Annotated in this window: 43 protein-coding genes and 2 tRNA genes (1 of these 45 only partly in view); 21 read left to right on the forward strand and 24 right to left on the reverse strand. The window is 37.7% G+C overall.

Features of this window, described 5'->3' with window-relative positions; translation table 11 throughout:
* The first annotated feature begins 559 nt into the window (after window positions 1-559).
* Both KEM10_RS08685 and KEM10_RS08690 read left to right on the forward strand, forming a co-directional pair.
* A complete protein-coding gene (locus tag KEM10_RS08685) occupies window positions 560-1204 on the forward strand; it encodes a hypothetical protein (protein WP_212215596.1) in 645 nt (214 codons plus the stop codon).
* 220 nt (window positions 1205-1424) lie between these two features.
* Window positions 1425-1982 (forward strand): hypothetical protein, encoded by a 558-nt coding sequence (locus KEM10_RS08690; protein WP_212215597.1) that lies wholly within the window; start codon window positions 1425-1427, stop codon window positions 1980-1982.
* Window positions 1983-2288: 306 nt separating this feature from the next.
* Here KEM10_RS08690 and KEM10_RS08695 read toward each other — a convergent pair whose 3' ends face one another.
* The 4 genes from KEM10_RS08695 to KEM10_RS08710 all read right to left on the reverse strand — a co-directional run bounded on the left by KEM10_RS08695 (window position 2289) and on the right by KEM10_RS08710 (window position 7515).
* On the reverse strand, window positions 2289-3308 hold the full coding sequence (locus tag KEM10_RS08695; protein ID WP_212215598.1) for a hypothetical protein: 1020 nt from the start codon (window positions 3306-3308) through the stop codon (window positions 2289-2291).
* 25 nt (window positions 3309-3333) lie between these two features.
* The gene (locus KEM10_RS08700) at window positions 3334-6984 is read right to left on the reverse strand and encodes a LamG-like jellyroll fold domain-containing protein (protein ID WP_212215599.1); all 3651 of its coding nucleotides are present in this window, start codon (window positions 6982-6984) and stop codon (window positions 3334-3336) included.
* A gap of 341 nt (window positions 6985-7325) precedes the next feature.
* A tRNA-Asn gene (locus tag KEM10_RS08705) sits at window positions 7326-7399 on the reverse strand.
* Window positions 7400-7441: 42 nt separating this feature from the next.
* Window positions 7442-7515: transfer RNA gene (locus tag KEM10_RS08710), tRNA-Asn, on the reverse strand.
* 148 nt (window positions 7516-7663) lie between these two features.
* Between KEM10_RS08710 and KEM10_RS08715 the strand changes: the two genes are divergently transcribed.
* The 3 genes from KEM10_RS08715 (at window position 7664) to KEM10_RS08725 (ending at window position 10966) form a co-directional block, all read left to right on the forward strand.
* Window positions 7664-8644, forward strand: a complete 981-nt coding sequence (locus KEM10_RS08715) for an adenosine kinase (protein ID WP_212215600.1) — start codon at window positions 7664-7666, stop codon at window positions 8642-8644.
* Window positions 8645-8997: 353 nt separating this feature from the next.
* On the forward strand, window positions 8998-10185 hold the full coding sequence (gene kbl, locus KEM10_RS08720) for a glycine C-acetyltransferase (RefSeq protein WP_212215601.1): 1188 nt from the start codon (window positions 8998-9000) through the stop codon (window positions 10183-10185).
* 100 nt (window positions 10186-10285) lie between these two features.
* Window positions 10286-10966 carry a hypothetical protein gene (locus KEM10_RS08725; protein WP_212215602.1) on the forward strand — a complete coding sequence of 227 codons (681 nt, stop codon included), beginning with the start codon at window positions 10286-10288 and terminating at the stop codon, window positions 10964-10966.
* Here the strand turns inward: KEM10_RS08725 and KEM10_RS08730 are convergent.
* Entirely contained in the window at window positions 10963-12090 is a 1128-nt protein-coding gene (locus KEM10_RS08730; protein ID WP_212215603.1) for a methyl-accepting chemotaxis protein, read from the reverse strand. The two genes, KEM10_RS08725 and KEM10_RS08730, sit on opposite strands and share 4 nt — an antisense overlap.
* Before the next feature lie 174 nt (window positions 12091-12264).
* A complete protein-coding gene (locus KEM10_RS08735; protein WP_212215604.1) occupies window positions 12265-12477 on the reverse strand; it encodes a hypothetical protein in 213 nt (70 codons plus the stop codon).
* 170 nt (window positions 12478-12647) lie between these two features.
* Here KEM10_RS08735 and KEM10_RS08740 point away from each other — a divergent pair, with 170 nt between their 5' ends.
* A complete protein-coding gene (locus tag KEM10_RS08740; RefSeq protein ID WP_212215605.1) occupies window positions 12648-13880 on the forward strand; it encodes a sensor histidine kinase in 1233 nt (410 codons plus the stop codon).
* On the forward strand, window positions 13873-14553 hold the full coding sequence (locus KEM10_RS08745) for a response regulator transcription factor (RefSeq protein ID WP_212215606.1): 681 nt from the start codon (window positions 13873-13875) through the stop codon (window positions 14551-14553). Before KEM10_RS08740 ends, KEM10_RS08745 begins: the two co-directional genes overlap by 8 nt.
* Here KEM10_RS08745 and KEM10_RS08750 read toward each other — a convergent pair.
* Window positions 14550-15860 carry an MFS transporter gene (locus KEM10_RS08750; RefSeq protein WP_212215607.1) on the reverse strand — a complete coding sequence of 437 codons (1311 nt, stop codon included), beginning with the start codon at window positions 15858-15860 and terminating at the stop codon, window positions 14550-14552. The two genes, KEM10_RS08745 and KEM10_RS08750, sit on opposite strands and share 4 nt — an antisense overlap.
* A gap of 122 nt (window positions 15861-15982) precedes the next feature.
* On the opposite strand from KEM10_RS08750, the gene KEM10_RS08755 reads away from it, so the two are divergent.
* A complete protein-coding gene (locus KEM10_RS08755; protein ID WP_212215608.1) occupies window positions 15983-16954 on the forward strand; it encodes a transglutaminase domain-containing protein in 972 nt (323 codons plus the stop codon).
* Window positions 16955-17016: 62 nt separating this feature from the next.
* On the opposite strand, the gene KEM10_RS08760 is transcribed toward KEM10_RS08755, so the two are convergent.
* On the reverse strand, window positions 17017-17496 hold the full coding sequence (locus KEM10_RS08760; RefSeq protein ID WP_212215609.1) for an aminoacyl-tRNA deacylase: 480 nt from the start codon (window positions 17494-17496) through the stop codon (window positions 17017-17019).
* Window positions 17497-17639: 143 nt separating this feature from the next.
* On the opposite strand from KEM10_RS08760, the gene KEM10_RS08765 reads away from it, so the two are divergent.
* From KEM10_RS08765 to KEM10_RS08775, 3 genes are read left to right on the forward strand one after another with little or no spacing between them, the layout of a single operon-like run.
* Complete coding sequence (locus KEM10_RS08765; RefSeq protein ID WP_212215610.1) at window positions 17640-18026, forward strand: hypothetical protein; 387 nt, start codon at window positions 17640-17642, stop codon at window positions 18024-18026.
* On the forward strand, window positions 18026-18682 hold the full coding sequence (locus KEM10_RS08770) for a hypothetical protein (protein ID WP_212215611.1): 657 nt from the start codon (window positions 18026-18028) through the stop codon (window positions 18680-18682). Before KEM10_RS08765 ends, KEM10_RS08770 begins: the two co-directional genes overlap by 1 nt.
* A gap of 46 nt (window positions 18683-18728) precedes the next feature.
* Window positions 18729-19337 (forward strand): TlpA family protein disulfide reductase, encoded by a 609-nt coding sequence (locus tag KEM10_RS08775; RefSeq protein WP_212215612.1) that lies wholly within the window; start codon window positions 18729-18731, stop codon window positions 19335-19337.
* Between the two features lie 47 nt (window positions 19338-19384).
* Here the strand turns inward: KEM10_RS08775 and KEM10_RS08780 are convergent, their stop codons facing one another.
* The 6 genes from KEM10_RS08780 to KEM10_RS08805 form a co-directional block, all read right to left on the reverse strand.
* A complete protein-coding gene (locus KEM10_RS08780; RefSeq protein ID WP_212215613.1) occupies window positions 19385-19864 on the reverse strand; it encodes a hypothetical protein in 480 nt (159 codons plus the stop codon).
* A 153-nt stretch (window positions 19865-20017) separates the two neighbouring features.
* Window positions 20018-21481: a glycoside hydrolase family 30 protein gene (locus KEM10_RS08785; protein ID WP_212215614.1), complete on the reverse strand. Its 1464-nt coding sequence runs from the start codon at window positions 21479-21481 to the stop codon at window positions 20018-20020.
* Window positions 21482-21707: 226 nt separating this feature from the next.
* The gene (locus tag KEM10_RS08790; protein WP_212215615.1) at window positions 21708-23165 is read right to left on the reverse strand and encodes a glycoside hydrolase family 30 protein; all 1458 of its coding nucleotides are present in this window, start codon (window positions 23163-23165) and stop codon (window positions 21708-21710) included.
* Window positions 23166-23317: 152 nt separating this feature from the next.
* On the reverse strand, window positions 23318-25012 hold the full coding sequence (locus KEM10_RS08795) for a SusE domain-containing protein (protein WP_212215616.1): 1695 nt from the start codon (window positions 25010-25012) through the stop codon (window positions 23318-23320).
* 8 nt (window positions 25013-25020) lie between these two features.
* Entirely contained in the window at window positions 25021-26514 is a 1494-nt protein-coding gene (locus tag KEM10_RS08800; protein WP_212215617.1) for a RagB/SusD family nutrient uptake outer membrane protein, read from the reverse strand.
* A 19-nt stretch (window positions 26515-26533) separates the two neighbouring features.
* A complete protein-coding gene (locus KEM10_RS08805; protein ID WP_212215618.1) occupies window positions 26534-29485 on the reverse strand; it encodes a SusC/RagA family TonB-linked outer membrane protein in 2952 nt (983 codons plus the stop codon).
* A 392-nt stretch (window positions 29486-29877) separates the two neighbouring features.
* Between KEM10_RS08805 and KEM10_RS08810 the strand changes: the two genes are divergently transcribed.
* Together KEM10_RS08810 and KEM10_RS08815 are read left to right on the forward strand one after the other, a co-directional pair.
* Complete coding sequence (locus KEM10_RS08810) at window positions 29878-30651, forward strand: M48 family metallopeptidase (RefSeq protein WP_244825649.1); 774 nt, start codon at window positions 29878-29880, stop codon at window positions 30649-30651.
* 6 nt (window positions 30652-30657) lie between these two features.
* Complete coding sequence (locus KEM10_RS08815) at window positions 30658-31980, forward strand: deoxyguanosinetriphosphate triphosphohydrolase (protein WP_212215619.1); 1323 nt, start codon at window positions 30658-30660, stop codon at window positions 31978-31980.
* 62 nt (window positions 31981-32042) lie between these two features.
* Here KEM10_RS08815 and KEM10_RS08820 read toward each other — a convergent pair whose 3' ends face one another.
* Window positions 32043-34235, reverse strand: coding sequence for a TlpA family protein disulfide reductase (locus KEM10_RS08820; RefSeq protein ID WP_212215620.1), 2193 nt, complete (start codon window positions 34233-34235; stop codon window positions 32043-32045).
* Window positions 34236-34549: 314 nt separating this feature from the next.
* On the opposite strand from KEM10_RS08820, the gene KEM10_RS08825 reads away from it, so the two are divergent.
* The 3 genes from KEM10_RS08825 (at window position 34550) to KEM10_RS08835 (ending at window position 36768) form a co-directional block, all read left to right on the forward strand.
* Entirely contained in the window at window positions 34550-34777 is a 228-nt protein-coding gene (locus KEM10_RS08825) for a hypothetical protein (protein WP_212215621.1), read from the forward strand.
* Window positions 34778-34796: 19 nt separating this feature from the next.
* Window positions 34797-35333, forward strand: a complete 537-nt coding sequence (locus KEM10_RS08830; protein ID WP_212215622.1) for a hypothetical protein — start codon at window positions 34797-34799, stop codon at window positions 35331-35333.
* 154 nt (window positions 35334-35487) lie between these two features.
* On the forward strand, window positions 35488-36768 hold the full coding sequence (locus KEM10_RS08835; protein WP_212215623.1) for a tetratricopeptide repeat protein: 1281 nt from the start codon (window positions 35488-35490) through the stop codon (window positions 36766-36768).
* Between the two features lie 92 nt (window positions 36769-36860).
* Here the strand turns inward: KEM10_RS08835 and tpx are convergent, their stop codons facing one another.
* A complete protein-coding gene (gene tpx, locus KEM10_RS08840) occupies window positions 36861-37358 on the reverse strand; it encodes a thiol peroxidase (RefSeq protein ID WP_212215624.1) in 498 nt (165 codons plus the stop codon).
* A gap of 127 nt (window positions 37359-37485) precedes the next feature.
* Window positions 37486-40566, reverse strand: a complete 3081-nt coding sequence (gene ccsA, locus KEM10_RS08845) for a cytochrome c biogenesis protein CcsA (protein ID WP_212215625.1) — start codon at window positions 40564-40566, stop codon at window positions 37486-37488.
* Window positions 40567-40810: 244 nt separating this feature from the next.
* On the opposite strand from ccsA, the gene KEM10_RS08850 reads away from it, so the two are divergent.
* The 3 genes from KEM10_RS08850 (at window position 40811) to KEM10_RS08860 (ending at window position 44582) form a co-directional block, all read left to right on the forward strand.
* Window positions 40811-42370 (forward strand): methyl-accepting chemotaxis protein, encoded by a 1560-nt coding sequence (locus KEM10_RS08850; RefSeq protein WP_212215626.1) that lies wholly within the window; start codon window positions 40811-40813, stop codon window positions 42368-42370.
* Window positions 42371-42476: 106 nt separating this feature from the next.
* Entirely contained in the window at window positions 42477-43718 is a 1242-nt protein-coding gene (locus KEM10_RS08855; protein WP_212215627.1) for a hypothetical protein, read from the forward strand.
* Between the two features lie 396 nt (window positions 43719-44114).
* A complete protein-coding gene (locus KEM10_RS08860; RefSeq protein WP_212215628.1) occupies window positions 44115-44582 on the forward strand; it encodes a DUF4268 domain-containing protein in 468 nt (155 codons plus the stop codon).
* A gap of 73 nt (window positions 44583-44655) precedes the next feature.
* Here the strand turns inward: KEM10_RS08860 and KEM10_RS08865 are convergent, their stop codons facing one another.
* From KEM10_RS08865 to rsgA, 6 genes are all read right to left on the reverse strand, one after another.
* Window positions 44656-45657, reverse strand: coding sequence for a beta-ketoacyl-ACP synthase III (locus KEM10_RS08865; protein WP_212215629.1), 1002 nt, complete (start codon window positions 45655-45657; stop codon window positions 44656-44658).
* Window positions 45658-45903: 246 nt separating this feature from the next.
* Complete coding sequence (rpmF, locus tag KEM10_RS08870; RefSeq protein ID WP_212215630.1) at window positions 45904-46089, reverse strand: 50S ribosomal protein L32; 186 nt, start codon at window positions 46087-46089, stop codon at window positions 45904-45906.
* A 14-nt stretch (window positions 46090-46103) separates the two neighbouring features.
* Entirely contained in the window at window positions 46104-46649 is a 546-nt protein-coding gene (locus tag KEM10_RS08875; protein WP_212215631.1) for a YceD family protein, read from the reverse strand.
* A gap of 142 nt (window positions 46650-46791) precedes the next feature.
* Window positions 46792-47943, reverse strand: coding sequence for a sensor histidine kinase (locus KEM10_RS08880; protein ID WP_212215632.1), 1152 nt, complete (start codon window positions 47941-47943; stop codon window positions 46792-46794).
* A gap of 70 nt (window positions 47944-48013) precedes the next feature.
* Window positions 48014-50806, reverse strand: a complete 2793-nt coding sequence (locus tag KEM10_RS08885; protein ID WP_212215633.1) for a response regulator — start codon at window positions 50804-50806, stop codon at window positions 48014-48016.
* Window positions 50807-50891: 85 nt separating this feature from the next.
* On the reverse strand, window positions 50892-51818 hold the full coding sequence (gene rsgA / locus KEM10_RS08890; RefSeq protein ID WP_212215634.1) for a ribosome small subunit-dependent GTPase A: 927 nt from the start codon (window positions 51816-51818) through the stop codon (window positions 50892-50894).
* Window positions 51819-52037: 219 nt separating this feature from the next.
* Here rsgA and KEM10_RS08895 point away from each other — a divergent pair, with 219 nt between their 5' ends.
* The gene (locus KEM10_RS08895) at window positions 52038-55547 is read left to right on the forward strand and encodes a PAS domain S-box protein (protein WP_212215635.1); all 3510 of its coding nucleotides are present in this window, start codon (window positions 52038-52040) and stop codon (window positions 55545-55547) included.
* A gap of 15 nt (window positions 55548-55562) precedes the next feature.
* Here KEM10_RS08895 and KEM10_RS08900 read toward each other — a convergent pair whose 3' ends face one another.
* Window positions 55563-56102, reverse strand: coding sequence for a CvpA family protein (locus tag KEM10_RS08900; protein ID WP_212215636.1), 540 nt, complete (start codon window positions 56100-56102; stop codon window positions 55563-55565).
* A 188-nt stretch (window positions 56103-56290) separates the two neighbouring features.
* Between KEM10_RS08900 and KEM10_RS08905 the strand changes: the two genes are divergently transcribed.
* Window positions 56291-57671, forward strand: the 5' portion of a protein-coding gene (locus KEM10_RS08905) for a GH3 auxin-responsive promoter family protein (RefSeq protein ID WP_212215637.1). Its footprint extends 134 nt past the window's final position; only the first 1381 of its 1515 coding nucleotides appear in the window; the start codon lies at window positions 56291-56293; the stop codon falls past the right edge of the window.

Genomic DNA, 57671 nt, shown 5'->3' on the forward strand with positions numbered 1-57671 from the left:
GTTACAAGAACACTACCAGTCCAGATTACTTAGCTAGCATGATAGTATGGTTAGAACCCAGTAGCGAAGCCTCCAAACCGGGTATGTAATACCTGAAAGTGGGTAGCGAAGCCTCGTAAGCGGGGTAGCAAGGGGCAAAAGCAGAGTAGCTACCCTTAAAAGTTAGTGAGCAGGGGTTAAAAGCAGCGGAGTTATGACAAAAAGTCCGGAAGCGACCCCTAAAAGTGAGGGAGCACCCCCCAAAAGTGAGGTAGCGACCCCCAAAAGTAGAAGAGCATGGGGCAAAAGCAGCCAATATGTCAGTTATAATAATTCTTAATAAACCATCATATAATTATGCATTTATATTTGGATTTTAATTTATAAAAACATAATATTACATGTGTAACTAAATAAACAAGTTCTTATACATTTCTGAAAACACGGATAAATTCTCGCTAAATCCGTTATTTACATTACCTATCAATAGATATTTTCAGCAATAACACGAGATTATCCAAATTATAACCCTTACTCTATTTAATTAATAGTATAAATAGAGTTAATAAAACCAATGAATATGAAAACCTCTTATGAAAAAATTTATGAGAAGTCCCGCATCCTAATAACGGGCGTAAACCAAATTAAAGAAATCAAACAACGCATTTCCCCTGTTTATACCGAAGAGCGCCTGGCTGAAGGCACAGAATTACTAAAACTGGCCAAGCAAAGCATGATAACTCAGGATAAAGAGATAATAGAATCAAGTATGGCCACCAAAGCTTATCACGAGGTAGATGAGCATTTACATACAATATTGGTAAAGGTACGCAAAGCTATTCGCTACTTTTTTAAAGATGACCAACTGGTACAGGCCAGTATGCATATCAACGATCCTATACCAACTGATTATAATGGTTGGAAAACATTATGTGAACGAGTAATGAACGGTATTATCCTGTATCCTGCTGTTCAGGATAAGCTGGAGTGGATTGGAATCAGTCAGGAGGTAGTTACGCAATGCAAAAGCGATCTGGAAAAGTTAGATCAATTAAAGAGTGATGCTGCCCGCGAAAGTGGAGAAGCACAAGTTGCAAGCGATACCAAAAAACAAGCATTTAAAAATTTAAAAGACTATTGCATCGACCTTCGCGAGTGCCTGGATTTATTCTTTGAAGACGACGAACGGCAGCAACTCGAAAAAGTTGGTATCTCTGTTCATTAATAACCCAAAATTGCAAGTAAGAAGCCCTGTAATCAACGGATTGCAGGGCTTTTTAATTTCCTTCAATACACATTATAATAACATATCCTCCAGCTTTATAGCTCCAAAAAGTAAGGCAACACCCACCTTATGCAGATAACACCATAATCAATTTATCAAACATTAATTATTATATTTACATTTAATACACACTATTTTATGTCTAACCTAAATGATTTCAATGAAAAATAGTAAAACTACCTTCCAAAGAGCAACAATGCATATAATTGCATCCTTGTTTTTATTGACTTCAATGTTTCTTAACCAAAGCTGTGCCGTTATCGCCGGCGGAAGCAGGTACTACGCAAACGTAGTGGTTGAAGGCCATCCCAACGCAAAAATATCTTACGATGGCCAGACAAAAGGATATGGAAACACAACTGTTAAATTAATGCGTAAAGACGCTAATAACCTAACTTTTACCATTAGTGAAGAAGGATGCCCAACCGTTGATAAAACTTTTACCGAACGTAAGTTCCGTGGCTGGGCTTTTGTTGGCACACTGGTAACATGGACAGGCTTAAGCATTAACGGAGGTCCCTGGCTTCCTATTCCGTTTGGAGTTATTGTTGATGGTGCCACTGGCGCCTGGTGGAAACCCGACGAGAACGAAGTTGGTATTTCTAAAGTTGATTACAAAAATTATAATTACAACCTCCAGTACAAAGAATGTGATGGAGTTGAGCAACCTGAAAACTCGGTTAATGATAATTTTGAGGATGCTGACACGAATTTATAAATAGGTCAAATAACATATATTAAGAGGATGTCCAAAAAGTAATTCCGCAAATACGCAAACTTTCAATTTGTAACTTTACTTTCATTTTACCCCACCAAACCTCCCCTAAAAGGGAGGCTTAAGTCCCCTTCAGGGGATTTAGGGGTGACATAAAGTGATATTATTACAAATTGAAACAAACACTGTTGTGATGTTTAGTTTTTGGACACCCTTTTTTTGAAAGAATAATATTACTTTATCACTATTAAATACCATTCAACTTTTACGCCTCAGCAAATACGTAAGAACCGCCTCCAATATTTTTACCTATTTCAAATAAATAACAAACTCATTTATTACAGGCGCTTCCAAACTAACATCAGCAACATACCCTTTCAAACTTTTTTTATCCCATTCCAATACTTGCCATACCTTCTGATGCTCGTTATCTTTTACAATAAAATGATGTGCATCCAATATTAAATCGGCATCGTATTTATTCGCATCACCTTCCTTCGAAATTTCAATACTTACTAATTGGTCGTGTATAATTAAACTCCCTTTGTGTGTTTGATCTCCATCTGTCATCTCCAATTTATAAACCTTGTTTAAAAGTAATAGCTCATTAAAAGGGAGATGGCTATTGGTGTTTAGTACAAAAGGTTTAAAATCATCAAACTGACGTTTAATCACTTCCAATCCGTGCAGCAAACCTCCATAACTGCTATAGGCTTCCCATCGCATATTTTCTATTTTAGAAGTGATAAGGAAGGTGTCAGGTTGAAAAACGTTTCCCTGAAAACGATTTTTCTCATTTTTCACCACATCATATATTTCCACATTACCCAGCGTGTCCGTGTTTTGATTCTCATTAAAATACAGATAGCCAAAGCTACGTGGTTTTCCCATGGCATAGGTTTTATACGGACAAATCATTCCCGGTTGAATAGGATGCTTAATCTTATCCTTAAAGCCCAGTTCTTCTTTTATCTGATAAAGCAGATGAATAAAATGGTTGGCGTCGTTCCTGGATCGAAACATTAAATCACCCAGGTTATTATGATCGTATTTACAATACGATGCTTCCTTGTAGAAAAAGATAACATTATACAATCCACCAAAGAAGTTATAGGTATAGCTTAAATCACTAAAATGTAAATTAAATTCCTTGTTATCCTTATTGGTTATGGTTGCAAGTCCGTTCTTTTTCACTTCAAATTGCTGCTGATGAATAGCTACCGAAGCAATTAGGTTAAGATCGGAAACTAATGTGTCTAAGCGGGAAGCTTTCTGCCCGTAAGTGAGGCTTGGGATGGTTAATAGTAGTAGGATGGTTATATTTCTCATTTTGATTGTTTTTTAGGTTTGATAATTAACGACAGAAAGCAGCCGATTTGGCGGTTTTGGTTTGTCCTTCGGAATAATGCAGTAATTTTGCTTTGTGCTTGTCTGTCTGATCGATTGCTTCATCTTCAATGGGTGAATTAAACGTAAAGTAGCATTCCAGGTCCTTGTATTTTTTGAGATTTTGCAGCTCAATATTCATAGTAGTTTGGATCTCCTTCTCACTTCTGGCTTTTTTCCAGATCCTTACTTCATCTACTAATCCATCAACTGCTCCATTGGGTCGGCTACGTCCAACTACAAAATAATGCCATGCAGGAGCAAAACGTACCTTTGAAGAAGCTGTTCCCATTAAGGTGCCGTTTTTATACAATCGCATCTCACCCTTATCGAATGTGTATGCAAAATGTTGCCAAACACTAATATCAATCATATTCACCTCGGTATTAATTCTTGTCAATCCTCCACCTAAAAGGCCTGCACTAATGGAGCCATCAAAATTGCAATGAAACAAAAAACGCCCCCAGCCACCGCCAAATTGCTGATTCCAGTTCTTATAAGAGGAGGGTTTAAGCCAAAACTCAACAGTATAGGCTTCCTGTGGTGTATTAAAAATGCTATCCACCACAAATACATTGTTTTCACCATTAAAGAACAAAGCATTACCGGCCGATATATTGGATACCGTGATACATTGCTCCTTCACAACAGAGGCATCACCGTTAGTATTCTGTGCTATCAACTTCACCTGATATACACCTGGTTGGTTGTATTGAATGACAGGATTTTGTTCAGAGCTGATTGCAGGACTACCACCTTCAAATTCCCATTGCCATTGGTTAGGATTATTTAATGTGGTATCGGTAAAAACAATTTTATTACCCTTTATAATTTCTTCATCTGAAATGGTAAAACCGGCAACAGGAAGTGGACCTTTAACGGTAATCATCTGCTGTTTTAAAATGTTTTTCTCACCACTTGCATTGGCCACCGTTAACTGAACATTGTAAACTCCCTCTTTTTCATATTTCACTACAGGGTTTTTAAGATTGCTAACCTTGGGAGAACCACCTTCAAATGTCCAATGCCAGCTATCGGGCGTGTAACTACTTTGGTCAGTAAAAAAGATGGAATCATTAATATGGATTTGCTCCATACTTGCACTAAATTTTAATTCGGGAGTTGGCAATGCCTCAATATTTATTCTCTTTTCCAGCGTTTCGATAATGCCTTGGGAATTGGTTACTTTAAGTTGCACCTTATATTCTCCTGGTGTATTGTAAATAACCAAAGGTGATGAACTAAACGCCTGCTGAGGCTGTCCCCCTTCGAAAAACCATTCATATTTGTTGTTACTATTATTATGATGCGGATTATAAAACTGCTGAGGAAGGTGAGTCACCTTTTCAGAACGTACTAATGAAATACCAGGTTCATGTTCAATTTGCCTGTTTTTCACTATCCCTTGTCCTGCCAACCTGCTGTTGTTTAAGTTTCCGTATAAAGTTCCATGATATCTGCCTGTGGCATCTATTATCTGATTGCCACCTGACTCATTAAAAAAATAACAGGCCACTAAACCATCCTGCATTTGTTCGGCTATTGTTTTATGTGTGGCACTTTGCATTTCGCTTTGGGGTAATGCCCGGCTCCATATTTTAATATCATCGATACATCCTTTAAACCTGCGATCTTTAGAAAATGGTAGTCCCCCAATAAACGATTCATAGTTGAAGTTATCCATCAAATTTTTTTGCTGCTTTACCAGTAAGCTATCATTCATATAAAGGACTAACGAGTCAGGATAAACCACCATGGCCAGGTGTGTCCAGGTATCATCCGGCAAAACAACTCCATCGTGTGAGTTACGCCATCTGTAGCTTATCCGGTTCTCTTTTTTCTCAATCTCACCAACCGTATGATGTGATGTGTGTTTAGTGCCCAGTTTCACATACGAAGCTCCTTTACTATTTTCGAAAAAGACCGTTCCTTCATTTAATAAGCAGTTGGTCTTAACCCACATCTCAATGGTGGTTGCTTCCGAGAAAAGATGTAAGGGCGGGATAGACACATAATTCGTTTCTCCATCAAATTGAAGACAATAATCGTTGTTTTCACTAACCACAGATACGCTGTTCGAGGGTTCGGAATACATCAGGTGATTGTCCTTTTCATATACGGCCTTTAGGTAATAAGTAATAGCCGCTTTAGTCGATGTCTTGTCTTCGTATTCTGTTTGGGATTTATCAAGATCAGCTATTTTTTCATTATTCCTGAAGAGTTGATAACCTGCTAAGGCAGTGTTCTCCCAAAGAGGAGCAGACCATCTTAATTGAGTTTGAACGTCACCTTGAATGGCAGCCAGGTTTACAGGCAGAAATAGCATATTGCCCGGTATAATAACGGAAACTCTGGTTATTTGTCCTTCCAAAATGTCTATATTCCTATCCGGAGAAACATACTCCGTACTTTCCCCTTCAGACTCATTGTTGATGACTGAAAAAGATATTATCTCTCCCTCGGGATCCGCGTTATTTACTTCAACACTAATGCAGGTGAAAAACAATTTAACCTGACGGGATGGATCAACATCTCCCAGTAAGTCGCTGATGTCTAATCCAATTTCAATAGGATCATTATTCCCACTGCCCAGCATTGGCACATCTGCTTTGCCATGATATGATTTTCCGTGATCAAATATCAGATACGAACGTTCAAATTCCGGCTTTGAAGCTTCAATATCCTGTGCAATACCAACCCGCAGACTTATGGTATTTCTCATCTCGTGCTTCATTTTAATTTTTGCAGTCAGTCTTGGGGTATAATAAGGTTCGTCATATAAATGGATAATCTCCACACTCACATTTTTCAACAATGCATAAGGATAATAAACCCGACCGTTATTAGCATATCGGTTACCCCAGGTATTTAAAGCAATCAGCGCTCCTTTTTCCCAGTCTCGCATATCCACCAAACCATCACCATTTATATCAATATCATTGGTAATTTCTCCATCATTATTCCAGTCATATTGAATTTCATCATCATACCCTGCAAAGGTCATAATATGATTACCCCCTTCTCCTAAGCCTACAATCAGTTTTTTCCCTTGTTCATAGTTCGTCGAAAGAGTGTCGTATTGAATACCACCCATCGAGATGCCGAAAGTAGCTACTCCACCATATCTTCTGGAGCTATCTCCTTCATGATTATACAACCAGTGTTTCAGTCTATTTAGTCCTTCTGGTGTGGATATAGAAAACCACTCATTGCTTTTTACACGATTTTTCATCGCATTGTAATACAAGTTGTATCCGGTTGGCCAAATAGTATTATCATCATTACTTATGGTGTGCCCATAGTACTGACTCAAGGGAATGCCATTTTCATGAGCGGTTTCGTAGCTATGATTTCCAAAATTATACGAGAAGTAAATAGGGTATTGATTTTGGACACTATCCGAAAAAAGCTTGCGTTTTAGATTGATTTCGTAATTAAACATATTACCCACCCAATTGGCTGCAACACATGAAGAGCCGGACTGATTAAACACGGGCCGCATATAAGGATTGGTAGAGTTATCAATACGAGGAGGAAGTTGATCGTTGCTTTGAGCTGCCGCAAAGTAGGCAATACTGTTTAACAGGAATAAACAGGTTAAAAGATTTTTGATTTTCATAGGTGAGTTGAGGTAACTGAGTTAAAAATATTAATCACATTAAATTACTGAATATTTTAACCAAGATCGATGCCAACTATTTCTCTATCAACAAATCTCTTTACTACATTAAGTAAACCCAATAAAAAAAATTCGATTCATCTGTTTTTCATCTATTAATATCGCCCACATGGGCGATATCGACATTTAATAAATCTGTATTCTGATAAAGAATTTAAGCTGATCTTTCTATTCAACTAATAAGATAAGTAGAGTTGGTATATTGAGAAAGAAGTACCGGATAGAAACCTCAGTAAAGGCCACAAAAAAAGCCACCCAAAAATTGGATGGCTTTTAAAGAGCTCCCCAGGTAGGACTTGAACCTACGACCTACGGATTAACAGTCCGCCGCTCTAACCAACTGAGCTACTAGGGAATCAAATATGTTTTATAAGAGCTTCTTTTAGCTTTTATGAAGCTCCCCAGGTAGGACTTGAACCTACGACCTACGGATTAACAGTCCGCCGCTCTAACCAACTGAGCTACTAGGGAATTTATCTTTTTCATTCTGCATCGCACTTCCCGTGTGGCAGTGCTTTTGTCAAATGCGTTGCAAAACTATAAGGAATCTTCAAAATATGCAATATCTTTGTGAAAATTTTTGAATTAAAAATATCTAAAAAATAATAATCATTTAATTATGAGTAGTGTACTGGGATTAGGAAATGCATTAGTTGATGTGCTGGCGCGTCTGGAGAACGATAATTTGCTTGAAAAACTGAATTTACCGAAGGGAAGTATGCAGTTGGTAGACGGTGAAGCAGCCAATAAAGTGATGGAAGCAACCGCTCATTTGAAGAAAGATTTAGCCAGTGGAGGATCAGCAGCCAATACCATTCATGGATTAGCCAATTTAGGTGTTAAAACCGGTTTTATTGGTAAAATTGGTAAAGATGAATTGGGTCAGGTATTCCGTAATGATATGTCGAGCAACAATATTACTCCTCATTTAAGTGAGAGTAATGCTGAATCGGGTCGTGCTATAGCATTAATCAGTCCTGATTCGGAACGAACTTTTGCAACATGCCTGGGTGCAGCCATCGAATTATCAGCTGATGATATGTTAGATCATTTATTCGAAGGATATACCTATTTCCACGTCGAAGGATATTTAGTTCAGAATAAACCACTGATCGAAAAAGCGTATCAGATAGCTAAAGCCAAAGGATTAAAGACCAGCATTGACTTAGCCAGCTTTAATGTAGTAGAAGATAATCTTGACTTCTTAAAAAATCTGGTTGAGAATTATGTAGATATAATCTTCGCTAACGAAGAAGAAGCAAAAGCCTACACCGGTAAAGAAGGCGAAGATGCTTTAAATGATTTAGCCAAAGGTACCGAGGTTGCTGTTTTAAAACTGGGTAAAGAAGGTTCGATTATAAAGCGCTTTGATGAAGTGGTAAAAGTGGGAATCATTCCTGTGAACAGTATTGATACTACCGGAGCGGGTGATTTATATGCTGCCGGTTTCCTATACGGTTTAATTCAAAACCTTGATTTGGAGAAATGTGGTAATATCGGTTCTATCTTATCCGGACATGTAATTGAGGTTGTAGGACCAAAAATGACAGAAGATACCTGGGCCACTATCCATCAAAAAGTAAAAGAATTACTTAACTAAGGGTTGAGAATAGTGCTTAATATCATATTTCTTTTGATGTAACAGCACTAATTTTGAAATTTATAACAATTTGTATATTCATTTTATGCATTAATTGGCCTCATTAGAGATGATTACTGAAGTGAAGCATAAAATTTAGTAAGACCGGGAAGCTGAGAACTTGTTCGAAGATCACCCGGCCGCACTTAATTATATGCAAAAATCAGAAATCAGAGCTAATGTAGTCTTGATTTTCTTTGTTTCGTTTCTTGCATCAAGGCAAGAAATGAAAAGCCCAGCGGCTTGAGCAAATAAAGAAACTCTATATTTCATGATAATGTCAATGAATATTTAAACTAGCAAAAAGATAAGCTATGTACGGTAAGTTTCAGGATTTCTTAAAAAATGAAATAGAAGGCATCAAAGAATCAGGCCTGTATAAAAACGAACGCATCATAACCTCTCCTCAGGGAGCTGAAATTCAGGTTGGCGGCAAAACAGTGTTGAACTTCTGTGCCAACAACTATTTAGGACTATCCTCTCATCCGCGTGTGGTTGAAGCCGGTCAGAAAGCTATGGACACACATGGTTACGGATTATCATCGGTTCGTTTTATTTGTGGAACACAGGATATCCATAAGCAATTAGAGGCTAAAATTGCCGAGTTTTTAGGAACAGAAGATACAATCTTATACGCGGCTTGCTTCGATGCTAACGGTGGTGTTTTTGAACCCTTATTTACCGATGAAGATGCCATCATCTCCGATGCATTAAATCACGCCTCTATCATTGACGGAGTGCGTTTGTGTAAAGCGGCTCGTTACCGATATAAGCATGCCGATATGGAAGACCTGGAGGAGCAATTGAAAAAAGCTCAGGAGCAACGATTTCGTATTATCGTTACCGATGGTGTTTTCTCAATGGATGGTGATATTGCCAAACTGGATCAGATTTGTGATTTAGCTGATAAATACGATGCTTTGGTAATGGTGGATGATTGTCATGCTGCCGGATTTATTGGAAAAACAGGTCGTGGCACACACGAATATAACAATGTAATGGGACGTGTTGATATCATCACCGGAACCTTAGGAAAAGCTCTGGGTGGTGCTTTAGGTGGATACACAACCGGTCGTAAAGAAATTATCGACATGCTACGTCAACGCTCTCGTCCTTATTTATTCTCTAACTCACTGGCTCCTTCCATTATTGGTGCTTCTATGGAAGTTTTCAATATGTTGACAGAATCCACTGAGCTTCGCGATAAAGTAATGGATAATGCTGACTATTTCAGAGCTAAATTAACTGAAGCTGGTTTTGATCTGAAACCAAGTAAATCAGCCATTGCAGCTTTAATGTTATACGATGCTAAATTATCGCAGGAATTTGCCGCTCGCTTATTAGAAGAAGGAATCTATGTGATTGGATTCTATTATCCGGTTGTTCCAAAAGGAGAAGCTCGAATACGTATTCAGCTATCAGCTGCTCACGAACGTCATCATCTGGATAAGGCTATTGAGGCCTTCATTAAAATAGGTAAAGAGTTAAAGGTGATAGAATAGTCCAAAGATTAAACAAAATACAACCCCGATGCATTGCATTGGGGTTTTTCATTTCTTTTGTTGTGATGAAGCTAAAAAGAAAATGCATTACTTTTAAGGCATGAAAAGAAATAATATTCTAAAAGCTGGTTGTTTTCTGTTTCTATTCTCTTTTCTGGTGAATCTCTCTGTAGAAGGTCAAAAAAGAGATGTTTATATGGGAGGAAGAGTCGCAATGACCTTACCTACCAACATTGGAAAAGACAGCGAACTGCCCATGGGATTTAAAGATATGTCGACTACCGGAATTGAGGCTGCCTATTTCGGTCGTTGGTTTTACATGAAACGTTTAAGTCTGGGATGGGATCTGGCTTACCAGTTTCAATCCATTGATGAGGATTTTTGGAATGTTGAAAACAGAGGTGAAGTCACCGGCAACTATCAAACCATTCAATTACTGGTTGAAGGAAACTACTATTTCAGCAGTGATGAAATTCGTCCTTACCTGGGTATTACAACCGGTGCCTTTGCATTATTTAACCAACGAACTTATAGCTCCAGCAACGAAGCAGCTAATGCATCCAATACATACAAATATCAAAAAGTTATGCCGGGACTAGCTCCGCAGGCTGGTATTCTTTTTGAGATAGGAAGCAACACCTTTCTTGATATTCATGCCCGTTTGGTGTTAATGCCCAACCTTGATGAAGAATATGTTTATGACGAAAATATTGGCGAAATATCAACCAATCCTCATGGCGCACAAAATCACCTCAGCCTGAGTATAGGACTGTTATTCTAGCTTATTTTAAAAAAGTGTAGCTTTCTCAATAACTCAGCAGCCTGGTTAGCCAGCTGATCAGATGTTGAATTCATTTCTTCTGATATAGCAGCGTTGCTTTGAGTGGTTACATTAATCTCCTGAATAGCCGAATTAATCTGATTGGCTCCTATATTTTGCTCTTGCGTAGAGGTAGTAATTTCTGTAATCAAATCAGCATTCTTTTCAATTAATGGCAGGGTACTCTGTAATTTCTGCATCGCCTCTTCAGCTACTATATTTCCACTATCAGCCAATTCAAGAATTTCGTTAGCTGCCGCTTTACTTCGCTCAGCTAATTTTCGCACTTCTCCTGCAACTACAGCAAATCCTTTTCCTTCCTCACCGGCACGTGCAGCTTCAACTGCAGCATTTAAAGCCAATAGGTTGGTTTGAACAGCAATCTCATCAATAATGGTTATCTTTTCACTGATAAGCTGCATGGCACTCAATGCTTTTTGTGTTTTATCAAAACTTTCAAGCACCGAATCATTGGCCTCTTTTGAATTACCTTGTGTATCATTCGCATTTTTGGCATTGGCATCTATATTAGCCGCCATTTCTTCCATGGATGAGGAAACCTCCTCAATACCCGACGCTTGTTGATTGGCACCTGTAGAAAGATCATTGGCCGTTGAACTGATGGTTTCGCTCATTCTACTCACCTCATTAGCTGAAATTTCAACTCCACTAATAGCGTTACTGAGTTGGGTTTGTAATTCTCCTATGGAATTGTAGATATCTCGTATCTCTCCTTTCAAAGTGCCTTTAAAACTAACCTGCTCCTTTGCTATATTACCTTCGGAAATAAATTTAAGTTGTTGAACAATCTCTAGTAATGGTTTGCGCACCTGCTTATATACCATATACTGCAGTATAATGGTAGCACCAATTCCAACCACCATGGCCACAGCGTAAGTGTATTGTTCCGGATAATCGTGTAGTAAACGACTATTGATAACGGTTAGAAAGACGTTTAGCATCCATAAGGCGCCAATACGAAAAAAGATACTATTCTTAAATAATAGCTTTAGCACAACATAACCTAAAGAAATAGCCACAAAGGCCAGAAATGCAATTCTCCCCCAAACAGATAAAAAAATCATAAAGTAATCTCAGTTGTTTATTGATCTTAATTTGCACATAAGCTCCCGACAAACAAACATGCAACAATCACATATTGATACGTTTAAACATACCTAATGTTTCAACTAAGATAGAACAAAAATGGCTGAACCAATCGGTCAGCCACTTTTTTTAAATAATTTTAGGGAAAATGCTTACCCTTTTTTTTCTTCTTTTTTCTTGTCACAACACTTTTTTTCTGTGCATTCTTTTTTACATTCTTTCTTAGCTTCTTTATCACACTTCTTCTTTTTATCACACTTTTTCTCTGTTTTAACAGGCTCCTGTGGTGCAACTTGAGCCATAGAAGGAGATGCAATTGCTAATGTGAAAAGTAATAAAAACGAAAATGCCATTGCCTTTTTCATAGTAGTATTAATTTAATGATTTATAAAAGTTTTCTTTATTTGATGATTCAAAACTAGAATCATTAACTTCAAATTTAAGTTATAGAGTTGTTAATCGCTGTTAATGCGATGTTAAATTCAGATAACAAGATCTTTATTTAGGTAGCTTTGTACCCAAGCAGGTGAATGTAATGAAAAAAGAAAGAAATAATATCTGGTTAGCCATTAGTACCTTCCTGGTATTGGCTGTTTTGCTGGGTATTCAGGTAGTGTACCTGTTAAAAGCAGCACACATGTCGGAGAAGAACTTCAACCATAGAGTGGTGATGGCTCTGAAAGACTCAAAAGATGAGTTAGCCCGGCGCATCTGTCCCGAGATGGATAACTTTTTGTGTGGTAAAGATTGCCCTAGAGCAACTAAACGAAACCGGGAGGCTGAAGTAGATAGCATTATCAGAGCCAACCTATGCATGTATCATCTGCCTTTAGACTTTACTTTTGTGGTTAGCGATAGTATAGGTGCAGCCAATACCGATAAAATGTTTGCAGCTAAATTATATCAACAATCTCTCAATGGCCTCTTGCAGGAACAAGGTCTTGGTATTCAAATTCAATTCCCCGACAGAAATCGCTTTCTTTTGGGCCAAATGAAAGGCCTGTTTTTGGTTTCGGTATTTGCCATTGCCTTTTTAGTGTGGTCGTACATTATTCTCTTACGTATGATTCGTAGAGAGAAGCTTCAGATGGCTCATATGCGAGAATTTATCAATAACATGTTGCACGAGTTTCAAACTCCATTGGCTAATATTCGACTGGCAACCAACCTCATCAGAAAGAAAAAGAACGATACAGACAAAACAGAAGAGTATACCGGTGTGATATTAAATGAATACGACCGAATGCAAACTCATGTAAATGAGATATTGAATATTTCGTGCGATTCACCGGAAAAATGCAAGAAAAATAAGATTGATATGAATACCATGCTTAAAGAGGTGGTTGAAAGTTATCAATACCAAATTCAGGAAAAAGATGGAATGATCAATCTGAATTTACGTGCCGAACAATCGGTTATTGACAGTAATAATGGCAGATTGGCACAGGTAATTTCAAACCTGATTGACAATGCATTAAAGTACGTTGACAGATCACCGGTTATTAATATATCAAGCAACAATACTAAAAAAGAATTTATTCTTGAAGTTGAGGATAACGGTATTGGTATTGCAAAAAAAGATCAGCCTTATATTTTCGACCAGTATTACAGAGTGGGTACCGGAGATATACATGATGTAAAGGGTTTTGGATTAGGTCTTAACTTTGTTAAAAAAGTAATTGAAGAGCATAACGGACGAATTAAAGTAGAAAGTGTAGTTGGCAAAGGCTCAAAATTTATAATTATACTACCTTTAGCAAATGGCTAGAATTCTATTGGTTGAAGATGATACAAGTATGGGATTTTTACTTGTAGATTTTTTGGAAACTAACGGTTTTGATGTAAAGTTATACAAAGAAGGCATCAAAGGACTGGAAGCATTTGAAAAACACACCTTTGATTTTTGTATTTTGGATGTGATGCTTCCGGGAATGGATGGCTTTACCATTGCTGAAAACATCCGTAAGGTGAATAAGCGAATACCCATTATCTTCCTCACTGCACGTGCAATGAAAGAAGATAAAATCAAGGGTTTTAACCTGGGCGTTGATGACTATGTTACCAAACCTTTTGATGAGGATGAACTATTACTTCGTATAAAAGCTATTTTAAACCGTATTCAACTTAAGGAAGAAGACCTGACTACCGAATTCTCCATTGGCAAATACCATTTTGATTCAGCTAATCAAATGCTGACACTGGACGATGATGCCAAACGCCTCACTCAAAAAGAAAGTGATGTACTAAAAATGCTTTGCCAATCGATGAATAACATCGTTCGTCGAGAAGATATCCTGGTTGCTATCTGGGGCGAAAACGACTATTTCCACGGTCGCAGCCTGGATGTATTTATTGCCAAACTGCGCAAATATCTTAAAAACGACGAGAGTGTTAACATCGAAAATGTTCCTAAAGTAGGCTTTGTATTAAACACAGATTAAGCATTCTTCTTAATTGGAGAATTGGCCTTAATTGAACCAATAGCAATAACCAGTAATAAAGCCAGTCCTAAATATGAAATGGTACCATACTGATTGCTTAAATTAAAAGACAAGCTAAACAGGTAAGGTCCTGCTGCACTTCCCATCACCAACATCGACATGGCTTTACCTGAGATTGCACCCAAATGCTGACGACCATAATAGCGTGGCCATACCAACGACATTAAAACAGCAAATAAACCGCCCGTTAAACCAAAGCCAACTATCACCATATAAAATCCAATACCTGATTGCAAAAATAGCAATCCTATTGTGGCCATTATAGCTCCTGAAATCATAGCATATAAAAGAATCTTCAGCTTTACCCAGTCGCTGATAATATTACCCACAAAAGAAACAATGGTTGAAACAATAGTAATAGGGATAAAAATACCTATTGCAACATCTCTGTCGTAACCGGCTTCGGCATAAATACTAACCACATGAAAAGTAAAACCGGTAACAAAAAACGAATGAAACGAAAGGATCAGCGCATACATCCAAAAGCTACGTGTTTGAATAGCTTCTGGCAATGAGAAATTTTGTTCTGATGTTTGCGGTGCCTTATTTTTTGTTTGAACAGATGAATGTCCATCCACCTCCAAACCATATTTTTCAGGATTATCCTTATAAAATAGAAATATCAGAATCAATACCAATACTAAAGACGCGGCCATTATTCGCCATGCCCCCTGCCAACCATTATCCTGAATAATACCGTCAATTATCAGCGGTGAGATGGAAAATCCAAAAGCCATGCTGATACTGATAATGGAATTAACACGACCACGTAAGCGATCAAACCATTTCATCACCATATTGCGCGACACCATAGTAAGTACCCCTTGCCCGCTAAAGCGCAACATAGAAAACAAAACCGACATCAAAACAAAGGGTATGGACCAATGACGGAAGTGAAACAACAAAAACAAGCCTTCGCTAATCATCTGGCTATACGAGCATAATATCAACGTAGCACCTAACAATACAATGGATAAAAAAGCTGACAATACAACTCCATATCTATCGTATATTTTACCGGCATAAGTTAAAAACAACGAACTAACAAAAGTACCAATCCCATATGCAAGGCTAAACTGATCGCGTGTTAAACCTAAGGCGTCTTTAACCGGATCGGTAAAAGTGGACACCCCAATGGTCTGCCCCGGAATACTTGCAAGGACTCCAATGGTTCCGAAAAAAAGTACGATATAGCCGTAATAAAAGGAGAAAGATTGTGGTTTGATTAATGCCCCTGTTTTTTTCATGTCGCAAAGGTATCACATTCAGGTTGCAATACTGAATATAGTGAGTAGCTTGTGGCACTTTTTAAGATTTGTTAATAATACAGGCCTGATATTTGTTGTTTAAAGACACTAAAAGAGATAAGATGAGAAAATTGATTGTTTTTGTTGCTATCGCACTTTGCGTCATCACTATGAACGCAAGCATAAAACCAGAAGTACTTCAAACAGTATCAAAATATCCTGGTTCGATAAAAAAGACCGAACAACTGGCCGAACGAATCAATAAAGATTTCACATCGGATGAAGATAAGGCTGCTGCTATCTATACCTGGATTGCTTTAAACATTGAGTATGATGTTAAGAGTTTTTTCTCCAACAAAAACACATCGGTTAAATATTCATATCAATCGCTTGAAGAAAAAGAGGCCAAAGAAAAAGAGATTCGTGATAAAATGGTTCACACAACCTTACGCAAGAAAAAAGCGGTGTGCGAAGGGTATGCCTATTTGTACAAAGCAGTATCCGATTTATGCGGTTTGGAAAGTGTTATTATCAGTGGATCTTCTAAAAACAATTACAAGCTGATTGGTCGTGAACCCAAGGGAACCGATCATGCCTGGAATGCGGTAAAGATAAATAACCAGTGGTACCTGATCGACGCTACCTGGGGAGCCGGATCGGTTGATCCCTCCACCCGAAAATTTATTAAAGAATTTACCGATGGCTATTTTATGATGCCTGCTGATCGTTTTTTCTCGCAGCACTTTCCTAAGGATGAAGAGTGGAGTTTTGTAAACATGAGTGCCAAGGACTTTGCTGAATTACCTTACTACCATCACGCCTATCTTTTGTCGGATGACGAATTAATCACACCTGAGAAAGGCATTATTAAAAAAGTAAAAAAAGGTGAGATACCATTCAGGCTAAGAACTAAAAAGAATATTATAAATCTTTATTTTGCTTTTGACAGAGCAAAAAAATCAACCTTGATCGAATTTACTAAAAAAGGTGATGAAGTAACTTTTACTGTTCCGGTTGAAAACCGCAAATCAGGTTATTTTACTGTTTTTGCAGATGGTGAAGCGTTATTTTCCTTCAAATTGAGGACCAAATAATAGTTAAGATAAAACGCCCTGCTTGAAAGCAAGGCGTTTACTCAATCATCCCACAGCGTTACTTATGCTTCGGCTACTGCTGTGCGGGCAATTTTAATTACAGTAGGGTGCACAAGCCGCTGATAATCTTTATATGTCATCTGTATCAGCTCTGCATGGTTGCAGGCATTAAAAGCGATGTTGGTGTCTTCGGTAAGCTTCTCAGCAACAAACACCTCCAAATTGTATAGGTTTCCGAAAGGAGGCTGAGCTCCAACTTCACAGTCTTTAAAAACATCTTTAAATTCACTCTCGGTAGCCAAACGAACATCTTTGGCTGCAGTGGCTCGTTTCAGTTCATCCAAATCCAGTTGATAAGATGCCGGCAATACTGCCATAGCAATTTTACCGTCAATTTTAATCACTACTGATTTGGCAATTTCATTTCCAGAAATATGTGCATAAGCGGCTGTTTTTTGCGCAGTATAAGCCCTCGAGTGCACAATTCTCTTGTAATTGATTCGTTCTCGGTTGAGGAATTCCTCTAGGCGTGTAAATGGCATAATTTTTCCTCCAAATTAAAAAGGTACAAAGTATATTTTGACTAAAAATGCCTTTAGAATTTACAACATTTTCAAACGGTTGTAAAGAGGTATTTTTGTATTTAGTTTAAAAATGCCAATTTTGCGCTCAAATAGATTTGATGATGGGCAAGGGAAAAATTATGAGCCAGGAAGAACTACATTTTCTGGGTATTAAAGTGGTATATAAAGATATGGTTGACAAAGGATACAAAGTGCTTAATGTTCGCAAAGAAACCGATGTGAATCCTCAAATACTGGCCACTAAAGACGATCAGCGATATTTTGTTGTTGTGCGCACAACCGCATACCCCGATATGGGCATTTTGGTTCCTCATGTTGCTGCCGATGTACTGAAACATGGAACCAAACACAATGCTATTTGTTTGTTTGCCAGTGTGGGTATTGCCAATGCCGAAGGTGAGACTGATGAAGAAATGGGTAAACCCGAGGTAGATGGCGAATACTATATCAATTACAAAGGACTACAAGATTTTCCAAAATACTCGTAATGAAGAAATACTGGGATGAACTGAAGACTTTCTATCTGAAAAACCGACTATGGATTTTGGGTGGATTGTTCTTTCTATTGATGATGCAGATTTGCAGTCAGGGTGGTAAGGTACAAAACACAACACCTGTATCTACAGAAATTTCAGAACAAACGGAACATTCTTTGGATGAACTTGAGTCGTTAACCAATTCAACCACTGACGTAAACAATCAACGCAAAACCTTCAACAGCGATTATCTATTGTTGTTAATGGGATTAGGCTTGCTGTATTACGTAGCCATGAAACGCAAATGGTTTCATAAACTAGCTCCTTCCATTGTTTGGGTATCGTTAAAGATAAAGAGGCTAAAAGGTTCTAAAACAAAATTGGGTAGAATAACGGTTGTCAACAAAACCAAAGGTAATCTTACTTTTGACGCTCCTGTTTTGGTATTTGGAGCTCCTTTCAAAAAATCACGTAAGTTTAGGCTAAAGAGTGGTAGTAATAATATTTTTCCCCTTACCCTTACGCCCAATACATCGCACAAAATAACAATCGACATTGATCAGTTCACAACTAAAGCCGGTGTTGATAAGAGTTACAGCCTCTTAAAAGTTGAATTAACAGATACTCATCAAAAGAAATATTCGTCCATTTGGAAGTTGTTGCTTTAACCAAATAGTTTTACGTTTGTTACATTCTAGCTAAGCATCATTTATTATGGAAAAGAAGAGAGGATTTTGGGCCGAGCAATGGCATAAGTATCGACGAAAGAAAACCATTTGGGGCATAGCCTTCGATTTTATATTCACTGCCTTGCTGATTTCAATGCTGTTTCCTGCTTCACGAAAAATAGTATCGGCAACCATCATTCGCTACAGCATGTTTCAGCCCCGCGAAACAGAAGATTTAATTTATCTGAAAGAGAATGATTACAATTGGTATTTAGTAGATATGAATGGAAATCGTCATCAGTTTTCTGAGTTTAAAGGACAAGCTGTTTTTTTAAACTTATGGGCTACCTGGTGTCCTCCGTGCATAGCAGAAATGCCTTCGATTCAGCGCTTATATAGTGAGTACGGCGATAAAATGGCATTTGTATTAGCCAGCCAGGAAGAAGCCAATATTATACAAGCATTTGTAGAATCAAAAGGTTATACTTTTCCCATTTATAATCTGGCTGGTGGTATGCCAGATGTGTTGAGTTCAAGAAGCATTCCTGCTTCTTTTTTAATATCACCCGAAGGAAAAGTGATAATGAAAAAGCAAGGAGCTGCCAAATGGGATGGCAAAAAGGTTAAGCAGATTCTGGATGAAATGATTCAATAAAAACTGCATATACAAAAAGCCCTCTGAGGATGTCAAAGGGCATTTTTTTAAAAACAATAGCGAACTGCTATTCCAAATCCGCCGCCATAAGCCTTCAAGCGATTGATCAAACCAAATTCCGGACGGTAATCAATAGCCAGCTGTAATGGAATTTCGGCAAATCGATACTCAGCACCAACATTGACAGAGGCAGCCAGGTATAACCCGCCATCATTCTCATAAAAATTTCTTTTTTCGGTCCAATACCCTAAAGCCGGCCCGGCACCCAAATACCAGTAAAAACCACTTTCGATAGGCATTACCCATTGGTATAAACCAGTAAAAGTCCAGCCTTTCCAATAGCGTCCTCCGCCCCAACCTAAATCAAGTTCCATACGGTTGGTGTTTAAGGCTTGTTGATAAGATATCTCTCCAATATAATCAGTACCTAATCCAAAACGCAGACCAATAGCCGACTGACTTTTTTCCTGTGCCGATGCAAATAAACAAATACCTGTAATAGCAATTAACAGAATTACTTTCTTCATTAGTTAATGGTTTAAAAAAATTACGATTGAAATGGACTGGCTTTTTCTTTGAGGCCACAAAGATAAGTTGATTAACTATGTGAACAACACCTAAAATAAAAAAGCCCCTGCTGAATAAATCAACAAGGGCCTAATTAGGGTTGAATTAAGCTATCAATAAACCAAAGTTTGCATTGATCTGGCAGGTATGGTTGTTTCAGTTTCCCACCCATCAACAATCAACTTATAGGTAACAGGTTCATCTTTATCATTCATAACTACAGTTACCATCTTATCATCTTCATTAAGGAAAGAGGTACTGATAATGGTGCTTCTGCTTACAGTAGTACTGATTCGTTTTGCTTCAGGCCTGATAAACTTCGAAAAGTGGCCAATATAATAATACGAAGGAGTATAAATTAATTCTCCTGTATTCGTATCAGCATGAATAGGTGCAAAACAAAAGTTACCTACATGGTTAGGTCCACCATTTTGATCCAAAAGAATGTTCCAGTCTGTCCAGCCAACAGTACCGCAGTTAAAATCTTTAATCATCGATCGTCCATATCGTTCAGCATTGGTCCAGCGTTGGTATCCGTCCTGCGAGAAGCTTTCTACACAACCTTCAGTAAACAGCAATTCCTTATCGGGGAACGACTCCTTTACATTTCGTAGGTTATCCCACATAGGTTGTCCTCCAGCCCAGGTTTCGTACCAATGAAAGCCAACTCCCCAGACATATTTAGCAGCATCAGGATCACCCAATATGGTATTGGCACGATGTGAAATCAAATCACGGTTGTGATCCCAAACTACAATATTTTTATCTCCCAACCCTTCTTTTGCCAATGTAGGACCTAGGTAATTTTTCAGGAAGTCACGTTCTTCTTCAGCTGTATAAATACACGATTCCCAGGTTTGAACTGCCATAGGTTCATTCTGAATGGTTAATCCCCAAATAGGCATCCCTTCGGCTTCGTAAGCTTTTATGAATTTGGCATAGTAGTTAGCCCACGATTGATAATACTCGGGCAATAACTTACCTCCCTGAAGCATGTTTTCTCTGCCTTTCATAAAGGCTGGAGGGCTCCATGGGCTAGCATAAAAAACCAATGTATCACTGGCATTAGCCATAGCCTTTTTAATCATGGGTATTCTATATTGCTGATCGTGCTCAATCGAAAATGAGTTCAGATCCTTATCGCCCTCTTCAATATAAGTATAACTACCGGATGCGAAATCGCAACTATGAATGGTTGTTCGTAATAAGGTGTAATCAATTCCATCTGATCCAAAATAGGCATTTATCAATTCTTCTTGTTTGTCTTCCGGCAGTTGTGCAAATACTTCTGCAGATGCATCGGTGATGGCCCCTCCTATCCCTAAAAAAGTTTGAAACTTTTTTGTCGGATTAACAAAAACTGCAATCTCTGTCTCTAAAGGTTGATTGGCTTGCGAAAAAGCCAACTGGTCACCAATCGACAACTTATTTTCACCATCCTTTGAAGTGGTGTAAACTGTTATGATCTTTCCTTCTGCCGAAAACTCAGAACTCTCCTTAATCGTATTATCTTCCGTTCGCTCTGTTGAACAGGCAAAAAGCAAGAGACTTAATCCAAGCAGGTATGTCTTTTTCATATATCAAATCGTTTTTTAAAACTCGTTAATCCACTTTATAAGCTCTAAACTATAGCACTAAAGTGAATTAACGAAAAGGTATCTCTCAGATATGAGTTTATTGTGAGTTTTAATTTTAGTTTGTTAGTATTTAGTCAGAAGGCAGTAGTCGTATTTGATTTTCACAGAGCATTTAATTGGTATCATGTAAATCATTCTAAAGTCCAGCTTCTAATGTATCAACCAACTACTCCTTTCCCCAAACATAAGTAGCAACGGCTTTACCTGACAATTTAGCACTGATCATCTCGTCTTCCCATTCGATGTTAAATTGCTGCTCCGTATCACCATTATTTAGTACAATAATCACTACCGAACCGTTTAGATTTTCAAAAGCTACATTGGCTAAATTTCCGGGTTGATTACTTTGTATCCGAACCGATCCCGGACGGGCGAATTTGGATGCATGAGCAATAATATAATAAGCCGGATTACGAACCACATTATCACCATCAATTGTTAAGGCTCCCAGACATTCGGTACATCCTCCATCAGTGTGAGGCTCTAAAGCCGAATTAGCAGCCAGATTCCATTCCAGAACATTTTTACACCAGTTGCGACTGGCACCAATAATCAGATTGTTAATATGCCAGACCATGTCATCACCAAAACTGCCTGGTGCACCAATCCACTGCTCAGTAAAATACAGGTTTTTGTCAGGGTGAGCATTGTGTACCTGACTTAAATTACTGATATCACCTCCATACAAGTGAAAGGCCGATCCATCAACATATTTATTGGCTTCTGCATCATCTAAAATAGTTATTGGATAATCAGGGCGATCAGCATTATGATCGTATACAATTATTTTGGTTCCAATGTTGGCAGCTTCGAAGGCAGGCCCCAGATGATTTTTTACAAACTCAGCCTGATCTTCAGCCGGCATATACAGGCTGGGATTATTACCCGGATGCAATGGTTCATTCTGAACGGTTATGGCATCGATGGTAATGCCTTCTTTGGCCATTTCTTCAACATACTTAATAAAATATCTGGCATAAGCGCCATAGTATTCCTTTAGTAATTCGCCTCCTTTGGTTGCACCATTGGTCTTCATCCATGTTGGTGGCGACCAGGGCGAACCTAAAATTTTAATATCAGGGTTGATGGCCAATATTTCTTTCAAAACAGGAATCAATGCTTTTTTATCAGGAGCTAACGAGAAATGCTCCATATTGACATCTGTTTCACCTGCATTTAAATCATTGTATGAAAATGGCTCAGGATCCAAATCGGAAGCACCAATACTAATACGAAGATAGCTTACGCCGATATTGTTATCCTCATGGTTGAATAATTCGTATAAAAGAGCACTACGTTTGGTATCACTCATATTTTTAAGGTGAATAGCACTTCCACCGGTTAAGGTATATCCGAAACCATCCATCTCCTGAAATTGTGTTTCGGTATCGATGGTGATGGTTGGATTATTATTCGGATCAATATTACTGAAGCTCACATCCTGCTTAGCAAATTTAGAGCTTCCATCATACGTTGAAAGATAGCTAACCACATCCAATGCCTCAGGAACTACTGGAGGAGGCGGAGTTGTTCCTTCCGACTCTTTATTACACCGTGTTCCCATCAACCCCATGGTTATTAGCAATACTAAGGGTGCTGAATATCTGTTTATTTTAAATTTCATCTCTACTTTTTAATAGGTTGTTCTTAAGGGCTTATGCTTATTTATTGATGAACATTACCCCTCTCCATCCTCCCTTTTCGAGGGAGGATACTTCTCCAAGTGGAGATGGAGGGATAACAAAACCACCAAGTTATTTATATTACTTTCTTAATTTATTGCATCACAAACTCATAATTTCCAGTTGAGTAATCATCAGCTACCACAATGGTAATATCATATGTTCCATCACTTGATATATTGCGGAAATTGGAACCACCCTGGTTGGTCATCGTTCCGCTTAATGCGGTTTCATCATCGGCACCGAAGGAAACATCCCAGGGAGAGTTGAATTTCGATTCATGCGTTGCATAACAATCGGCTGTAACCGTGAAAGTATATGGATGTACATAGGTCATTTCTGTCTCAGTACGTGCATCCCATCCGCCATCGGCATCATCATCCCAATGAAATAATTTCATAGTATAGTAATGCCATGTCAGTTCGTTATTGTTGATATCAACAGTGAATCCAAACATCTGATCTAACGAAACAGCAAAGGCTGTAGTACTCTCCGACATTGATGCAGAACCTTCAACTTTATCGCCTGATCCTTCACCAATAGTCTCGCTAATGCTATAACTTGTGCCACTTCCGTCCGATTCAGTATTGATTAATACCTCATCGCTGGTTTGCAGTACCAAATACTTATCTGTTTTAAATACTCCATCACCAACCATCGACATTTCATACACATCGGAACTATTCACAATCAAGTACATTCTTTGATCAGGTGCTTTCTCCAGATAAATGGTATATTCATCACCTGTAAGCGTTAAAGTAACTGTATAATAGCCCACTTCTGATTGTTGAAAATCTTCAAAGGCAACTCCTTGTTCATTTCCAAAATCTTCGCGCACTACTTCGTTACTTGTTCCGCTAACTTGTTTAATAATGCCTTCCCAGTTGTTATTGGCACGAATGATGTATCCACCTGTTCCCACAAAGCTGATATCCGATTGCCAAACTCCCATTCCCTGATAGGTAAGAGCTTCATCAGATCCCCATCCACCTTCCAGAGGAGCGCCAATTAGTGCCAAACGATCAATTTTATAGAACGATATTGTCATCGCATCAAAATCGATGTTGATTCGATAGATTCCATCTTCGTCAACCGTAATTGCTTCACCATCGCGAACCAAAAGACCTTCACTGCTTAAACCGTATGCAATAGCATTTGTACTACGACCATTGTAAACCATAAAACCTTCGCCTGCTTTTAGCTCGGTGTACGATTCGTATAAGTTGAGTTTTTCACCTGAACCGTTGAATAAACGCCTCATTAGAATAGCCGAGTTTACATTATTTCCCACTTCGGTAGCAGCACCCGATATAAATAGTTTATCATCATCGTAGCGGGTTATGGTCATTTCATCTTCGGCCGAAGTTGATTTTGAAAGGCAGTTGGCAACAACCGTCCATTTCAATTCTAAAGCCTCGCCCGGTTTAAAACCTGCCATGTATAAAGCATCATTCAACTCCATTGTTGTAACAGAAGCTGACGTACTTTTTCCTGATTCCAGTGATTTAAATGATAAAATTGGTGCCGAAGCATCTGATGCATTCAATGAATCGATCATAACTGTGTAATAGACACCATAATCTTCGGATGATACGGCCTCATTCCAGTTAAAAACAATTGAACCGTGCGGATTACTTTCATCCAGCACCAAAGAATTATCGTCATTTAAAGGTAATGTTGTGGGAGCACTTAACTCCCAGTTACCTTCTGGCTGGAGGTTGCTTTTCTCTTCGCAACCCCAAACCATAATCAAGGCCATTAAGACCGTAAGTGTATTTAATTTTTTCATAACTCAGTCTATAAAGGATTTTGTTCCAAAGAAGGGTTTCTGTCGATTTCCTGTTGCGGTATTGGCAGTAAGATTTTAGCCTCTGTCATGTTATGAGCAACGGCCTGACCAGTACGCAAATCAATTTCATTCAAGCTGTTCATGGTTTCAACCACTACACCATAACGTACTAAATCATCCCAGCGTTGTGCCTCTTGTGCCAATTCCAAACGACGTTCCTTTAGAATAGAAGCCTTCAGAACTTCTTTTGAACTTTTTTGAGCATCGGTTAAATCGGGCAAATTAACACGGTTACGAATTCGGTTCACCTCTGTAACCGCTTCAGCAAGCTGATTGGTTTCGTTTAATGCTTCGGCTTTCAATAGAACAATGTCGCCATATCGAAGCAGATACTGACGGTCGCCACTTGACCATCCGGCTGCATTCTTCCACTTATAGCCAAAAGCGACACTATTGGGTGTTGGATTTTCATCACTCGGCTCATTAATTCCATAGTATTCATCAATCCACGATACATCTTCGAAAAGGATGGTTGTATTCTTTCTGATTTCATCACCTTCGGAATCAAAGGCTGCTAACAAATCTTTTGAAGGAGTAATAAATTTGCGCCAGGTATCTCCAGAGATAGAAGGAGGCAATAGCATTTGTGGCCCCCAATTACCATCAGAACCGGCAATCCATTGAATTTCCATTATCGATTCTTCATTATTATAATGAGCGCCATCAAAAAGAAACGTGTAATCAATAAGCTTATAATTTGCTTTACTGGCTTCAACTTTTGCTATACAATCCAACACTTTGCTATATTCAGGTGATGGCTTTTGAGCATACGCTTTAGCCATCAAAGCCCAGGCTGCACCTGCTGTAGCTCGCGCCTTATTTACGGCAGCATCACTTCCATAGGTATCAGGCAATAACTGGGTTGCTTCTTCCAGATCGGTAATAATTTGAGCAAAAACTTCTTCTTTGGTCGATCGGGGTTTATTAACCACTCCCGGATCGGTTGAAGTTGTTGGATCTAGCACCAATGGCACTCCTCCAAATAAATTCACCAGATTATAATAATGATAAGCCCTTAAGAACAAAGCTTCTCCTCTGATCTGATCGCGACGCGTTTCTGTTAGCTGAGGATCGGTGACATCCATCACACGCACCATCACAATATTAGCCTTTAAGATGGCATTGTAAATATTAGACCAACTCTGATAAACCTTATCGTTAGTTGCCGAAACATCTAAATAGTCAACCTCATAAAACGAGGCATTATCACCACCAGCGTAGTGGTTATCCGATCTTACATCCTGAAACTGTACATTATTCCAAACATAAGCATCGGACTGAAATGATTCGTATGTTCCGGTCAGGGCGGCTTCAATCTGACTTAATTTGGTGTATGCACTGGCAGTGGTTTCTTCTGAAATGGGTTTCAGATCGAGAAAATCATCACACGACCATACTGCAGTAGCAATTAATCCGCTTAATATATAGGTTTTTAATTTCATCTTTTTCCTATTTTTTGAATTAGAAAGTAACGTTCAGTCCGAAAATAAGATTTCGTGTTTGTGGATAAGTACCGTAATCTATCCCCTGCATGGTGTTTGATCCGCCAAAGGCATTCACTTCAGGGTCGAATCCTGAATAATCAGTAAAGGTTAAAAGATTCTCACCCGTGGCATAAACTCTAACATTACTCAGGTTAATTTTCGATAAAAGGCTCTTAGGCAAATCGTAACTTAGCGTAACTGTTTTTAATCTGATGTAAGAAGCATCTTCCACAAAGCGGGTTGATATTCTTGAATTATCGGTATTTGCCCAGCTGGCTTTTGGAATATCGGCTACATCTCCTTCTTTACGCCAACGGTTATTAACTGTCAAAAGCTGATTCTTAGGATCAGTCATTCCTTCAGAATCAATACGAGTTGCGTTTAGCATATCGTTACCGTATGATCCTTCAAGAAATACAGTTAAGCCAATACCTTTGTAGCTAACAGAATTATTCAATCCATAGAAAAAGTCAGGGTTGGCATTACCAATGATGGTACGATCATCAGCATCAGGAGTAAAAGTACTCTCCCCATTTTTATCAACATAGTAAGCATTACCTGTTGCAGGATCAACACCGCCCCAGATATATCCATACAATGTTCCTAACGACTGACCTTCTTCCAAAAGAATGGCCTCGCCACGGTTTGCTATATTACCCATTGGTAGACTCTCTACCACCAGGTTGGTTACTTCGTTGCTGTTAAAGGAAATATTGAAAGTAGTATTCCACTTCACTTCTTTATCAATGTTGGTGGTATTCAAACTAAATTCCAGACCTTTGTTCTCCAGGTTTCCGATGTTTTGAAGTGCTGAAGTAAAACCTGTACTGGTCGGCAATGGAGCATCCAATAACAAGTCGCGCGTAATTCTCCTGTACGCATCTGCAATAAACTGAACACGTCCATTTAAAACACTAATATCCAAACCAATATTTGTTTGTTCTGATTCTTCCCATTTTAGTGCATTGTTATCCATGGCATTAGGATAAGTACCCGGCATTAAAGTACCAATTGGGTAATTGTTAGAACCTACTGTTCCGTAATAAGCATAATTGCTAATTTGGTCGTTACCCACAATACCCCAACCTGCACGCACTTTTAAATCATTTAGGAAACTCAAATCATTCATAAACGATTCATGAGAAATACGCCATCCGGCAGAGAATGAAGGGAAGTAACCCCAACGGTTATCTTTACCAAACACACTGGAAGCGTCGGCTCTGAAGTTGGCTGTTAGCAAATATTTATCAGCAAAAGCATAATTCAATCGACTGATGTATGATGCATTCGACTTTTCGGATTTGTTATTTCCGGCCGATGCGATGATAGAACCTCCATTAGTTGTTGTAACACCGTCGCTGGCAAAATTCTCGGTAGTGATATATGCACTTTCCCAAAGGAATTTTTGAACAACACTTCCTGCCAAAGCCTCGATGGTATGATTACCTATTTTTTTATTGTACGATAAAGTATTTTCTGCCATCCAGTAGCTGGTGCGATCGGTGTTGTTGGTAGCTTTACCTTGTTTGGCAATTCCATAGCTGGTTCTATAAGGATCGAGGAAGTAATCGTAGATACCATTGCTATAATCCACTCCAAAATTACTTTTAAAACTGAAATCTTTCAGAAACTTCACTTTCAGGTACATGTTACCTAAAAAGCGTTCGCTTTTATACTCACGATCCGATCCGTCGGTACTGGCTACCGGATTCTCCCAATTTTGAAAAGGGTTGCTGGTAAAAGTTCCATCTTCGTTGTAAATACCAATAACCGAAGGTGTATTGATAGCTCCAATCAGAACTCCACCATTGTTAACAGCACTTCCATCGTTCACATCTACATCGCGATACTTGGTGTAGGCAATACGAGTACCAATGCTCAACCAATTATTCACCTCCTGATCGAGGTTGATTTTAAAGTTGGCCCGGTCCATTTCTGAGCTTCTAACAGCACCTGCCTGTTGCACCCATCCGCCAGAAACATAATAGGTGGTTCCTCCAGTTTTGCCTGATAGCGATAATTGGTAGTTCTGCGATACCCCACGACGGAAGACTTCGTTTTGCCAATCGGTGTTTTTATTATAACGGTTCCAGTCGGTTGATTGTCCCATTTCTGTCATCAAGTCGCGGTACTGCTCACCATTTAACACTTCCAGTGTTTTCCATACTTCCGAAAAACCAGTGTAAGCATCTAAAGTTACTTTTGGTTTGCCTTCTTTACCTTGTTTGGTAGTAATTAACACCACTCCATTTGCGCCCTGAGCTCCATAAATAGCAGCTGATGAAGCATCTTTCAAAACAGTTAATGTTTCTACATCAGCCGGATTGATAGAACGAGTATCGCTGGTTGGGATTCCGTCAATTACATACAAAGGCTCACTACCTGCTGTAATAGAATTGGTTCCTCGTACACGAATACTTAATCCTTGTGATGGCTTTCCTGAGCTGGATGCCACTCGAACACCGGCTGCTCGTCCTTGAATTAAAGATCCTAATTGAGTATTAGGACGTGATTCCAGTTCTTCGGCATCCACCAAAGCAACCGATCCGGTAATGTCTTTCTTCTTTTGAGTACCATATCCAACAACCACCACTTCGTTGATGCCCATTACTTCATCTTGCATGGTAACATTAAATTGTGTCTGGTCTCCTACTGGTATTTCTTTTGTTTCAAGACCAATAAAGCTAAAAACCAGAATAGCTTCGTTGTTGATATCTCCCTCCAGTACAAATGAGCCATCCATACCGGTAATTGTTCCTTGGGTGGTTCCTTTAACCACAACCGAAACACCTGGTATGGGCAAGTTGCTTAGGTCTTTAACAGTACCCCTCAGGCTCTTTGTTTGAGCAAGAGTGCTTAAGGATATTAATAGGCCTCCTAAAAGACACAGATGGTTTTTAAACCTGGGGTTTAACATTGATTTTTTCATAGTGCTTCTATCTGTTCTAAAAAATATTTGATACTATACATTGAGTTATTCTATCCTGATCATAGGATAAGAGGAAAGCGTCCTGATGCAAATGGACACAGAGAGGTGTTAGAATGATTTTTTCCATAACAATTGATTTAGTTTCTACATCACGGAACTGTTTAGCTGATTCCGTTTTTTGGATTTGATACAAAGAGAGGCTTACTCATGCGTGAATAAAAAGGTGGGTAGCTAAAAAGTGGATGAAATGAATAATTAAAATCTCACTTCTCATTGATTTATTGTACTTTAATAAAATCAAGCAGTTACTAAAAAGTGGATGAAATTTGTTAATAAAGTAGCTGCATTATTATATATAGAAGTCGCTTTTAAAACATTTGGAGTAAAGCAAGATGATAAAAGTTGAACTTAATAAGCCAACTTTATTTCTTATTTTTACGGCAATGAAGGAAGCGGTTGTTGAAATACCAGAGTTGGGACAGGTTACCATTCGGCAGAGTGCCAAAGCAAAGCGCATCAGTATTAAGTTAAAACCTTTTAAGGGAGTTACATTGGTAGTTCCTGTGGGTGCTGATATACGCGATGGTATTGGATTTTTGAAAGAAAAGAAAGACTGGATTCAAGCTAACCTGAAAAAACTGGAAGAGAAAGAGGGACGTCTCACCATCTTTGATGAGAACACTGAATTTAAATCACGCTCTTTTGCTCTGCAAATTTCAAAACATACAAACAGCAATGTCAGACTGCATTTAAATAAAGGTATATTACATATCTATTACCCTGAAGATGTACCGGTGACTCATCCGGGCATACAGGAGAATATTCGTTATGGCATTGAAGAAGCCTTGCGACTGGAAGCCAAACGTTTTTTACCTCGTCGACTGGCTGAATTAGCCGAGAAGCATTCAATACAATACAACAATGTAACTATTAAGAACCTGAAATCGCGATGGGGTTCCTGTTCTGGCCGTGATAATATTAATTTGAATCTTCACCTGATGCGTTTGCCTGATGAGCTGATAGATTATGTAATTTTGCACGAGTTATGCCATGTGCATGAAAAAAATCATGGGCCGCATTTTTGGGCCCGACTTGACATCATGACAAACGGACAAGCCCGCCAGCTAGATGGAAGGATGAAAGATTATCAAACAAAAATTTACTAGAAATATATGAACTGGGATAACCTATTATCAACCAAACGAACCGGACAGGAACATCTGAAAGAAGTAAAGCACGATCGCACCCAATTTCAGCGCGATTATGATCGACTTATTTTTTCCTCTCCTTTTCGTCGCTTACAAGATAAAACACAGGTTTTCCCATTGCCGGGCAGTGTGTTTGTACACAATAGACTTACACACAGCCTTGAGGTAGCCAGTGTGGGTCGCTCTCTTGGAAATAATGTTTCTGCTAAACTTTTACATGCCGGATGGGGCAAACCCGAGTTGGTTCAGGAAATTGGCTCTGTGGTTGCTGCAGCTTGTTTGGCCCATGATATGGGTAATCCTCCTTTTGGTCATTCCGGAGAGGCGGCCATCGGTCACTATTTCACCAATGGTGCGGGGGCTGACTTCAAGCATATGCTTAGCGAAGCTCAATGGACTGACTTCATTCGTTTTGAAGGAAATGCCAATGCTTTACGAATCCTAACACATGCTTTTAAAGGTCGTCGTCAGGGTGGTTTTGCCATGACGTACACCACGGTCGCATCCATTCTTAAATATCCTTATGCATCCCATTTAGGGTTAAAGAAGTATGGTTATTTCCAGTCTGAAAAAGAAATGTTCCAGCACATTGCTACTGAATTGCAGCTAAAAGTGTTGGATGAAGAGAAAGGTATTTATGCCCGTCACCCACTTGTTTATTTGGTAGAAGCTGCCGATGACATCTGCTACCAGGTGATGGATATTGAAGATGCACATAAGCTAAAGATTCTTTCATACGAAGAAACCTATACGCTGTTAACTGCTTTCTTTGATAAAGATAAGGAAGCACAAGAGTTTGATAAAATAGCGGATGTATTTAATGAGGTGAGCGACTTAAATGAGCGTATAGTTTATCTGCGTGCCAAGGTAATTGGCAAACTGGTTGCGCTATGCACTGATATATTCTGGAATAATCAGGAAGCTATATTAAGTGGAACCTTCAAAAAAGGCTTGGTTGATCACCTTACCGGAACAGAACTTCAGGCTATGGAAACCTGTAAAAAAGTTGCTTTTAAACGCATCTACAAACATCAGTCGGTGGTGGAAATTGAAATCGCCGGATTTAGAATACTTGGAACTCTATTAGATGAATTTATCAAGGCTGTGATTAATCCTGATGATTTCTTTTCTAAGATGCTGTTGCCTTTTATTCCTGAACAGTTTAAGGTGGAGAAAGACGCTGAATTGGTTGATAAGATACAGTCAGTTCTGGATTTTGTGTCGGGCATGACCGATGTTTATGCCTTGGATCTTTACCGCAAAATAAGTGGACTAGGTTTAAAATAAGCCTCCTGATATTTTAAAAGATAAAGGGTGTCAGTAAAAAACCGACACCCTTTCGTTTTATTTTACAATTCTGTTATTTCACTATTTGCTGAATTATTCAATGCATCTAATAGGGGTTGTTGGTTGTGGAGTAATGAGTTGGGAGATGCAGCATTTCTATGAACAATTTTCCCATCTCTGCCAATTATATAATAATGTGGAATGCCATTAAACCAATACTTATCACGTATAAGAGCTTCCTGATTTTTAGCAATCAGCAGCACACCTTCAACACGATTGTCTTCCATGTATTTTCTTACTCGGTCTACATTACCTTCGCAAGCTATATACATAAATACAACATCCTTATCTTTCATCTTGTCTTTTAATTTGGCCGAATAATTTTCGATTGCGTATCTGCAAGGACCGCAACCTGTGCTCCAGAAATCTATGTAAACCGCCTTACCTCTAAAATCTGACAACCTCACTTTATTCCCATCCAAATCTTCCAGTTCAAAATCATAAGCCATTTGCCCCGGTGCCACTGTTTGAGCCTTTGCATATACCGTTTCCAACTCATCTAATAATTCTGTATCAGGATATTCGTTTCTAAAATCTGACATCATATTTTCTGTTAACTCCCACGAACCACGTCTGACAACATCCCCTAAGGTTAAATAATTTAAATAGTACTTACTTAACCCGGAATGCAAAAGCTCGGTATAATTTACTCGTCTTTTATAAATACCATCTAATCCACCGGCATAACCCATTCTGTTATCTTTTCTGAATTTATCCAATAAATCAAAAAATACTATTTCTCTGATGTTATGCTTATAGCCTGAAGAATAGCTCATCAAATCGTTATCTGCATGAAAATCATCTCTAAAATTGTAATAGAGATCGGCATCAATTTCCAAAGGTTCTTTCCCAGCTTCTTTCCTATAGTAGCTTTGCGAACGGGGAAAACCGCTCTTAAGACTGTAATTGTTTAGATATTCAAAATAATAGAAACTTAAATAGTCGGAAGGCATTAGTTGACTTTTGTACTTTTCCAGAAAATCAAATTTTATCTTACTTACTGAATCACATAGACTTTTGTACTCATCCGCGCTATTGGAAGTCATCGTTTCAGAAATATTATCGTACCAATCGCGTTGTCGAATTTTATTGGTTTCTTCAAATAAAAAACGATCAGCTAAAAACTGGTTCTTCTCACTTCCAACACCCGTCCATTTTACTGTCTCATCGAATTCAACCATATCTAAGGATAAATACAAATCATCACCTGGCGCCAGAATAAAATGGGTTTGTTCATGATGCCAAAAATCAAACTCCACTGGTTTATCCAGATACATTTTAAACTCAAATTCACCATTTTCATCCGGATGAAAAACAAAGGCTTTTCGTTTAAACGAACCCGGTAAACTTTCTGTATAATCAATGGAAATATGTGTGCCTTTATGAAAGTTTGTAATCTTCCCTCTTAAAGTGGCATTGGTTACCGGGTAAATTGAATCGTAGTGAACATGATTCTCATCGCGATAAACGACTTTATAAGGATCATTACTTATCTCTATCGTTTTTATTTTCCGTGTTGTTTCAATTCTTGTTTGGTAGTTTATCTCTAAGGAATCTCGCTTATTCCAATCAAATTCTTTCGTGTCACGTTTGGTACTAACATTTGTATTTGATGTAAAATCGCTTCCAATAACATTAGCTTTATCAATAATTATAAACGAAGCAGGATTATAAACAATATTTTCTTTGTCTTTAAAGGAGTACGTCACCTTCCCATCTTTTTCTTTCTTTTTAATGGCCAGTTCACTTTTGGGAGCATTTTTATTACCCAGAAAATAATATTTCCAGAAACTATTATTGAAGGATTGGTGTATTTTTTCAGAATCTTCACCCAGCACTTTCAATTCATCTTTTAATACCTCTAAAATGATTTCTTCATTATGTAGTGATGTACGAGAATCATTAAATTGCGAGTACATACTATTTATGGTGCGCCATTGCTCACCTTTATCTTTTCTTCTTGAATAAACACTAAACTCGGTTTGCTCTAATTTGTATTTATCCTTTTCAATAGGAGTAACTTTCCATATTTCTTCATTAAAAGTTTCGATTACATAATCATTTGATTTTTCGTTAGCAATGCGAGTAGTTGAGCTAATTTGATGTGATTGAGACTTGACTAAATAGTCATTGGTTTGCGAGTAAATACTGCTAACAATAGTTAGGGCAATTGATAATAATGTTAGATTTTTCATATAAATATGGGTTAAAATTGTTGTCATTATTGAATGGCCTGTCTGCTTTAATAGTACATTTTGATATTTATTAAATTGGGAGATAACAACTTATTGATTGGATAATTAGAGATATAAATATAATATTAAGTTTTTACTTGCAAAACATTATGTTATAATAATTAAAGTCAATACCTCTGTTTTCTATGGCTATCAATAATCTTTTAACTATAAAAAAATAGCATCCTTCACACTATAGTTTGAAATTTTACTATTATCTTAGAACTAATCAAAACACTAGATTACTGCATTTTATAACCTAAAACACAATCTGTATGAAAAAGATTTTATTGCTTACCGCTGTGGTGGCTTTCACATTGGCTGCCTGCGGAGAAAAGAAAAAGAAAGATTCCGGAAGTTCTGAAGAAACAACCACAAAGCAAGAAGTTATTGATAAGGCAGAAGCGGTTGCCGACACTTTGCAGGTTAATTTGGAAGAAGCTGCTCAAGACATTAAAGAAACCACTGAGAAGTTAGATCAGGCTTTAAAAGAACTGGAATAATCATCTTAAAACTATTGAAATGAAAAAATTTGCATTATTACTGGTTCTAACTTTCTCATTAAGTATAGTAAGCCAGGCACAGAACAATAAAGACAAGAAAGAAAAAGGTAAGCACGAGAAAAAAGAACAATTAAAGGAAAAGAAAAAGGAAAAAGAGCAGAAAGGTAAGGCTTACGGAAAAGATAAGGAATTAGAAGGTAAAGACTTTGGACAAAAAAGAGCTGAAGAAACACGCATGAAGCGCGAAGAACATCGTAAAAAACTGGATGAATCAGTTACTGAAGGTCGAATGAAAGCTGAAGAAGCCAAAGAAAAAATTAAAGCTGCCAAAGAAAAGGCTGAAAAGGAAAAACAAGAAGGCAAAATATCGGATGAAGAATACCAAGCCAAAAAAGAAAAGATAGAAAAAGCCGAAAAACAAACTGAAGAATTAGAAAGGAAGTTGGAAGAAGCAAAAAAGCAAGAAGAGAAAGTGAGAGAGATGGAAGAGAAGATGAAGGAAAAAGAAATGGAAATGAAAGAAAAAAGCAAAGAGCTTGAAGAAATAGAAAAGTAATTACCAAAGCCCCCCATGGGGCTTTTTTTTAGACTTTCCCTCTAGCAATTATATTAAAAAATGCTAAATATGTTAACATAAATTGCAATAGAAAATGTAAAACACTAGATTTAAGTTGCTATCATTTTTAGGCCTAACTTAACTTTATTGTATTATGAAATTTTTGTTGCTATTATGTCTGAGTGCATTAGTCTCAATAAGTAGCTATGCCCAGAATCAGCTCAATCAATTATTCTCCGAAGAACGATATCCCGAAATTATTTCACAACTTGAATCGGCCAAAAACACATTGGATGATGACGGGTATTATCTTTTAGCAGCCGCTTATCTTCAATCCGGAGCACTCAACAATGCCATTGCTACCTTAGAAAATTTCAACAACTCATTACCGGTTAAACATCAGGATTTACTTTGTAAAGCATACTTCGAAACCGGTCAATACCCTGAAGCCTTAAAAATTTGTCAGGATAGATATGCTCAGGATTCTACCCACTATGGAAACCTAATGCGATATGCACAAATTAAAAGCACCGAAGGGCAACACGACAGCACCATCATCATTTTAAATAATTATTTGGCAGGCGATTCGCTCAACTACAATGCTAATATGCTATTGGCGGAAGCCTATCAAAAAGTAAATGAACCATTAGAAGCAATTTCCATTTACAAAAGAATCTTAAGAGTTTACCCGGTAAACCAAAAAGTAGGTGCCAAATTAGCACAGACTTATTATGGTAAAAAAATGTACAAAGAGTGTTTCGATCTTAGTATGGAATTTGTTGATACGCTCGGTTATACCAGGCGATTTCTTACGATGGCAGGTTTGGCCAGCTTCAAAGCAGGCAACAATGGCAATACCGTTACCTTATTTAAACGCATGGAAGCCCATGGTGATAGTTCATTAATTACCAAGAAGAACATAGGTATTGCTTTATATCGCATGGAGAATTATAATCAGAGTTTGCCATATTTATACTCAGCTTTTAGCTTAAAAGACGATGATCCTGAAGTATGTTTCTTTTTGGGTGCCAGCTTAGGACAGACTAACATACCCTTACGAGGCAAACCATTCCTGGTTCGGGCTGCTTCTTTATTACAACCAGCTCCCGGATTAATGGAAAAAGTTCATCTAAAATTAGCTCTTATGCATGAAGATGCAGGTGATTATGCCAAGGCAATTGCATACTACGATACTGCTTATAGCTATTCACCTTCAACCGTTCAGTATTTATATAACCAAGCAGCTATTTACGATTACGAGCTGAATAACAATGAAAAAGCACAGGAGTTATACAAGCAATTTCTTTCCAAACTACCAGATTCATTGGATACAAAAAAAGGAAAAGACTTATACAGAGCCAGGTTAAAAGAGGTAGTAGATCAACGACTAAATGTGATGGCTGAGGAAGATTTTTTTCGTCAGGGAGTTCAATAGCAAAGAACAAAATCAAATAAGCCGGCTCTTATTGAGAGACCGGCTTATTTAAAACATAAAACTAAACTAAAAAAAGCTATCTGCTTTAAGCCTTACAAAACTTTTAAAGCAGCTTCATAATCTGGCTCGTTAACAATGTCATCCACCTGTTCGCTGTGAACTACTTTACCATTCTCATCAACCACAACCACAGCTCTAGATAAAAGACCTGCTAACGGTCCATCAACCATTTTAACTCCATAATTCTGGCTGAATACTTCATCTTTATATTCAGATAATGAAATTACTTTATCTAATCCTTCGGCTCCACAAAAACGTGCGTGTGCAAAAGGTAAATCGCGCGAAATACATAATACTGTAGTATTATCACGTTTTGATGCTTCATCATTAAATCTTCTTACTGATGCAGCACATACAGAAGTATCAACACTTGGAAAGATATTTAAGACTACTTTCTGTCCTTTATAATCATGTAGTGAAACATCACCTAAATCAGTATTTACAAGTGTAAATTCAGGAGCTTCAGCTCCTACTCTTGGTAAATCACCGGCAGTTGCTACAGGTGATCCTTTAAATGTAATTTTTGCCATTTTGTTTGATCTAATTGTTTAAAACCCTAAACAAGCCTTTTCAAGTTTTTGTTTACTCATAAATCAAAAAAAATGACCGAAGAATGTTTATCCTTCGGTCATTCACATATTTAGGTCATAAAATATTTTATTCCTTAAGTTCTTCTTTTGCCAGTTTCTTCTCGTTATAAATGGCATAAAATATGACTACAGCAACTACAGCAACGGTATAATAAACCCATGATGGAACGGGTACCGGATCACCTTTTGCATAAGAATGCATTCCTGCTAAATAATAGTTCACTCCCAGGTACGTCATAATCACTGATGAATATCCTATCACCGACCAAATATTAAAAGTAGTAATACTCTTCATACCCGGAATAAAGCGCATGTGTAATATAAAGGCATATACCAGAATGGTAACTGCCGACCAGGTTTCCTTTGGATCCCAGCCCCAATAGCGTCCCCACGATTCGTTGGCCCACACACCACCTAAAAATGCACCAACTGTTAATAAATACAATCCAACGGTCATGGCTCTTTCGCTAATGGCAGACAGCTCTTCAATGGTTAGTGTAAATGCCTTTTTATTATCCTTATTTTTAGCACCTGCCAAAATTAAATTCAGAAAGCCCAATAAGAATCCATTCCCCAGAAATCCGTAGCTCGCCACAATAATAGCCACATGAATGGTTAACCAGTAAGATTTCAAAACCGGAACCAGGTTGGTAATTTCAGGATTCATCCAACTTAAATGCGCCACCATTAAAATGATACCCGCAAATATTGAAGAAACCGATAAGGCAATTGGATTCTTTTTTGTCCAGCTTAAACCAGCCACCAAGGTGGTCCAGCCAATATATAGCATCGACTCATAACCATTACTCCAGGGAGCATGACCAGAAATATACCAACGTAACCCCAATCCTATTGTGTATAATGAAAATGCCAGAATTACCAGAACCAAACCTATTCGTAAAATCCACTTAAACTGAAAACGCGGTTGTACCAAACGCATCAGCTGGAAGAATAAAAGAATCATACCTAACACCAAGAAATATGGCATCAGAGACATAAACAAGCTACTTTGGTTATAGAAAATCTCAATATCTTTTTTGGCATCCGGGGGTAGAATATCACCTCCAAACTTATGCTGATACTTATCTATCGCCTCCAGATAATTCTGCTCATTGGCTTTATCACCCGAGATTAAAGACTGTAAGTACATATTCAGGACATTTTTAATAAATAAACTGTCCTTTTCACTTACACCTGTAATTTTATCTTTTGCTAAAACCCACTTATTGTTCTCACTATCGGGTAAAGGAAAAATCTTATAAAAGCTTCCGATCTTATGCATGAAAAAGACATTAACCTGCTCATCAACCTTTACAACTTCCTGCTCCAGTTTATTCCTGAAGGCAGGTCTTTTTCTGTAAGACGCTTCTACCAGTTGACGGATTTTATATTTCCCATCAGGGGTAAAGAAATTATTAATGGATGATTTTTTCTCTGTCACTTGAAGTATTGCCCGTAACTCATCATGCTTAATTGTAATGAGTGGTGTTTCCTGCCAGAAGCCCGGATCAACAAGCATTCCCAGTGCAACCTGGTCGGCGGTAAGTCCCCGGAAAGTATGATGCTTCACAAGCTTACGAACAATTTCGCTGTTCATACTATTCACCGGCTTCATTCTACCTCCGTTATCCTGCACCCAGAGTCGCCCAAAAGCCTCAGCCGATTCTTTACTAATTTTAATATGTGGATTCAAATCCTGTCCAACAGCCGGAAGAGCTAACAATAATAACCCGATTGCCAGAAACTTCTTTTTCTCTTTATAAATCTCATCTATACGCCGCCCCAAATTTCTGAAACGGGTATTAGGGAATACAAGCGATAAAGCCATACCTATAGCTAAAATAAGGTATCCTGCATAGGTAAATAAGGTTCCCCATAAATCACGGTTCACCGAAAGAATAGTTCCTTTCTCATCCATATCATAGGATGATTGAAAAAATCGGTAGCCTTTATAATTCAATATGTTATTCATAAAAATACGTCGATCTTCTTTCAATCCTGTTCGTTCATCAAGAAGAGTTACCTCACTGGCATACGAACTCGGACTTTCACTTCCAGGATATCGATCCAATTCAAAACTATTTAAATGCAAGGCAAAAGGTATATGAATTTGTTTAGCTCCATAACTCACCGAAACGTTTACTCCATCTATTTCAGCACTGTACCTCCTTCCCAATACATCCTTCTGGCCAAACACATAAAATTCTTTTTCTTTCCCATTTAACTCAGCCACAAACTTAATAGCATCGGGCAAACCATTGCCATCTTGCCCTTCCACTGCAACAGGTTCCAGAACTGCACTTTCCATTAAGCTCGTAAACACCATTCGTAAATCACCAAAACTATACAGAACACCATTAAACAACTTATGTGGAGTACCCGGCTCAAATTTCTGTACATCACCAGTCTGCATTTGCATCATGCTTACCGTATCCTTACCAATAAAATAAGGCATGCCATCCTTCAATGTTAAAACAATATCTTGATTGGTCTCCGCCGGGTCAAATGCTAATTGATAATTACCAACCGTAATAATATCTCCCTTAAACAAAGAGAATTCCTGTCTCCCTCTGGCTGCCGATAATACAATTTTAATAGCCGTTTCTCCACCTTCCTTTTCAATAGCTCGAGAGGTAGCTTGTGGAATAAAAGCTTCACTTTTTAATTTTAATCTCCCATTGGGTGTTGCAAAACTTGATGAATACTCCTTAGGACTTACTACGGAATACAAAACATGCTCTTCATCTTCCTCTTCGTAATCTTTGGAGCTTACTCTAACATTTACATATTGATCGCTGGATAATATTTGATCGGATTGCTCACCTTCTCTAATGTGCATCATTCCTTCATACCCAATATATCGAGTAATGGCAGCCCCTACTATTATACATAAAAAGGCTAGATGAAAAATCAGGACTGGTAGTTTTTTTAATGACCAGGTTTTGTATTTACTAAGATTACCTATCATATTAATGGCTAATAGCACAAATACCAACTCAAACCACCAACTATTATATACTAAAGCTTTTGATGCATTGGTGCCAAAATCATTTTCAATAAAAGTTGCAATTCCAAGAACAGCCGCTAAAAATAAGAGTAACGTACCCATCAACCAATGGGACATAAGAGCTTCAAAAAGTTTTTTCATATTCTTCTTCTTTGGATTTCTTTTATTCAAACTATTAAAAAAGTTATCAATAATTAGTTCTTTAACTAACCATAGGGATTCATTATTTACGAGCTTAAAATAGCAAATAAGAACAAGATTACTTTAATAATTCATTCTAAATTAGAAAAAAGTTCCCGTTCAATAGCTTTCGACTATTTCCATGAAACGTTTTACTAACGTTTAGCGTATCACATCAAAATTGGGGAACTTTCAATCAAATTTTATGAAACTTACTACCAAAGTAATCGCATTCTCGATAGGTATGCTGGCAATACTAGCCCTATCCATTACTATTCCGTCAACCTTTATTACATACCGAACACAGAAAACTGAACTCAAAGAATTGGAAGTGATGCTTCGTAACAATTTCGATGAAGATATTAAATCACAAGTTCAAACGGTATATACCATGCTTGAAGGTATCTACCAACTGGCAGAACAAGATTCTATTACTTATAAGGAAGCCGAAGCTTTAGCAGCTCATACTCTAAGAGGAATGCGCTATGGAAAGGATGGCTATTTCTGGGCTGACACAAAAGAAGGTGTTAATGTGGTGTTGTTAGGAAAAAAAGATGCTGAAGGTAAAAGTCGCTGGGATGCAAAAGATGCCAAAGGGAAGTATTTTATAAGGGAGATAATTCAATCCGGATTATCGGGCGACGGATATACTGAATATTGGTTTCCGAAAGCCGGTACAGATATACCGCTACCCAAAAGAAGCTACACAACTTATTTTGAACCATTCAATTGGGTTATTGGCACAGGTAACTATATTGATGATATTGATGAAAAAATTGAAGCAGCAAGGACTGAAATGGAAGATAGTTTGATAAATGGTATTATACTTTCTTCTGTTATTGCCTTGGTTATGCTTGTTTTATTCGGTTTGCTATCTGTAATATTTAGCAAAAGACTAACAAAGAGCATTATTACCTTATCAGAAAAAACTAAGTTGATTGCAAAAGGTAATTTATCCATCCATATTAATGCAACACAGAAAGATGAAATTGGCGTTTTGCAACAATCCTTAAAGTCAACCCTACAAAAACTTCGTGAAGTTATACAGGAAGTAATTGAAGGTGCAGGCAATGTATATGCTGCCAGCGAACAAATGGCACAAACAGCCGAGCATATTTCTAATGGAGCTAACTCTCAGGCTGCATCCACCGAAGAAATATCTACTTCTGTGGAAGAGATGGTTGCCAATATCCAATCTAATTCTGAAAATGCCAAACGCACAGAAGCAACTGCGAATAAGGCTGGAATGGGCATTGAACAACTACAGGAAACAGTGAATAAGAATTTATTGGCCATGGAACAGATTGGTTCAAAGGTTACGATTATAAAAGATATTGCCTATCAAACAAATCTGTTAGCTCTTAATGCATCAGTGGAAGCAGCCAGAGCCGGTGATGCTGGACGAGGTTTTGCTGTTGTAGCAACCGAGGTTCGTAAATTATCTGAATTTACTCAAAAAGCAGCTACTGAAATTGATGAAGTATCATCATCGAGCCTGGAGATAGCGCAACAATCGTGGAACGAAATGGAGACAATCCTGCCAGACATAAGGTCGATATTAAACGCCATCAAGGAAATACTAGCTTCCAGTCAGGAACAGGAAGCAGGAGCAACACATATTAATAGTGCCATTCAATCTCTGGTAAATATAACCTCACAAAATTCAGCCTCATCTGAAGAAATGGCTTCCAGCTCAGAAGAATTATCAAGGCAGGCAGAAATCTTAAAAGAAACAATTGGATATTTTAAGATAAATAACGAATAAGATCAACCAAAAATAGATTTACTTGATTGAGAAGTATTATTTTATTTGCTTTGCCCCCTGAAAAAACAATAAATGCCAAATAAAAACTGGTTTTAAACCAAACAAAATGAAAAAAGTACTTTTATTTTTTGCAATTATTGCATTTACCTTTCATTTAAATGCACAGGAAAGCGAAAAAAAAATTAACGTAGAAATTCATGGATTTGTCGGAGTAAATGCCACTTACGACTCGCGCCAAAGTGTTACGCCCCGAAATGGACACATTTATTTATGGCCACTACCTCCAAACTTTGACAATGCCGGTAATGACCTAAATGATGCTGCCAACCTGGATCTTGACGCTTCTTTTAGTCGCTTTAATATTGGAGTTAGCGGCCCTGATGTTTGGGGAGCTAAATCTTTTGCCTTTATGGAAGGTGATTTCTTAGGAGATAAAGCGCAGGGTAATGATTTATATTTTCGTTTGCGTCATGCCTTTATTCGATTAACCTGGGAGAAAAGCAGTTTATTGGCCGGACAATATTGGCACCCTTTGTTTATTCCAGAAAACTTTGCCTCTATGGTTACCGTTAGTGTGGGATCTCCTTACCACCCTCTAAACCGCCAACCAATGATACGTTACGGATATAAACTTACCACTAATTTTGAAGTGATAGCTTACCTGATGAATCAAAATGATTTTGGCGACAGAGGAATGCCAGGAGCAGAAGAAAGAGGATTACGTCCGGAGGTTGATTTGCAATTTAAATATAAGAACAATGGTTTCTTTGCAGCTTTTACTGCAGGATATAAATCATTAAAACCAGCGTTGGCTGATCCCAATAATGGATTAAAAACAGATGAATTAGCGCAAGCCGGTTATGTAGCTGGTTCTATCAAACAAAAGTTTAGCAAATTCACTGTTAAAGCCGAAGGTATTTACGGTGGGGCAATGTCTAATTTGGTGATGCTTGGTGGATTTGCCGAAAAAAACAATGGAAGTGAGCAACGCCAATACACTCCTATTAATACATTAGCTTTATGGGGCGACATTCAGTCGAACCACACAAAGGTGCAACCCGGAATATTTGCCGGATACACTGAAAATCTAGGAGCTTCAGAGAATGCCAATTACCTATCAGAATATACTTTAGGAGGAAACATTGGTAAAATGTATACTGTTGCCCCTCGTATTAAGTTTTTTGCAACACCAAAAGTATGTTTAGGTGTTGAATGGATGTATACAGTAGCAGGTTACGCTGGTAAAGATGATGAGGGAAATTATAAGTTTGATGAAAAAGCTAAACCTATCGACCTCGAAGATTATTCAAATCATCGCATTACAACCAGCTTAAAATATATTTTCTAGTAAAAAATATTGTAGTAAAACCAAAACCCATCTCATTCCGAGGTGGGTTTTTAATTGTAAAACATTCTTCAGTAACATAGATATAGGGAATTTGCATCATCAGTTTATTGTTTGTAAATCAATACTGGAAAAGCTTCTTATATATTTTTGCTGAGAAAGGTAAACCAATTAACCTTACAGACGTTAGTATAAACCGAGTTACAAAAAGTGTTAGATAGTATTTTCAGGATGAAAGAAAAATTAGCCGTCGTTGCCGTTCTTATGATTATAGCCGGATTTGGCATGATTCACAGTACTACTTCCTATATGGAGGTGGTTAGTCTTCTAATGATTGGCATAGGTGCGGCTTTTCTGTTATTTTTGCTACTGAAGAAAAAAGGTAACTAATACATCATCATGTTCTCAAAAGAGCAAGCTAAAGAACTACGCCAGCTATTCTGGCACAAACTGGAAAACCGCACTCGCAGAATTCCTGGTCAGAAGGGTAAAAAAATTCGCTGGATTTTTGACAATACCGGAATAAAGGGATTAGATCTACGTTTCGACATTGATAGAGAAAGAGCGATTGTAGCACTCGAAATTAATCATCGTAACGAAGATAGACGATTGCAGTTGTATGAAAAATTGGAAGCTTGCAAGAGCATTTTCGAAACCACTTACGAAGGCGAGTTAACCTGGGATTACGTTTACACCAAAGATGGCGAAAAAGAAGTTTGCCGGGTATATGAGCAAATGCCGTCTGATATTTACCAGGAAGAGCTGTGGCCCGATACCATGAAGTTTATGATTAATCGTATGCTACGTTTGGAAAAAGCCTTTCTGGAAGTAAAAGACTTTTTATTGCATGATGAACTGGGAAGTTAAAACTGCTATATTGAAAACTTACAGCATAAAAAAAGGCTACCATATGGTAGCCTTTTCTGTATATTTTTTATAATTACTTATCTCCGTCGTAAGCCCATTTAACGTAAACTGAGCCCCAGGTAAAACCGGCACCGAAAGCAGCTAAAATAATATTATCGCCTTTTTTCAGTTGCTTCTCCCACTCCCATAAACATAAAGGAATAGTGGCAGCAGTAGTATTACCATATTTCGAGATATTAATCATCACTTTACTTGGATCTAACTCCATGCGTTTTGCTGTGGCATCAATAATACGCAAGTTAGCCTGATGTGGAACCAACCAAGCTAAATCTTTAGCTTTCATATTATTGCGCTCCATTATCTCAACAGATACATCGGCCATATTAGAAACAGCATGCTTAAACACATGTTTACCATCCTGAAAGATGTAATGCATTTTGTCATCGATGGTTTGATGAGAAGCAGGATTAACAGACCCACCACCTTTCATATGAAGGTACTTACGTCCAAAACCATCACTATGCAAAATTGAATCTTTCACTCCGTAATCTTCTTCACTTGGTTCTAACATAACAGCTGCAGCTGCATCGCCAAACAAAACACAAGTAGTACGGTCTGTGTAATCAACAATTGATGACATTTTATCGGCTCCTACAACAATAACTTTCTTTTTATTGCCTGATTCAATAAAACGGGTAGCAGTATCTAATGCATATAGAAAACCAGAACAAGCACCATTCAAGTCAAACCCATGTGCATTTCTGATATCACATTTATCTGCAATAATATTTGATGTAGCCGGGAAAGGATGGTCTGGAGTAACCGTTGCACAAATAACCAAATCAACTTCTTCTGGCTTGGTTCCTGTCTTTTTTAGAAGCTCTTTAACGGCTTCAGCACCCATATCAGAGGTACCTTTTCCTTCACCTTTTAATATGTGGCGCTCTTTTATGCCCACACGTGTCATAATCCATTCATCAGAAGTGTCTACCATCTGACTCAACTCTTCGTTGTTAAGGATGTATTCAGGTACAAAACCTCCAACACCTGTAATGACTGCATTGATTTTTTTCATGCGTACAAATATTATGCGGGAACAATGATTATAAATCCATCAACTACATTTTCATTGCTCCTATGCTTTCTGTTGTTATTCTCCCTGTTTTGTATCTAACAAAAAGCAAAATATAACTCTATGTTTAAAAAGGGACGGCTACAAAAGTACAAATTCGAAAATAGTATACAAATTTAACATAGGCCCTAAAACAAAATTTGCCCACAAAAATTGCGGGCAAATTTTATTGAATACTCATTCAATAAATTAAGCTGTTACTTCTTTCTCTACAGCTAATTTTCCACGGTAGTATCCACATTCTCCACATACTGTGTGCATCTTTACAGTAGCACCACAGTTTGAACATACACCTAACGCAGGCGCTACAGCCTTGTAGTGTGTTCTTCTCTTGTCTCTCCTCGTTTTCGAGGTCTTACGTTTAGGATGTGCCATTTTTCAACCTAATTTTACTTGTTTGTATTTAACTTTTTGAGAGCCTCCCATCGAGGATCAATATAATCATCTTGCTCTTCATCTGATGTTTCATCAACTAAATAATCATCTAATTGCTTTAACATCTCCGGATCACAAGTAAGATTTCCGTCTTCGTCTTCTGCATGTACATGCCTAATAGGCAATCCCACACAGATAAACTCATATAATAACTGGGCAACATTTACTTCGTATGCCTCGTGTGGCAAAACGATTATCTCTTCAGTGGGTTCATCATATTCTTCACCAAACTTAAGGTAAACCATTGTATGATAATCCACATCAAGATTTAAAGTATCCAAACAATGATCGCAAACTGACTCTACCTCACCACTAATATCAAATGTTAATGTCATTAAGGCTGAACTTTTCTTCAGTTCCACCTTAGCTATTACATTCCCATTTTCTACCAATGGTTGTTCAAATAACTCGAAAAAGGATTCTCCAATTTCATAATTGAATTCGTGTACTCCCTCTTTCAAACCCTTGAACGGGATATCGTAGTCTCGTCTCTTGTCCACTTTACCCTATCTAAAAAAACTTTGCAAAAGTATAAAATAAAAGCACGCTAAAAAAGAAAACAGATCTTTTTTAATTGTAAAAAGAGACGCAACATGTTAAAGTATGCTAATCAGATGTCGTATATCATTACAAACGTAACGATTATTTAGCGGGTAATAGAATTCGGAAGGTAGTTCCTTTTCCTAATTCTGATTCTTTAACAAACAGTTTTCCGTTATGATATCCTTCAACAATTCGTTTAGCGAGCGATAGCCCTAATCCCCATCCTCGCATTTTTGTAGTATAACCGGGTTGAAAAACAGATTTAAACTCATTACGATGCATTCCCTTACCGGTATCCTTCACATCAATTGCAACATGCCCATTCTTTCTTTTTATCGTCAAGGTTATATTTCCTTTTCCTTTAATGGCATCGATAGCATTTTTGCAAAGATTCTCAAGCACCCATTGAAACAGTACTGCGTTTATTTCAACACTTAGTCCTTCTTGATCCGGGCAATCTACCTTCATTTCCACATCACTCCCACTTCTTCGGTGAAGATAACTCACAATATCATTTACAACCGGAAGTATCTCCTGATTTTTCATTTCAGGTTTAGACCCTATCTTTGAAAACCGATCTGTAATTACCTGCAACCGTTGAACATCCTTTTCCAACTCATTAGCAATTTCAGAATCCTCATCCCGCATTTTTAATACATCAACCCAACCTAATAATGAGGAGGTTGGTGTTCCCAATTGATGAGCTGTTTCTTTAGACATACCCACCCATACCTGATCTTGCTCTGCTTTTCGGGCTGAGCTAAATCCCAGATATGCTACTAATATAAACAGGGCAACCACTAATAATTGTACGATAGGGAACCAACTCAATGCTCTGATGAGCAACGAATCCTGATAGTAGAGATATTGATTTTCATTTCCCAGATCTACAACAATAGGTTCGGTTGAGGCTTTCATCTTATTTAATGTCTCCATCAGATACTCAGCACTATCTCGCTGATGAACATTAAGGTTACGATGCAGAATAACAGAACCATTCTCATCTACTATTACAACCGGTATAGTAGTATTCTGACTGATGACTTTGAAAATTAACGGAATAGATGAATCGGAAGCATCAACCTTCGAAAGTTGCATCGTAGCTTCGTGCCACAACTCTAATTTTTTTCTCTCTTCTTCCTTTAACTGATCCGTTAAACGATAGGTATATAACAAAGTAAAAGAGCCTATTACAACGGCTCCTAAAAGCAAAAATAACTTCCAGATTTTTTTGCGGGTATGGTAACTCATAATCCTCTTATTATCCTTTACAAAGGTCTGAGTACTTAAAACGTTAATCTGTCTTAATTATTACAGTTGGCTATAAATTACACCATTTATCGAGCATTCGTGATAAATCATCCAGGCGAGTTGGTTTCATTATAAAATCGTCCATACCGGCTTCCAATACAATGTGTTTATCTGCTTCATCAACACTGGCGGTCATGGCAATGATGGCACATTCAGACGTTTCTTTTTTGATCTGCTTCATAGCGGCAACGCCATCCATCTCGGGCATCATAACATCCATAAAAACAATGTCGTACCTTTTATTTCTTATCTTTGTCAGAGCTTCCACTCCATTGCTGGCAACATCTATATTCTGACCTATTTTCTTAAATAAGCTCCGGGCCAGCCGCTGATTAAGTATATTATCTTCAGCCACAAGCACATTTAAATTGCGTACTTCTTTTATTTCTGCATGATTAGAAATATTAGGAAAAGCCTTGATAATAAAATCTTTCAACACCTGATAATTAACTGGTTTTCGGAAATATACATCTGCACCCAGCCTTTTCGCAACAGTTGTGTTACTTGGCTCAAAATCTGAACTTTGTATCACAACCGGCATAAGTTTATGCAATTTATGGTTATAAATTTCTTGTAAAAATTCCAATCCATTAAAATCGGGCCTGTGATCAACAATCATCAAATGATGAGTATCATCTGTACGAATTACATCGATGGTATCATTTGAGGGCGACAACAACTTATAATCTATACCCAATGTTGTTAAATTCTTTACTAATGTACCTACCTGAATCTGATCATCAGTAATTACAAAAGCTCTTAACTGCCTAAATGAAGTAATTTTACTTTTATTGTAATCTTTAGTATATCCCTTTGTCCGGAAAGGCAATGTAAAAGTAAAGCTGGCACCCGGATAATTTTCATCCTCTGACAAACCCGAGGGACTCTCAGCCCAAATTTCACCACCCATCAAATTAACCAATTCTTTTGATATGGTTATTCCCAGGCCTGTACCTCCATACTTACGCGTAATGCTCTCATCAGCCTGCGAAAAAGATTTAAATATTGAATTAAGTTTATCTTGCTTAATACCAATACCTGTATCTTTTATAGTAAATGCAATAGCCGGAGATCCATTCAGTCCTCTCACCTCTTTTACGCTTAAGTGTACTTTTCCTATAGTGGTAAACTTAATAGCATTGCTAAATAAATTATTTAAAACCTGACGAAAACGAATAAGATCTCCCATATAGTTGCTCGGTAATAAAATTGAGCTTGTCCAGGTTAATTCGAGATCACGTGCCTGGGCCTTGGGTAAGAAATTATTCACACAACTCTCAACCTCATTTTGCATATTAAATGGGATGGACTCTATTTCAAATCGGCCAGCTTCAATTTTAGAGAAATCAAGAATATCGTTAATGAGTAAAAGCAAAGTGTCGGCCGAGCGCTTAACAACATTTAGCATCTCACGATCTTCCTGCTTCAAATCAGAAGACATCATTATATCCGTCATTCCTATCATACTATTTAATGGCGTACGAAGTTCGTGACTGATATTGGCAATAAAAGTGGATTTTGCTTTATTCGCCAACTCTTCTGATTTCCTTTCCTTCTCAAGCAACGACACTTCAACAAAAACCTGCAGACTATACTCTTCACGAAGCAGATAGAAAACAATCTGCTCATGCAGAATCACTGATTCCTCATTATCTTTATTGGTGAATATATATTTATTCGATTGAGTTGAGTATGTTGTTTTCTCCAATCGCTTTTTATTCTCAAACAACACCTCATCGCTCGACTTACGTCCAACCAGTTGATCTTCATCATCAAAAGCAAATAATTTTAATGCCGCTTTATTTACTTGCCGTATTCGTTTTGAACTATCGAGTAATACAACACCAACAGGTAAATAATATATAATCTGGCGCAAAGCCTCTTCCGACTTTTTTAAACTACGTTCATCCTCTGCATGCCGTTTGTAAGAATAGCTAAAAACCCCAATAATCAGGATGATCACAAAAAGGGATATGGCCACTAATACAAAAGAGTTACTGGCAATGGAAGATGTAATAACATCCATCGGCATAGAAAATGCCAGGTAGTAATCATTGCCACTAAATTCTAATCGATTAAAGACAGTAAGAACCTCAACATCTTCAAATCCGGCATGTAGTGTATGAATTTTATGAAACCATTTATTACCCTTATTATACTCGGCCGATCCTTCTAACACAGGATAAAATGCATTTTTGTGCAATGTATTATATACTACCCAACCATTGGGTTTCATTACCCATTGAAAATGAAAATCCTCAAGATTGAAATTATAAAATGCTGAATTAAAGAAAGCTTCCAGCATCATCTCAAACTGCATGTAGCCAATCACTTTTGTATTATTAAAAAGTGGTTGTATGTAGGTAATTTTTGTTCCTTGAGGATTTATATACATCTGACTGGTAATAAACTCCTCTACATCATCGGAACTAAAAGATGAGATAAAAGTATTACCAAGTCCTTTTTTGAGTTCAAATACATCCCCATCTACATCTTTGACTTTTAGCGAAATAAGATGTTCTGAATAACTTAAAAATAATAACTCCAATCTTTTCTGAACCTCAACTGATTCAGCTTTATCCCTGAATAGTTTTCGTAGTTCTGTTTCAGAAACTAATATAGAGATATTTGTATGTGTTTTTTTAAAGTATTGATTTAACTGATCTCCAACAATTAACGACTGCTTTAATAATATATCCTTTTGTACATTAACCTGATTCTTAAAGGTATCTACGTAGTAATATACATTTGAGAGTACAAGAAAGACAATACTAACAATAGCTATAATGATGGCTTTCTTCATGTTATAATTCTAGCAGTAATTGGGATTTTCTATATTAGACACTTTATTACGTTAAACATAGAATAAAGTTCCGGAAAAACAAACCTTAACGATATTTTTCATTCTTATTTAGAAGAATGCTTAGGTAGCTCTCATACCTCGATTGCGCTATCTCACCATTGATTACTGCCTCTTTTACAGCACATCCGGGCTCGTTACTATGCGTACAATTATTAAACCTGCAACCATCTGCAGCATTAAAAATTTCTTTGAAATAATGATATAATTCCTCTTTCTCGATGTGAATCAATCCAAATCCACGTATACCCGGAGTGTCAATTATATACCCTCCAAAACTCAATGGATGCATTTCGGCAAAGGTGGTTGTATGCCTTCCCGACTGGTGTATTTCTGAAATTTCAGCTGTTTTTAGATTCAGTCCAGGTTCAACGCGATTGATCAGGGTTGATTTACCCACACCTGAATGACCGTTTAATACGCTGATTTTATCTTTTAATAATTGTTTAACTTCATCCAAATCTTCTTGTTTCTTTGCTGAAACAGCCAATGTTGGATAACCAATTCCTTCATAAAGCTCGCGCCATTCGTTCAGCATTCTTTGGTGAGGAAGGTCGTAACGGTCAATTTTATTAAAAATAAGTCTAACCGGTATTCCGTATGCCTCAGCAGCAGCAATAAAGCGATCGACAAAAACACGCGTGGTGATTGGATAATTGATAGTTACAATTAAAACAGCCTGATCAACATTAGCGGCTAGTATCTGCGATTCTTTTGAAAGGTTAGTTGACTTACGGATGATGTAGTTTCTTCGACTTTTAACTTCAGAAATAACGCCTTCATCATCCTGAACATCGACGATTACTTCATCGCCAACGGCTACCGGGTTAGTGCTCCGGATATCATCCAATCTAATTCTGCCCCTAATACGACAAAGCATCATGGTTGAATCGTCGAGCAACACCGTGTATCGACTACCTGTCGACTTAATAACTAAACCTTCCTTCCTATTCATTAAAGCATTTTTCTCAAAAATAAGAGATTGATTCCGAATTTTCATTCAAAATGAGGACTAATATTTGAAGTTTTTACACTAACCTACTTTTTTCTTTTAGCAATAGAAATATTAGCATGCCCCGTTTCATTACATTTGTACATTAATTTATACAATGTCTTTTTGCACCATATCAAGTATTTAGTATATTGCATTAGGCATAAACGGGGACAAAGTTTGATGACAAACGATAAAGAGAGAGAATTCAGTCGCCTTGAGGCTGAAAACAAAAGACTTAAACGTCTGATAACAAGAATGCACCAAGGAATATGGGGTATTCGCAAAAATGGAGAAGATTTTGGTTCCAAGGAACCAGAGGAACAACTACCGCTCTATATTTCATCTGTCCTAGTTTCACAAATTCCGTTTGAAGATAGAATAAACAAGGTTCTTAAAGCTTTAGGCTCATTCGCTGAGGTTAGTCGTATTTATATATTCGAAAATTGGGACGACAACAAAAGAATGCGAAACACCTACGAATGGTGTAATGATGGCGTGTTACCTCAGATTGAAGCACTTCAGGACATTTCTTATAATGATTTTCCGCACTGGGAAAAGATGTTAACGAAGGATGGCATCATCAAAGCTAGCGATATAAGAAAGTTACCCGCTGAACTGTATGATTTTTTAGCTGAGCAGAGCATAGAATCCATTTTGGTTATTCCGCTTTACGTTAATAGCACTTTCTTTGGTTTTATAGGTTTCGACGAGTGTAGTTATCACCGCGACTGGCTAGCCCACGAATTTGATTTACTTAAACTGGCATCAAGGTTAATTTCCAACGCTTACGAGAACGAGATTAATCAAAAACAGATTGTTAAAAATAGTAATGATCAAAAGCTATTACTTGACATCTCGCGTTTGCTGGTTTCAAAACTGTCCTTCACTGAAAAAATAGATGGAAGCATAGAAAAAGTCGCCAATCATTTCAAGCTGAAGCAAATAATGGTGTATGAAAATGGCGATGGCAACGGACATTGCAGCTTAACCAACATTTACCAGCCCCGAACGTCTGTCAACCTGGATGAATCATCCATTCAATTGCTGAGTTATAAAAACGATCTTCCTGGCTGGATGGAAGCCTTTAAACAACAAGGAGTATTTTGCTCCGCTACAGCGCCTTTACAACATCGGACAGCCAACACTTTATATAACTATTTCCCAAACAATATTATCACTGCAGTTCCCATTCAATCGAAAGATGCATTTTGGGGATTTATTGTTACCGTTGCTCAACAAACTTGTGAATCGCACAACGAAACGGCCTTTTCAACAGTAGCAGATATGATGGCCGGAGCTTATGAAAGAGAAAATGCCAATCTGAAGTTGAAGCAAAATCACAACGAAATTTTAACCATCAACCGAGAGATAGAGAAGAAAGAGGCTTTTCTACAAAATCTTTTGAGTTCGGCACCTGTTGGAATCGTTTTGGTAAGAAACAGAAAGATAGAATTCATTAATTCTGCCATCATGCAGACTTCGGGCTATTTAAAAGAGGAATTAATTGGCAGTCCGCTTTCTGATTTTTATTATCAAAATGAAGAGAATACCGAGAAGATAAATGCCTTTTACAAGGAAATAGATGAAGGAGGAATAGGAACTTTTGAGGTTACCTTACGCGATAAAATTGGAGATCCGGTAGAATTGAGAATTATCGGCAAGCAAATGCCCGACAACAATAAAGACATGTGCTATTTGCTAATCTCTGAAGATATTTCAATCATTAAAGAAGCCCAAAAGAACCTTCAGGAGAGTGAAATTCAAAATCAGAAAATCATTGAATCAACCATTGATGGTATTTTCATTTTTAACACTGATAATGATTTAGTTTTTGCGAACGCTTCAGGTCTAAAGATGCTTGGGTATGAATTTGATGAACTGGCAAATATTGAATTAGAGCAGATCTTCCCTTCTCATATTTATCATACGCGCTTTAAGGAGGCTATGAACGAAATAATGTGTGGAAACGACTACATAGGTGATGTTCAGCTTCTTGATAAAAACAACGAAGTTATACATGCCGAAATCTATGCTACCAGTATTCAGTTAAAAGGTATTGAACATGCCTACTTCTCGTTACATAATATCTCGAGGCGAAAAAGAAAAGAAGAAGAGCTGAAACAGAGTGAGCATAAATTCCGAGCACTAACTGAAAATTCACCGGATCATATTATCCGAATCGACCGTAAAGGAACATTATCATTTTGTAATGCTGCCTTCTTAAAGGATTTCTCTTTACAATTGGAAAATTGCATTGGTAAGAAAATTACCGAACTGGAGACCCTGCCTCATTCTTTTGTAAGTGGCTTAAACAATGCCATTGGTGATGTTTTGATTTCAAAAACAATTACCCCTATCGAACTGGAATTTGTCAATAAAGGACAGATGTACGCTTTCGACTGGACCATAACACCTGAAACAGATGAGCAAAATAACTTATCATCATTGTTAATGGTGGGAAGAAACTTTACCCTTCGTAAGCGTGCCGAGCAGGAATTAATTATTGCCAAAGAAAAAGCAGAAAGTGCCGATAATCTTAAGTCAGCCTTTTTGGCTAATATGAGTCATGAGATTCGTACACCATTAAATGCCATTGTAGGTTTTACCAATCTTTTAAATGAAGAATTTATTAGTGACGAAGAGAAACAAGAGTACATTCAAATTATTAATACCAGCTCAGAAAATCTAATGTCGCTTATAAACGACATTGTTGATTTAGCTAAGATTGAAAGTGGTGAGCTGAGTATTCACATACAAGAATCCAATCCTGATGAGTTTCTGAAGAAACTATTTACCATTTATGAAAAAAGAATGGATCCGGATTCAAAAAAACATTTGAAGTTTTATCTTCACCTACCTGAGAATAGTGAACAATACCTTGTACCGTGTGACCTTAAGAGGTTAAACCAGGTATTTATTAATCTCATAGGAAATGCTTTTAAATTTACCTCTAAAGGATTTATTGAAATGGGGTATGAAAAAGAAGATAATCAACTTAGGTTTTATGTACGTGATACAGGCATAGGAATTAGCCCTGAGAAACAGGCTATTATTTTTGATCCTTTCCGACAGGAAGAAGAAGATACATCAAAATATTATGGAGGAACTGGTCTGGGATTATCCATCTCTAAAAGACTGATAGAAGCCATGAACAGTCAATTGGAGTTATCATCGGAGAAAAACAAAGGATCTGAATTTTCATTTTGTCTACCTATTGGCGTTCAAAAATCAGAACCTGTTGTTAAAAAGATTCCAAAGCCAGAAAAGAAAGTTGACATAGATATTCCGCTTAACATCAGCTGGCCCGATAAAATAGTATTATTGGTTGATGCCACCAGTACTGCTCAACTTCAAATGCGCAAAAATCTGGAACAAACAAAAATTACGCTTATTTCAGCTCGAACACCTAATTCGGCCAGGGAATTACTTCTGAAGCGAAACGATATTGATTTGGTTTTGATGGATACTAATATGCCCGGATTAAATGCCGAGGAGTTTATTCAAAGTATTCGAAAAATGAAAATTAGCATTCCGTTTATTGCTCAATCTACCGAATTTGATCAGAAAAAACTAAGCACATTAATCTCATCCGGTTTTAACGATATCATTGGTAAACCCATTCAAAAAGAAGAGTTACTACAAAAGATTAATATCGCACTAAACGGCATTCATAAATCGCAATTGAATTAAGAAACAGTTTATGTTCTAAACATCAATTCCATCTGTTGCATCCTCAAATTTCTCTTTTACAGTATCGAAGTGTAAATAAGGAAATACCATGGGTGCAATAGAAGAGATGGGACTGTATAAAAAAGACTTTTCTTTCATTTCATTGGAAAGCAGCTTCGAATCACGATCGAAACCATTGATAACGGCAACCAATACACTTAAAATAAAAGCATACTTAAGCAAGCTGAACAAAGCCCCTAAAATTCTATTCACAGGGCCTAATGCAATAGCTGAAACCAATTTATCAACCACCTTTGCCACCAAATGAACGCCAATAACAATAAGAATAAAAGTGGCAATAAAAGCAATTAAGCCTATGTAATCTGACTGGATGTATTGCGATAAGAAATGAGCTGTAATATCGCTGAATTTAATGGCTCCCAGCAAACCTAAAACCAAAGCTGCCAACGAAGCCAGTTCAATTATTAATCCGTTCTTAAACCCTTTAAACAAGGCAAAAGCAAGAATAAGTCCAACAACAATATCAAAGTAATTCATATAAACAATCTTCGCCATAAAGGTAGAAAATCTATTACAAGTAGCAATTGTTAAAAAACTACTTAAAATTCATTTTCAACTAGGGTAAATATTACTGTTTCTCAATGCCATAAATACGAACATAGTAAGCTCAATGATGTTCTATCTAAAAATTCACTTTGGAAAAGTGCTTTTTTACGTATCTTTAATCACTTTGATATTTATATATGCCAATACTGAATTCTCTCATATCCCTTGTCAATACGCGACGATTGTCGCAGATAGATAGCTTTAAAAGCAATCCGGGCCAAGTTCAGAACGAACAGCTTCATCGTATTATCAAATCTGCCAAAGACACCTATTTGGGTAAATTGCACGACTTTGCAAGTATTAAAAACTATGAAACCTTTGCAGAGCGAATTCCTGTTTCGGATTACGAAGGTTTAAAGCCTTATGTGGAAAGAATGAAGAAGGGTGAAAAAAACCTTCTATGGCCAGGTGAGATCAAATGGTTTGCCAAATCGTCGGGAACTACCTCATCAAAAAGCAAATTTATTCCGGTTTCGAAAGAATCGTTGGAAGATTGTCATTTCAGAGGAGGTAAAGATGTGTTGGCTCTTTATATCGAGAATAGGCCCGAATCGGATATGTTTAGTGGCAAATGCCTGACTTTAGGAGGCAGCCATCAGATTAATAACTTTAGTAACGACAGCTATTACGGTGATTTATCGGCCATTTTAATAGAGAACCTTCCTTTTTGGACTCACTTTATGCGAACTCCCGACCAATCTATAGCCTTAATGGATGAATGGGAAGCTAAACTGGAAAAAATCACAGAAACAACACTTGTCGAGAATGTAACATCACTGGCAGGAGTTCCCAGCTGGTTTCTGGTATTGATAAAGCATCTGTTAAAGAAAAGTGGTAAAAATAACCTGCTGGATATCTGGCCTAACCTGGAGTTATTTATTCACGGAGGAATTAATTTTACGCCATATCGAAATCAATATAAAGAGTTAATTCCATCAGATAAGATGAATTATCTCGAAACCTATAATGCATCAGAAGGTTTCTTTGCTATTCAGGATGATTTAACCATTCAGTCGATGTTGTTAATGCTTGACTATGGCATTTTCTACGAATTTGTTCCTTTATCAGAATTGGGTAAACCTCATCCTAAAGCACTTACCATCGAACAAGTGGAAACAGGTAAAGATTATGCGCTGGTAATTACAACCAACGGTGGTATTTGGCGTTACTTAATTGGCGATACGGTTAAGTTTGAAACTACTTTCCCTCACCGAATAGTAATTACCGGCAGAACCAAACATTTTATCAATGCTTTTGGCGAAGAGCTGATGATTGAAAATGCCGATAAAGCATTGAACGAAGCCTGTGAGCAAACAGGAGCTGTTATTAAAGAATATACCGCAGCTCCTATTTTTATGGGGAAAGAATCGAAGGGAGCCCATCAGTGGCTTATTGAATTTGAGAAACATCCGGAAGATCTGGAAAAATTCAAACAATTGCTGGACGATGGATTGAAGAAAGCGAATAGCGATTACGAGGCCAAGCGCTATAAAAACATGACCCTGGAAATGCCTCATG

Origin of the sequence: Carboxylicivirga linearis, from assembly GCF_018271995.1 — a bacterium.
GTDB lineage: Bacteria > Bacteroidota > Bacteroidia > Bacteroidales > Marinilabiliaceae > Carboxylicivirga > Carboxylicivirga linearis.

Coding starts and splice junctions, on each gene's coding strand:
- KEM10_RS08685 (WP_212215596.1), top strand. CDS start 560: ATGAAAACCTCTTATGAAAAAATTTATGAGAAGTCCCGCATCCTAATA.
- KEM10_RS08690 (WP_212215597.1), top strand. CDS start 1,425: ATGAAAAATAGTAAAACTACCTTCCAAAGAGCAACAATGCATATAATT.
- KEM10_RS08695 (WP_212215598.1), bottom strand. CDS start 3,308: ATGAGAAATATAACCATCCTACTACTATTAACCATCCCAAGCCTCACT.
- KEM10_RS08700 (WP_212215599.1), bottom strand. CDS start 6,984: ATGAAAATCAAAAATCTTTTAACCTGTTTATTCCTGTTAAACAGTATT.
- KEM10_RS08715 (WP_212215600.1), top strand. CDS start 7,664: ATGAGTAGTGTACTGGGATTAGGAAATGCATTAGTTGATGTGCTGGCG.
- kbl (WP_212215601.1), top strand. CDS start 8,998: ATGTACGGTAAGTTTCAGGATTTCTTAAAAAATGAAATAGAAGGCATC.
- KEM10_RS08725 (WP_212215602.1), top strand. CDS start 10,286: ATGAAAAGAAATAATATTCTAAAAGCTGGTTGTTTTCTGTTTCTATTC.
- KEM10_RS08730 (WP_212215603.1), bottom strand. CDS start 12,090: ATGATTTTTTTATCTGTTTGGGGGAGAATTGCATTTCTGGCCTTTGTG.
- KEM10_RS08735 (WP_212215604.1), bottom strand. CDS start 12,477: ATGAAAAAGGCAATGGCATTTTCGTTTTTATTACTTTTCACATTAGCA.
- KEM10_RS08740 (WP_212215605.1), top strand. CDS start 12,648: ATGAAAAAAGAAAGAAATAATATCTGGTTAGCCATTAGTACCTTCCTG.
- KEM10_RS08745 (WP_212215606.1), top strand. CDS start 13,873: ATGGCTAGAATTCTATTGGTTGAAGATGATACAAGTATGGGATTTTTA.
- KEM10_RS08750 (WP_212215607.1), bottom strand. CDS start 15,860: ATGAAAAAAACAGGGGCATTAATCAAACCACAATCTTTCTCCTTTTAT.
- KEM10_RS08755 (WP_212215608.1), top strand. CDS start 15,983: ATGAGAAAATTGATTGTTTTTGTTGCTATCGCACTTTGCGTCATCACT.
- KEM10_RS08760 (WP_212215609.1), bottom strand. CDS start 17,496: ATGCCATTTACACGCCTAGAGGAATTCCTCAACCGAGAACGAATCAAT.
- KEM10_RS08765 (WP_212215610.1), top strand. CDS start 17,640: ATGGGCAAGGGAAAAATTATGAGCCAGGAAGAACTACATTTTCTGGGT.
- KEM10_RS08770 (WP_212215611.1), top strand. CDS start 18,026: ATGAAGAAATACTGGGATGAACTGAAGACTTTCTATCTGAAAAACCGA.
- KEM10_RS08775 (WP_212215612.1), top strand. CDS start 18,729: ATGGAAAAGAAGAGAGGATTTTGGGCCGAGCAATGGCATAAGTATCGA.
- KEM10_RS08780 (WP_212215613.1), bottom strand. CDS start 19,864: ATGAAGAAAGTAATTCTGTTAATTGCTATTACAGGTATTTGTTTATTT.
- KEM10_RS08785 (WP_212215614.1), bottom strand. CDS start 21,481: ATGAAAAAGACATACCTGCTTGGATTAAGTCTCTTGCTTTTTGCCTGT.
- KEM10_RS08790 (WP_212215615.1), bottom strand. CDS start 23,165: ATGAAATTTAAAATAAACAGATATTCAGCACCCTTAGTATTGCTAATA.
- KEM10_RS08795 (WP_212215616.1), bottom strand. CDS start 25,012: ATGAAAAAATTAAATACACTTACGGTCTTAATGGCCTTGATTATGGTT.
- KEM10_RS08800 (WP_212215617.1), bottom strand. CDS start 26,514: ATGAAATTAAAAACCTATATATTAAGCGGATTAATTGCTACTGCAGTA.
- KEM10_RS08805 (WP_212215618.1), bottom strand. CDS start 29,485: ATGAAAAAATCAATGTTAAACCCCAGGTTTAAAAACCATCTGTGTCTT.
- KEM10_RS08810 (WP_244825649.1), top strand. CDS start 29,878: ATGATAAAAGTTGAACTTAATAAGCCAACTTTATTTCTTATTTTTACG.
- KEM10_RS08815 (WP_212215619.1), top strand. CDS start 30,658: ATGAACTGGGATAACCTATTATCAACCAAACGAACCGGACAGGAACAT.
- KEM10_RS08820 (WP_212215620.1), bottom strand. CDS start 34,235: ATGAAAAATCTAACATTATTATCAATTGCCCTAACTATTGTTAGCAGT.
- KEM10_RS08825 (WP_212215621.1), top strand. CDS start 34,550: ATGAAAAAGATTTTATTGCTTACCGCTGTGGTGGCTTTCACATTGGCT.
- KEM10_RS08830 (WP_212215622.1), top strand. CDS start 34,797: ATGAAAAAATTTGCATTATTACTGGTTCTAACTTTCTCATTAAGTATA.
- KEM10_RS08835 (WP_212215623.1), top strand. CDS start 35,488: ATGAAATTTTTGTTGCTATTATGTCTGAGTGCATTAGTCTCAATAAGT.
- tpx (WP_212215624.1), bottom strand. CDS start 37,358: ATGGCAAAAATTACATTTAAAGGATCACCTGTAGCAACTGCCGGTGAT.
- ccsA (WP_212215625.1), bottom strand. CDS start 40,566: ATGAAAAAACTTTTTGAAGCTCTTATGTCCCATTGGTTGATGGGTACG.
- KEM10_RS08850 (WP_212215626.1), top strand. CDS start 40,811: ATGAAACTTACTACCAAAGTAATCGCATTCTCGATAGGTATGCTGGCA.
- KEM10_RS08855 (WP_212215627.1), top strand. CDS start 42,477: ATGAAAAAAGTACTTTTATTTTTTGCAATTATTGCATTTACCTTTCAT.
- KEM10_RS08860 (WP_212215628.1), top strand. CDS start 44,115: ATGTTCTCAAAAGAGCAAGCTAAAGAACTACGCCAGCTATTCTGGCAC.
- KEM10_RS08865 (WP_212215629.1), bottom strand. CDS start 45,657: ATGAAAAAAATCAATGCAGTCATTACAGGTGTTGGAGGTTTTGTACCT.
- rpmF (WP_212215630.1), bottom strand. CDS start 46,089: ATGGCACATCCTAAACGTAAGACCTCGAAAACGAGGAGAGACAAGAGA.
- KEM10_RS08880 (WP_212215632.1), bottom strand. CDS start 47,943: ATGAGTTACCATACCCGCAAAAAAATCTGGAAGTTATTTTTGCTTTTA.
- KEM10_RS08885 (WP_212215633.1), bottom strand. CDS start 50,806: ATGAAGAAAGCCATCATTATAGCTATTGTTAGTATTGTCTTTCTTGTA.
- rsgA (WP_212215634.1), bottom strand. CDS start 51,818: ATGAATAGGAAGGAAGGTTTAGTTATTAAGTCGACAGGTAGTCGATAC.
- KEM10_RS08895 (WP_212215635.1), top strand. CDS start 52,038: ATGACAAACGATAAAGAGAGAGAATTCAGTCGCCTTGAGGCTGAAAAC.
- KEM10_RS08900 (WP_212215636.1), bottom strand. CDS start 56,102: ATGGCGAAGATTGTTTATATGAATTACTTTGATATTGTTGTTGGACTT.